The organism is Magnetococcus sp. PR-3, assembly GCF_036689865.1.
GTDB lineage: Bacteria > Pseudomonadota > Magnetococcia > Magnetococcales > Magnetococcaceae > Magnetococcus.
Window position 1 is genome coordinate 1 of the sequence record NZ_JBAHUQ010000035.1, and the last position, 57,671, is coordinate 57,671.

Annotated in this window: 31 protein-coding genes and 5 tRNA genes (1 of these 36 running past the window's edge); 22 read left to right on the forward strand and 14 right to left on the reverse strand. The window is 49.1% G+C overall.

Annotated features, from left to right (window positions below; all coding sequences use genetic code 11):
- The 7 genes from V5T57_RS17005 to V5T57_RS17035 form a co-directional block, all read left to right on the forward strand.
- The coding region (locus V5T57_RS17005; RefSeq protein ID WP_332892453.1) for a hypothetical protein at positions 1-255 on the forward strand (255 nt) is incomplete at its 5' end.
- A gap of 137 nt (positions 256-392) precedes the next feature.
- A complete protein-coding gene (locus V5T57_RS17010) occupies positions 393-3,167 on the forward strand; it encodes a valine--tRNA ligase (RefSeq protein ID WP_442918235.1) in 2,775 nt (924 codons plus the stop codon).
- Positions 3,168-3,265: 98 nt separating this feature from the next.
- Complete coding sequence (gene nadC, locus V5T57_RS17015; RefSeq protein WP_332892455.1) at positions 3,266-4,096, forward strand: carboxylating nicotinate-nucleotide diphosphorylase; 831 nt, start codon at positions 3,266-3,268, stop codon at positions 4,094-4,096.
- A gap of 145 nt (positions 4,097-4,241) precedes the next feature.
- Positions 4,242-5,246, forward strand: coding sequence for a biotin--[acetyl-CoA-carboxylase] ligase (locus V5T57_RS17020; RefSeq protein WP_332892456.1), 1,005 nt, complete (start codon positions 4,242-4,244; stop codon positions 5,244-5,246).
- Between the two features lie 62 nt (positions 5,247-5,308).
- On the forward strand, positions 5,309-6,076 hold the full coding sequence (locus V5T57_RS17025) for a type III pantothenate kinase (protein ID WP_332892457.1): 768 nt from the start codon (positions 5,309-5,311) through the stop codon (positions 6,074-6,076).
- Between the two features lie 53 nt (positions 6,077-6,129).
- Positions 6,130-6,972 carry an SPOR domain-containing protein gene (locus V5T57_RS17030; protein WP_332892458.1) on the forward strand — a complete coding sequence of 281 codons (843 nt, stop codon included), beginning with the start codon at positions 6,130-6,132 and terminating at the stop codon, positions 6,970-6,972.
- A 112-nt stretch (positions 6,973-7,084) separates the two neighbouring features.
- A tRNA-Met gene (locus tag V5T57_RS17035) sits at positions 7,085-7,161 on the forward strand.
- A gap of 48 nt (positions 7,162-7,209) precedes the next feature.
- Here V5T57_RS17035 and V5T57_RS17040 read toward each other — a convergent pair.
- Together V5T57_RS17040 and V5T57_RS17045 are read right to left on the reverse strand one after the other, a co-directional pair.
- Complete coding sequence (locus V5T57_RS17040; protein WP_332892459.1) at positions 7,210-7,428, reverse strand: hypothetical protein; 219 nt, start codon at positions 7,426-7,428, stop codon at positions 7,210-7,212.
- Between the two features lie 18 nt (positions 7,429-7,446).
- Positions 7,447-8,019 carry a TetR/AcrR family transcriptional regulator gene (locus tag V5T57_RS17045; protein WP_332892460.1) on the reverse strand — a complete coding sequence of 191 codons (573 nt, stop codon included), beginning with the start codon at positions 8,017-8,019 and terminating at the stop codon, positions 7,447-7,449.
- Between the two features lie 522 nt (positions 8,020-8,541).
- Between V5T57_RS17045 and V5T57_RS17050 the strand changes: the two genes are divergently transcribed.
- From V5T57_RS17050 to V5T57_RS17065, 4 genes are all read left to right on the forward strand, one after another.
- The gene (locus tag V5T57_RS17050) at positions 8,542-10,542 is read left to right on the forward strand and encodes a methyl-accepting chemotaxis protein (protein ID WP_332892461.1); all 2,001 of its coding nucleotides are present in this window, start codon (positions 8,542-8,544) and stop codon (positions 10,540-10,542) included.
- A gap of 11 nt (positions 10,543-10,553) precedes the next feature.
- The gene (locus V5T57_RS17055) at positions 10,554-11,474 is read left to right on the forward strand and encodes a hypothetical protein (protein WP_332892462.1); all 921 of its coding nucleotides are present in this window, start codon (positions 10,554-10,556) and stop codon (positions 11,472-11,474) included.
- Positions 11,475-11,673: 199 nt separating this feature from the next.
- Positions 11,674-15,480 carry an EAL domain-containing protein gene (locus V5T57_RS17060; protein WP_332892463.1) on the forward strand — a complete coding sequence of 1,269 codons (3,807 nt, stop codon included), beginning with the start codon at positions 11,674-11,676 and terminating at the stop codon, positions 15,478-15,480.
- Between the two features lie 357 nt (positions 15,481-15,837).
- Entirely contained in the window at positions 15,838-16,806 is a 969-nt protein-coding gene (locus tag V5T57_RS17065; protein ID WP_332892464.1) for a hypothetical protein, read from the forward strand.
- Between the two features lie 94 nt (positions 16,807-16,900).
- Here V5T57_RS17065 and cobA read toward each other — a convergent pair whose 3' ends face one another.
- The 7 genes from cobA to V5T57_RS17100 all read right to left on the reverse strand — a co-directional run bounded on the left by cobA (position 16,901) and on the right by V5T57_RS17100 (position 24,521).
- On the reverse strand, positions 16,901-17,734 hold the full coding sequence (gene cobA, locus V5T57_RS17070; RefSeq protein ID WP_332892465.1) for a uroporphyrinogen-III C-methyltransferase: 834 nt from the start codon (positions 17,732-17,734) through the stop codon (positions 16,901-16,903).
- Between the two features lie 188 nt (positions 17,735-17,922).
- Complete coding sequence (locus V5T57_RS17075) at positions 17,923-18,885, reverse strand: acetoin utilization protein AcuC (RefSeq protein WP_332892466.1); 963 nt, start codon at positions 18,883-18,885, stop codon at positions 17,923-17,925.
- A gap of 103 nt (positions 18,886-18,988) precedes the next feature.
- Complete coding sequence (rquA, locus tag V5T57_RS17080) at positions 18,989-19,792, reverse strand: rhodoquinone biosynthesis methyltransferase RquA (protein ID WP_332892467.1); 804 nt, start codon at positions 19,790-19,792, stop codon at positions 18,989-18,991.
- Between the two features lie 351 nt (positions 19,793-20,143).
- Positions 20,144-24,001 carry a PAS domain S-box protein gene (locus tag V5T57_RS17085; RefSeq protein WP_332892468.1) on the reverse strand — a complete coding sequence of 1,286 codons (3,858 nt, stop codon included), beginning with the start codon at positions 23,999-24,001 and terminating at the stop codon, positions 20,144-20,146.
- A gap of 169 nt (positions 24,002-24,170) precedes the next feature.
- Positions 24,171-24,246, reverse strand: a tRNA-Ala gene (locus tag V5T57_RS17090).
- 102 nt (positions 24,247-24,348) lie between these two features.
- Positions 24,349-24,424, reverse strand: a tRNA-Ala gene (locus V5T57_RS17095).
- A 20-nt stretch (positions 24,425-24,444) separates the two neighbouring features.
- A tRNA-Ile gene (locus V5T57_RS17100) sits at positions 24,445-24,521 on the reverse strand.
- 248 nt (positions 24,522-24,769) lie between these two features.
- Here V5T57_RS17100 and V5T57_RS17105 point away from each other — a divergent pair.
- Positions 24,770-24,859 (forward strand) — tRNA-Ser (locus tag V5T57_RS17105).
- Between the two features lie 1,075 nt (positions 24,860-25,934).
- Here V5T57_RS17105 and V5T57_RS17110 read toward each other — a convergent pair.
- The 5 genes from V5T57_RS17110 to V5T57_RS17130 are packed head-to-tail and all read right to left on the reverse strand — an operon-like array spanning position 25,935 to position 34,343.
- Positions 25,935-27,860, reverse strand: a complete 1,926-nt coding sequence (locus tag V5T57_RS17110) for a hypothetical protein (protein ID WP_332892469.1) — start codon at positions 27,858-27,860, stop codon at positions 25,935-25,937.
- Positions 27,857-29,614 (reverse strand): hypothetical protein, encoded by a 1,758-nt coding sequence (locus V5T57_RS17115; protein ID WP_332892470.1) that lies wholly within the window; start codon positions 29,612-29,614, stop codon positions 27,857-27,859. Before V5T57_RS17115 ends, V5T57_RS17110 begins: the two co-directional genes overlap by 4 nt.
- Positions 29,615-29,618: 4 nt before the next feature.
- Positions 29,619-32,021: a hypothetical protein gene (locus tag V5T57_RS17120; RefSeq protein WP_332892471.1), complete on the reverse strand. Its 2,403-nt coding sequence runs from the start codon at positions 32,019-32,021 to the stop codon at positions 29,619-29,621.
- A 37-nt stretch (positions 32,022-32,058) separates the two neighbouring features.
- Positions 32,059-33,978, reverse strand: coding sequence for a hypothetical protein (locus V5T57_RS17125; RefSeq protein ID WP_332892472.1), 1,920 nt, complete (start codon positions 33,976-33,978; stop codon positions 32,059-32,061).
- Positions 33,979-34,013: 35 nt separating this feature from the next.
- Complete coding sequence (locus V5T57_RS17130; RefSeq protein ID WP_332892473.1) at positions 34,014-34,343, reverse strand: phosphatase PAP2 family protein; 330 nt, start codon at positions 34,341-34,343, stop codon at positions 34,014-34,016.
- 175 nt (positions 34,344-34,518) lie between these two features.
- Between V5T57_RS17130 and V5T57_RS17135 the strand changes: the two genes are divergently transcribed.
- From V5T57_RS17135 to V5T57_RS17180, 10 genes are all read left to right on the forward strand, one after another.
- Positions 34,519-36,783, forward strand: coding sequence for a vWA domain-containing protein (locus V5T57_RS17135; protein ID WP_332892474.1), 2,265 nt, complete (start codon positions 34,519-34,521; stop codon positions 36,781-36,783).
- Between the two features lie 9 nt (positions 36,784-36,792).
- On the forward strand, positions 36,793-37,521 hold the full coding sequence (locus V5T57_RS17140; protein WP_332892475.1) for an ABC transporter ATP-binding protein: 729 nt from the start codon (positions 36,793-36,795) through the stop codon (positions 37,519-37,521).
- Positions 37,518-39,323: an FtsX-like permease family protein gene (locus tag V5T57_RS17145; RefSeq protein ID WP_332892476.1), complete on the forward strand. Its 1,806-nt coding sequence runs from the start codon at positions 37,518-37,520 to the stop codon at positions 39,321-39,323. The genes V5T57_RS17140 and V5T57_RS17145 overlap by 4 nt, the downstream gene beginning before the upstream one ends.
- A gap of 12 nt (positions 39,324-39,335) precedes the next feature.
- A complete protein-coding gene (locus V5T57_RS17150; RefSeq protein WP_332892477.1) occupies positions 39,336-41,048 on the forward strand; it encodes a formylglycine-generating enzyme family protein in 1,713 nt (570 codons plus the stop codon).
- 51 nt (positions 41,049-41,099) lie between these two features.
- Complete coding sequence (locus V5T57_RS17155) at positions 41,100-41,795, forward strand: YMGG-like glycine zipper-containing protein (RefSeq protein WP_332892478.1); 696 nt, start codon at positions 41,100-41,102, stop codon at positions 41,793-41,795.
- A gap of 15 nt (positions 41,796-41,810) precedes the next feature.
- Entirely contained in the window at positions 41,811-42,344 is a 534-nt protein-coding gene (locus V5T57_RS17160; protein ID WP_332892479.1) for a hypothetical protein, read from the forward strand.
- A 49-nt stretch (positions 42,345-42,393) separates the two neighbouring features.
- The gene (locus V5T57_RS17165; protein WP_332892480.1) at positions 42,394-43,683 is read left to right on the forward strand and encodes a S41 family peptidase; all 1,290 of its coding nucleotides are present in this window, start codon (positions 42,394-42,396) and stop codon (positions 43,681-43,683) included.
- Between the two features lie 1,224 nt (positions 43,684-44,907).
- On the forward strand, positions 44,908-45,468 hold the full coding sequence (locus V5T57_RS17170) for a PDC sensor domain-containing protein (RefSeq protein WP_332892481.1): 561 nt from the start codon (positions 44,908-44,910) through the stop codon (positions 45,466-45,468).
- Positions 45,469-46,146: 678 nt separating this feature from the next.
- Complete coding sequence (locus V5T57_RS17175) at positions 46,147-49,059, forward strand: EAL domain-containing protein (RefSeq protein WP_332892482.1); 2,913 nt, start codon at positions 46,147-46,149, stop codon at positions 49,057-49,059.
- A gap of 333 nt (positions 49,060-49,392) precedes the next feature.
- Positions 49,393-57,671, forward strand: the 5' portion of a protein-coding gene (locus V5T57_RS17180; protein ID WP_332892483.1) for a cadherin-like domain-containing protein. It continues 9,529 nt past the right edge of the window; 8,279 of the gene's 17,808 nt are visible here — the first part of the coding sequence; its start codon is at positions 49,393-49,395; its stop codon lies beyond the right edge, outside the window.

Sequence of the window (57,671 nt, forward strand, 5' to 3'; positions counted from 1 at the left end):
GCGGAAGAGTCTGAAGAAAACCTTGAGTCAGTACCACATGTGCAATCGGAAGAAGGAGAGGAAGAGTCCATGACCGAGGAGAACGTGGAAGAGCCACAACCTACGGAAGAGGCCCCTGCACAGGGTGGCGTTGATACTGAGGCCGTTATGTTGATGGCCCGTGAAATCGCGGAACAGATGATTCGAGAGCAGTTGCCTGAGCTGTTAGAGAAAATTATTCGTGAAGAGGTTGATAAGGTTCGTCGTGGCGAATAACCGGCCCTCTTTTTATGTTTAGAAGCAAAGGGCGCTGATGCCTCAGCGCCCTTTGTCGTCCATTTGCTGGTAAATCTTAAGGGGTGGAAACCCCTTGTTTAATTAAAGAAGAGTAAAATCCCATGCAGGAAACGTCGTTGCCTAAAGCTTATGATCCCACGGGTGTTGAACAGCGCTGGTACCAAACCTGGGAAGATCAAGGTTGGTTCAAACCGAGCGGTCAAAGCGCAGCCAACGCCTATTGCATCATGATTCCCCCGCCCAATGTGACGGGTAGTCTTCATATGGGGCACGCTTTTCAAGACACCATCATGGATGCCTTGATCCGGTACAACCGTATGCAAGGCCACAATACTCTGTGGCAGTGTGGTACAGACCATGCGGGTATTGCGACCCAGATGGTGGTTGAACGCCAGTTGGAGGCTGAGGGGAAAAGCCGTCATGACCTGGGCCGTGATGCCTTTATGCAGCGGGTATGGTCCTGGAAAGCAACCAGTGGAAATACCATCTCTAAGCAGCTTCGTCGTATGGGCTCTTCCTGTGATTGGTCACGGGAGCGTTTTACGATGGATGATGGGCTTTCAGAGGCGGTTAAAGAGGTTTTTGTACGCCTGTATGAAGAAGATCTGATCTATCGTGGAAAGCGCCTTGTTAACTGGGACCCTGTACTACACACCGCTGTTTCTGATCTGGAAGTCATCAGTGAAGAAGAGAGTGGGCATATGTGGCATATGCGCTATCCCCTTGCGGAGGGTGAGGGTCACTTGGTCGTGGCAACCACCCGTCCTGAAACCATGCTTGGTGATAGTGCGGTTGCCGTTCACCCTGAAGATGAGCGCTATCAACATCTCATTGGTAAGCAGGTCACCCTTCCCCTGACTGGGCGTACAATCCCCGTTATTGCTGATGATTATGTGGACCCAGAGTTTGGGTCCGGTTGCGTAAAAATTACGCCAGCCCATGACTTTAACGACTATGAAGTGGGTAAACGTCATGATCTGCCACAGATTAATATTTTCACGGTAGATGCCTGTATTAATGATGATGCCTCCGAGAAATATCGTGGTATGGATCGGTATGAGGCACGTAAGCGTATTGTAGAAGATCTGGATGCGCAGGGGTTACTTGAGAAAGTTGCCGATCATAAGTTGATGGTTCCTCGGGGTGATCGCACCAAAGCTGTGATTGAGCCTTTTCTCACCGATCAGTGGTTTGTCAGTACGGCTCCTCTGGCTGAAGAGGCCATTAAAGTGGTGGAAGATGGGCGCATTAAGTTTGTGCCTGAGAACTGGTCTAAAACCTATTTTGAATGGATGCGTAATATTCAAGATTGGTGCATTAGCCGTCAAATTTGGTGGGGGCACCGTATTCCTGCTTGGTATGGCCCAGATGGTAAAGTGTTTGTCTGCCGCACGGAGGGTGAGGCTGTTGAAAAAGCGACGGCCCATTATGGAAAAGCCGTTGAATTGGGGCAGGACAACGATGTGTTGGATACCTGGTTCTCTTCCGCGCTATGGACTTTCTCCACCCTTGGCTGGCCAGAAAAAACGAAAGAGCTCGAGGCTTTTCACCCTACCAATGTTTTGGTCACCGGATTTGATATCATATTCTTCTGGGTCGCCAGAATGATTATGATGGGGCTAAAGTTTACAGACGAGGTTCCTTTCCATACTGTGTATGTTCATGGTTTGGTGCGCGATGGTGAAGGCCATAAAATGAGTAAGTCCAAGGGGAATGTGTTAGACCCTCTGGATCTTATTGATGGTATCTCCTTGGATGATCTGATCACCAAACGCACCAAGGATATGATGCAGCCACACTTGGCCAAGAAGATTGAAAAGCAGACCCGTAAGGAGTTCCCTGACGGGATCACAGCCGCAGGTACCGATGCTTTGCGCTTTACGTTGGCTTCGCTGGCGACCCAAGGGCGTGACATTAAATTTGATTTAGGTCGAATGGAAGGGTACCGCAATTTCTGTAATAAATTGTGGAATGCCTCCCGCTTCGTATTGATGAATGCTGAGGGGCAGGATTGTGGCCTCGAGCGGATTGACCTGCCACTGTCGGTTACAGATCAGTGGATTGTGAGTAAGTTTCAGCGTACGGCTCGTGATGTTTCTCAGGACATGGAAAACTACCGTTTCAGTGACGCTGCCAGTACCATCTACCAGTTCCTGTGGGGCACCTATTGTGATTGGTATCTGGAGATGGTGAAGACCACACTTTATAATGATAATGCCTCTGACGCGGCTAAGGCGGCTGTGCGTCACACTATGGTTGGTGTGTTAGAAGCCTCCTTACGCCTGTTGCATCCGCTTATGCCGTTTATTACTGAGGAGTTGTGGCAAAAGGTTGCCCCCTTGGCGGGTAAGCCTAAAGGGACCATTATGCTTGCGCCTTGGCCTGAGGTTGATGAGGGTCGCATTCTGGAAGATATTGAGAGTGAGATCGATTGGGTGCAGCGCTTTACCACAACGGTTCGTGGTATACGTAGTGAAATGGATGTGCCCCCCAGCAAAAAAATCAAAGTACTGGTTTCTGGGGATGAGTCGGCCATCGGACGTTTGCGCCGTCATGAAGTAACCGTTTCTACGTTGGCTAAGCTGGAGAGCTGGGAAGCGGTTACTGGTGATGCCCCAGAAGGGTGTGCGACTGGGGTGTTGGAAGATCTGCAACTATTTATCCCCATGAAAGGGCTTATTGATGTCGCTGCAGAGTCGGCCCGACTGCAGAAGAGCATGGATAAATTGGATGTTGATCTGCAAAAAGTTGAGAAAAAACTCGGCAATGAAAACTTTTTAGCCAAAGCTAAGCCAGAAGTTGTGGCCAAAGAAAAGGCGAAAGCGGATGAACTGCGTGAGAAGAAAGTCGCCGTTCAAGAGGCTTTGGTACGCATTCAGGCAATGGCGTAAGGGTTGACTAACCGTTAAACCGTTTGCCCCCAGGGTTCGGTCTGTGTATAAAACAGGACATGAACCTCAACTAAACCCAGGTTAAAGAGTTTGAAGATATGACCCCAATCTGGTCTGACATTGTTCGTAGCGCCCTGGCTGAAGATATTGGCCGTGGTGACATTACCACCAATACCTTGGTTCCTGCTGGGAAAGAGGGTGAAGCGGTCTTAATTGCCCGAGAGGATCTGGTCGTTTGTGGTTTGCCCGTGATCTCCGAGGTTTTTAAACAGGTAGATTCGCGTATTGGTATTTTGCCCGAGGCTTCAGATGGAACCGGCGTAATGGCTGGGAATACCATCTTTACCCTGCGTGGTCCTGCGCGCGGTATTTTGACCGGGGAGCGTGTGGCGCTCAACTTTTTCCAAAACTTGTCTGCTGTGGCCAGCCTGACTTCACAGTTTGTGGAAAAAGTAGCGGGTACCGGTTGTCGTATTGTAGATACCCGTAAAACAGTACCAGGTATGCGTTTATTGCAGAAATATGCGGTGCGTGTAGGTGGGGGGCATAACCACCGTATGGGGTTGGATGATGGGGTCTTGATTAAAGAGAACCACATTGCCATGGCCGGTGGTATTCGTGAAGCAGTCGATGCCATGCGTTCTTCCTTAACCCATCTGCATCGTATTGAGGTGGAGTGCGAAACGCTCGAGCAGGTTGATCTGGCTTTGGATGCCGGTGCACATATTATTTTGTTGGATAATATGACACTGGAACAGATGCGTGAAGCGGTGAAGGTGAACAACAGCCGCGCCATGCTGGAGGCCAGTGGTAATGTGCGCCTGGATACGGTACGTGAAATCGCTGAAACAGGGGTCGATATGATCTCTGCTGGTGCGTTAACCCATAGTGCTGGAAATAAGGATGTGAGCCTTTTGGTGCGCTTTTAAACGTGGGCCTTTGTCTCCCTGAAAATCAAAGCCCCATAGGTTAGTCCTGTGGGGCTTTGTTGTTGGTGGGTAAAGGTTGGATTTGTCAGGCCATGCAGTGGTAGAGTGTGGGCCAGGGAATGCGCAATCCACAAGGGTGATTGGTATGGGCGAGACGGAACTCTCAGCACAGGATTTAAAGCTACTGAAGTTGCTACGTGAGCATGGCCAATCCCCCTGTAGTGGGGCACATATTGGTCAGATGCTTGAGGTGTCTCGAGCTGCAGTTTGGAAGCGTGTTGAGCGTCTACGTCAAGCAGGTTATGGTATTGAGGCTTTGCATCGGCGGGGTTATCGCTTGCTCCAAGAGCCAGACTTTCCCTCTATGGAGCGTCTGCAACCCCACTTGACCGATCAGGCCTTGTTTAATGGTGCTTGTGCCCATTTTTATGAGCAGACGGACTCAACCAATGTCCGGGCTTCTCTGTTGGCCCGTGAGGGGGCTCCTGAAGGTACACTCTGTTGTGCCGATGCCCAGCGTGGTGGGCGAGGGCGTATGCAACGTGTTTGGGAATCTCCTGCTGGAGAAAACCTCTATTTCTCTCTGGTGCTTAGGCCGCACATTCTGCCAACAGACGCTGCACAGATTACCTTGTTGGCGGGTTTGGCGTTGGCCCAAGCCCTACATGAGGATATGGGGGTTGAGGATCTGTACCTAAAGTGGCCCAATGATATTTTAGTGGGTGGGCGTAAGGTGGCGGGTATTCTTACTGAAATGATGGCTGAGCCTGATCGGGTTCGATATATCATTTTGGGTGTGGGGATTAATGTAAATGGTCGCCTGCATAGTATGCCGACTGAATTGCAGCAGACAGCAACAACCTTGCGTGAATGTGTTGGAACAAGTCTGGACCGTAGCCGCCTTTTGGCGGTCTTTTTAGAACGGTTAGGGTTCTGGTATAGGCAGTTTTTGCAAGAAGGGTTTGAACCTTTGCGACAACCCTGGTTGAGCTATGGTGGGGTTGAGGGAAGGCGTGTGCGTGTACAGCTTTATGCTGAGACGTTTACTGGTGTTGCGCATTCACTGAATCATTCGGGTTGTTTGTTGGTTGAAAGAGATGATACAGGTGTGCTTACCACTGTGGTCGCTGGTGATGTTAACTTGTTGTAAGTAGTGTTTATTGTTTGATGGATTGTCTAGAGATAAACCAAGTTAGTAATGGATGAATATCAATGCTTTTGGTTATGGATGTCGGTAATACAAATATTGTTCTAGGTGTCTATGAAGGAGACACTCTGGCGCACTATTGGCGTATTGCCAGCCGTATTGAACGGACTGGGGATGAGTACGGAATACTTCTTGCAAACTTGTTTCAACTGAAACAGGTAGATGCCACCAAGATCTCTGGTGTGATCCTGGCCAGTGTCGTTCCCCCCGTTGGATCCGCCTTGGTTAGGGCAGTACGACGGTACCTTGGGTTAGAGACTTTGGTTGTACGCCCGGATATGAAGTCTGGGCTGCCTATCTCGGATGAAAGCCCGACTGGGGTTGGGGCTGACCGTCTGGTTAATGCTGTTGCAGCTTTTGATCAGGTTGGTCATGCGGCCATTGTTGTTGATTTTGGCACAGCCACGACTTTTGATATGATTGGCCAGGATGGGGCGTATCTGGGGGGATCTATTGCGCCAGGGCTTAATTCATCCTTGGATGCCCTGTTTGAGAAAACCGCCAAATTGCCACGTATTGAGCTGCGTCATCCTGAAAAGGTGATCGGGCAAAATACGGAAGAGGCCATGCGTTCGGGTCTTTATTGGGGCTATGTTGGATTGGTGGATGGCATTATTGAACGTATGAAAGCGGAAGCAATATTCGATCAAATTCATGTCATTGCAACGGGTGGATTGGCAAAGTTAATTGCCAGGGACAGTCGAGGAATTGATGATGTGGATGATATGTTGACGTTAACGGGTCTACGTCTGCTTTATCAACGAAACCGGTAAACGAAATGGGTATTTCACTGCCAATGGGCAATCTTTCCAGCATGATAGGGCGTGTGCTTCCGTGGGTCGTTGCGGCTATTTTGGCTGTAATTGCGGTCGCTTTCTTATGGGATGGTATGCGTGACCGCCCTGAGGAAGGTGCTGATGCGGTCTGGGCCGGTGAAAAACCGGTGCTTAGTCGTGCCATGGCGCTGCCAGAGCGTATGCTGGTAGAGCTTGAAGGGCTGGATGAGCAACCCCGGAAAGTGGTCAAGAAACGACAAGCCGTAAAGCCTGCGCCCCTTCAACCTTCTCCACCCAAGCAGAAGCTCAAGGACTTGCCACCACCACCAGCGATGGTTCGGCAGCCACGCAAACCCTTGCCTAAACCGCCAACACCCATTGCTGGCAGTCAGTATATTGTGCAAGTGGGGAGCTTTGTCTATGAGTTTGGTGCTGGTCAACTGGTTGAGCGTTTAAAACAACGGGGCTATGAGGCGTCGGTCTTAGAGGCAACTGAAACAGTGGTGCTCAACCAGGTGCAAGCCGGACCTTACGAAGACTTGGAATCCGCGAAAGAGAATGAGCTGAAATTACGGGCCGGTGGGTTTAGGGTTGATATAGAAAAGAACTGGCAAGGCTTGATCATACCGGTTGGTGAGTCCATGCGTTTAGGGTACGCCATCGATATTATGGATAAGGCTGAGCGGCTGTATGTTCGCCCCTTGCGTTTGGTGAAAGCTGAGTCTGCCCAAAATCTCTATAAAGTGGTCATGGGCCCTTATCGTGAAGAGTCTGAAGCGCAACAAATGGCGGCTCGACTTTCTAGTTTAGGGCGTACCTCCCCTCTGATTAAAATTTGGTATGGGGGTGGTGATCTGAAAGCGGGTTGGAAGGCGACGATTCCTGCTCAATAACGAGGTTAAAAAAAGGTTTAAAAAACATGGGCATGGTCATGCTGGTGTTTTTTCCTCACAAAAACGTTGACATCCCGCCACTCATTTGTAAAATAGCAGCTTCCAAACGCATGGCGGGGTAGCTCAGCTGGTTAGAGCACAGGATTCATAATCCTGGTGTCGGGAGTTCAAGTCTCCCCCTCGCTACCAAATAAAAAAGCCCAGATCTAAACAAAGATCTGGGCTTTTTTTATATGCTTATCTATGTTGAGGGCGGTGTGGTCGCTTAACCAGCTTTAGATGGCTTTTTGGGCGGTAGTAAGGGCAGGTGCCGTCGGCATGCAGGAACTCCTCCACATAGACATGACGGCAGTTATGGCGTTCGGCACAATCGGGAAAGTGGCACTCAACCCCAACAGTTGGGCGTCCAGGTATATGTGCTTGATGGTCTGAGGTTGGTGTTTTTTTTCCTGACATCATTATGTCCTGACCAAATCAGCCATTATGAATACCTCGCCAATAGATCGCAAAGCTCTGTTCAATATAAACCTTAGACTGTTTTGGATCAGGTTTGGTGCGCAAAATAAACTGAACCGTGCCATCCAGCTGTGTTCGGAAAAGTTGTTGATGGAAAGTCATGGGTAATGTTGCAATCTCGCCATGCCCCATGGCCTCCATGAGCGCATGTTTAGGGAACAGGTGGCTAAAATCGTCATGGGTGAGCCCAAGCAGTGTTAAAGCCTCTTCTGAGATGCTTAATTCAAGGAGTAACTGGTAATGTTGTGGATTGGATAGAGCCCAGGTTATGGCATGGTGCCACATTATATTTAAATGCTCTCGTAACCCCATATCCAGGCGTAAGTCTTTATGCGCGGCGCTGTTGGAGGCAAGCTTTAGATCACGTAAAATTTCGACCAGCAGATCTTCTTTACCATCAAATTCTTGCAGGAGAAGAGCCGGTGAAAGGTTGGCTGCCATGGCGATTTGGCCAGTAGAGACATTGAGTAAGCCTCGCTGGGCAAAAAGTTGCATCGCGACTTCAAGAATTTGTTTACGTTTTCCACTCATTGATCCATCCCTTATTGGGGGCACCCCTTAATAAATGAGGGGAAAGTATAGCAAAGTGTCTACGGCTGTGACACAGGTATAAAGACCTTATTTTAAGTGTAGAACAAAAAGAACTCTTTTTCTTATCTGTTGTACAAAACTTTTGCTTATACCTTTACTCTAATTTCTTGCTGGTACCTAGCATAGATAAGGCGTGGTGTAAGAGAGAGAAATCTATCAAAAAATATATATAAGCATATCTTGAACTTCTGAAATTGCCAAAAAAATGGGCAAAACGCCATTACATTAAGCGAAAAAGTAACGCTTCTACTGCTAGAAAAGTAACACTTGTTTGAAAAGAGCAAGATAAACCCGAAAACACCCAAATAATGCTTGTAGTCACGTTTTCGTTATGTCCTATTTATAGTGTTAAGGTTTGTGACAGTTTGTCAGAGTAACCGGATGGTGTGTCTGAGTTGTGGTGCGGGGGCCCATGTCTCATAAGAATGTATAAAATGAGCGTTGGAGTTAAGGGAGTAGGGCATGTTTAAAAATGTGCGCATTGGTATGAAACTGGTCATTGGTTTTGGTGTTGTCATCTTATTGATGGTTGCGCTGGGTGGTTTTGCCATCTATGAAATGAACCAACTGGCTCATAAAACTGATAAACTTTATAAACATCCTTACACTGTTAGTACGGCTGCATTACGTATTCAAGGTAATATGGTGCGTATGCATCGCAGCATGAAAGATGTCGCTTTAGCCAAGCGTGTTGGGGATATTGATAGTGCATCCGCAAAAGTTGATGGTTATGAAGCTCAGGTTTTAAAAGATTTTCTGGTTCTTAAGTCAGCATTTCTTGGGAATAAGAAAAAAATTAATGACCTGGAATCAGCTTTTAAGGGGTGGAAGACTATTCGGGATGAAGTGATCGCGCTCATGCGGGAAGGTAACCGGGTTAAAGCCGCCGATATCACCAAACATAAAGGGGCTGAGGTTGTCTCTGGCTTGCAGTCCGGTATTCAGAGCATTGTAGATTTTGCGACGAAAAAAGCGACTGAATTTGTCATGGGTGCAGAAGAGACCCGTAGCTTTACCATCTCCTTAACGATTGTTCTGCTGATTATTGCGTCGGTCATTGGTTTGGTTGTTTCCATGACCATTACCCGTTTGATTGTGGCACCTCTCAAACGTGCTTTAGATGTGACACATGCCATCTCACAGGGTGACTTAACCTTTGATCGTCAGATCACCCGGACCGATGAAGTGGGCATGTTGCAGCTTTCCCTCCATGAAACGGTCAAAAGTCTTCGGCATATCTTTGCTGAAATTCAAGAGCGTGTGGGTAAGTTGAATAGTGCTGCGGAGACTTTAGGGGGGGTGGCTGGTGATATGGAGGGCAGTGCATCAACCATGCGTACCCGTGTGGATGAAGCAGCCAACTCTGCTGAGACCATGAGTAGTAATATGGAGGCTATCTCTGACCAAGCGGCTCGTGCTGATGATAGCATGCAGACCATTGCTCAAGCTTCCATGCAAGCCTCTTCAAATATGAGCACCATTTCTGCTGCTGCAGAAGAAGCATCGACCAACCTCAGTACGGTTGCTGCGGCTGCAGAAGAGGCGACCACCAGTATGGAACATGTGAACTCTGCGGCAGAGCGTTCTTCACACAGTGTGGAGAGTGTGGCCGGTGAAGTGATGGGTGTGACGGACTCGTTGGGTGAAGTACGAACCCAGTGTGAGGCGGCGAGTAGCGAATCTTCCAGCGCCAGTGAAATTACCCAAAGTAACGCTGCTGTTATGACAGAGTTGGCTAAATCCACCCACGAAATCGGCAAAGTCGTTAAGCTTATTAATGATATTGCTGATCAAACCAATATGCTGGCGTTGAATGCTTCTATTGAAGCCGCCGGTGCAGGTGAAGCGGGTAAAGGCTTTGCGGTGGTGGCAAATGAAGTTAAAGAGTTGGCTGGGCAAACAGCTGAAGCGACCCGTTCTATTAGTCAACAGATTGATGAAATCCAGAATAAAACCCGTCAGGCGACAGATTCCAGTCAAGAGATCTCGCGTATTATTGAGCGTTTGAATTTATCCAATGAAGAGATTCTTAACGCCGTAGATATCCAGGGTAGCTCCATTGAGTCTATCTCATCCTCTATGGATGATGTGAATCGGGAGTCTGTGGAGGTGAGCCGTCGCGTGACAGAGTCTCATGAAGGTATGGAAGAGGTCACACGAAATGTTAGTGAGATCAATGCCGGTATTGTTGAGGTGACCCGCAGCGTGAGTGAAGCTACCATCGGTATTGAGCAGATGGCCCATAATGTTCAGGAGGCCTCTTCAGGTAACGCTGAGATTACGGGTAATGTGGCGACAGCAGCCGTGTCTTCTAAAGAGATTGCGGGGAATATGGAAGAGGTTCGGGATGCTGCTGTGGGTATTGCTGATATGAGTGGTACGGTTAACAATCATGCTTCATCCGTCTCTACCATCGCTTCGGAACTTGATAGTATGATGAAACGTTTCAAGTTACAGGCATAGGAGCGGCGATCATGAAAAAGATCTATTTCATGCTACTTGCCTGCTTGTGGCCTTGGGTTACGATGGCAGCAACGCCGGGGGATGTGTTGGTTAGTGTCCAGGCTTTGGCAAAGGATCTTCAGGATATCCGCACCAAGGTTGGCGGCAAAGCCAACAGCCAAAAAGAGCTGCCTGTTATGGGTGCTTCTCCCCGTGAGGTGTTTTACCAAGCAGAAAACTTGGAAGCCAAGGTGGTGGATTTGGTGAAGCAGCGGGCGAATCAAGAGGGCCGTCCTTTGTTGCTGATCCCCAAAGGTAAAATTACCCCTGATCATGTCTTGGCGGTGATGGAGAGTGCGCGGACCATTCTTGGTAAAGGCAAGCAGGCTATGGGGGCTGGTTCCCCCGTGGTGAAGTCCGCAGCCGGTAAAGCTTCACCAACGGATGTCTATCGGTCGCTCATCCAAGCAAACCGGCAGATTAATCTGTTATTAACCACCAAGATTATTCCTAGTGATGTTTACCAACGTGTTGAACAGTCGGTGCAAATTGCCCAGGTGCTTAATACTGTCTATGGGGGAAGTGTTGAGTTAAGCTTGCCGCCTTTAGATCTAAAAAAAGGACCCGGACATGTTTATGATCAGATGGTTATTTGCTTTCGCTTAATCCGGGAAATTTTGTTGCTTACCAAAGTTAAGACTATGGATTTGGCTGCAGATTATAAAGCAGCACCGGGGACGTCTCCTGGAGATGTGTTTGACTTAGCCTCTTTGCTCTATTCAGAGATGGCGCACCTCTATTTTGCTTTGCCAAACCGTCCGTTGACCGCCGGTGTGTTTTATGTGGGCAAAAAGAAGCCTGGTCATGTGTACCAGCTTGCCAAAGGGTTTGAAACACAGCTGAGGCAGTTAAAAGTGCATGTAACAAAAAATCCGGCTAAGCTCACGCACTGATTTTTTGGAATGCCCCATACCTGTTTTTAAAAGGCCTGTAAAAGTTCAAACTTTTACAGGCCTTCTTGTTTTGGCTCGGTGTTAGCTGATGCATCTACCATAAGTTCATGGCATGATGCATGAGTGTCTTTTATCACACGACAGCACTGTTTTTTACATTGGGTTCTCCAAATACGACCTCTTTTTTGAGTGAGGCTGCATGCAACTGTCTATTGCACGTAAGGTAGTCTACGGTTTTGCCGGGCTTATCCTGTTGGCGCTATTCAGTGGTTTGGTTGTCTCATCCAAACTGTTGGGGTTGCAGGATCAGGTCTCCTTACTACAAAACCAACGTGTACCGCTGGTGGTTACCTCTGGGGCTTTTAAAGGATCCGTTAAAGATGCTTTGGCGGCTCTGCAGGGGTGGATGGCGACAGAGTTGCCTGCCTTTAAACAGCAACGGCAAAAATCGTGGCAGTTGGCGCATGATCATCTGCAAAAACTTGAAGTGATTATGGCGGGTGATCACACCCTTGAAGATGAACTGATGCCACTGAAAGAGGATCTGGCCCGGTTGGTTGGGTTGCAGGATAGTATTGAAGTGTTGATTGGCAAACCATCCAATAAACCGGCCCATCAACTCTATAACGATCAGCTGCTGCCGATGTTGGAGTCGCTTGATCTTAATCTAAGACGTTTAATCCACCGCGAAAACCGCCGCCCTGCTGCAAATGGTAGTGTGATTGCGGCCATGAACAGCCGTACGTTGCTAAAAGCTTTTGCGGATTTGCGCGGTTCAGTCGCCCAGTGCCGCAGTCTGTTGGAGCGCATTTTAACCGAGCCTGATGATCTATTGGTGGGGCGTTTTCAAACCATGCTTAAGCGCTCTAATGGTGCTTTGGCTGTGTTAGGACGTGCAGATCTGAATGCCACACAAAAACAGGCTCTGAGTACCTTACAGAAGCTTTGGGAGGTTTGGCCTGAACAAGCACAAAAGCTGATTACCCTGCGGCAATCGCTAGATTGGAACCAAGCACGACGTTTAACCACGCAAGAGCTGTTACCTCTGTGGCAGGTGATTTTGCAGCGGTTGGATAGAATTACTGCCCAGCAGTTGAATACCATGGTGGCAGAAGGTCAGCGTTTGGAAGCGATTGTCTCCACCAGCCGTCAGGTCTTGTTTTCAATGTTTGTGATCTTCCTTCTCGCTGGAGGGGGGTGGGCATGGTGGATAAGCCGTCGTTTACGTCGTGGCTTCCGTACGCTGTTGCAGCGCATGAGCTATGTGAGTGATCGAATTAAACAAGCCGATGCGACAGGTAACTGGTCGGATTGTGATCTTGATAGCTGTTTAATCCAAAATGAGCAGCAAGATGAAATTGGTTATGCCGTTAACGCCTATAACCATTTGTTAACCAATTTGGTGACGGCCCAGGAAAATGAGAATCGCTTTATCGACTCATTGACCCGGATGCATGGCATAACTGTGCGAACAGAGTGGGATTCGGCTCGGAAAATCCAGGAAATCTTGAAGATGGGGTCTGAGATTCTGGAGATGGAATCTGCCGTTGTGACACAAATTGATGGAGAGATGTGTCGGGTAGAGCATCTGCTTGGGGAGGCGTTGCTGTTTAAGCTGGGGCAGAGCCACCCCTTGGAGCAGAGTTTCTGTAAGCAGGTCATTGAGGCTGGTCGACCGGAAGGGATTCACCGCCTTCAAGAAAGCCACCTTAAACAGCACCCCATTCATGAGCGTTTTGGGGTGGAGTCATTCATCGGTACGCCCATGTATCTGGGTGACACTTTTTATGGCGCTTTAAGCTATTACTCCACGCGACCAAGATCGGTTGGATTTAGCTTTTATGATCGTTCTTTAATTAGTCTTTTGGCCCAGTGGGTTGGCTGGGAAAAGTCAAGAGATCAGCAGTTAAAGCAGTTGGAGGAGGTCTACCAAGATCTGGAAAATGCCCAAAGTGTGGCAAAAATCGGCAGTTGGCACTGGGATATGCAGCTGGATGATCTGCACTGGTCTAAAGAGTTATTGCGCCTATTTGGCTTTAATAAAGATGAATCTGTAGCCTCCTATAGCACCTATCTTGAATTAATTCATCCAGATGATCGAGAAATGGTTAACGCCCAAATGGCTGCGGTAACCCGAGGTTCTGTGGATAAATTTGAAGCTGAACATCGTATTATCTGTAGAAAGTTAGGCCAAGAGCGGTATGTGCAGGCGTTGGGTATGATGACCCGAGATCAACGTGGGGTGCCAAGACGTATGGTTGGTACGCTACAGGATGTGACGCAGCGTAAGGTGGCTGAAGAGGGCTTAGTACTTGCTAAAATGATTTTTGACAATGCCGGAGAGGCCATTGTTATTACAGATGTACACGGCAACATAACCGACGTAAACCCAGCCTATGAACGGATTATGGGCTATAGCCGTGATGAAATTTTAGGTCAGAATCCCAGTATTTTAAAATCAGGCCGCCATGATGAGGCCTTTTATGAAGATATGTGGAGACGTCTGTGCACGTCAGGGCGCTGGCAAGGGGAGATCTGGGATCGGCGTAAAAATGGTGAAATTTTCCCAAAATGGCTAACCATTGATGCCATCCGCAATGAGCAAAGTGTGATCACCAACTTTGTTGGCTTGTTTATGGATATTACCCAGCAGAAAGAGACGGAAGAGCAGCTGGAAAAATTGGCCTATTATGATCCGCTTACAGCGCTGCCTAACCGCTCCCTGTTCCGAGACCGACTTGAACAAGAGATGAAGCTCTCAGCCCGAGGGGGCAAAAGTTTAGGGGTCTTCTTTATCGATTTAGACCGCTTTAAATATGTCAATGATACGTTGGGTCATGATAAAGGGGACGATCTGCTTATTCAGGTTGCTGAGCGCATAACCCACCATCTACGTACCAGTGATACGGTGGCACGGTTGGGGGGGGATGAATTTACCGTTATTCTACCGGGGATTGATCAGACCAACGATGTGGCCCGTATTGCTGGCGCCATTGTTAAATCGTTAGGAAAGGCCTTTGATTTACAAGGGCACGAGGTCTTTATCGGGGGATCTGTTGGTATTGCGATGCACCCAGATGATGGGGAGGATTACGATACCTTGACCAAACATGCCGATACAGCCATGTATCGGGCGAAGGAAGAGGGAAAAGGCACCTATAAGTTCTTTACCAGTGATATGAACGAGACCAATGCCCGTCGTCTCTCTTTGGAACAAGCGTTGAGACAAGCTGTGGAGTGGGAGCAGTTAACACTTCATTATCAGCCTAAGATTGATGTGAAAAAATGCCGTATTATTGGTATGGAAGCCTTGGTGCGCTGGAACCACCCAGAGCAAGGTCTTGTTTCACCAGATGATTTTATTCCAATCGCTGAAGAGACAGGGTTAATTATTCCTATTGGTGAGTGGGTAATGCGTCGAGCTTGTATGGATGCCAAGCTTTTATCGGTTGCCAGCCGTCACCCCATGCATGTCGCCATCAACCTATCCGCCAAACAGTTTCAGGATGTGGAGTTGGTAAAAAAATTGGAGCGCAACCTTCAGCACAGTAATCTCTCTCCTGAGCTTTTAGAGGTGGAGATTACAGAGTCCCTGGCGATGGGGGATGTGCATCAGACCATTGAGCAGATCAGTGAATTGCGCGCCTTGGGGGTTAAGGTCTCTATTGATGACTTTGGCACAGGTTACAGCTCACTGAGCTATTTGAAAAAATTGCCGCTTAACGCGCTGAAAATTGATAAGTCCTTTATTCAGGATCTTAATGTTGACTCAGATGACACCGCCATTGTCTCTTCCATTCTTAGTATGGCGTCGGCTTTGGGGCTAAGTGTTGTTGCTGAAGGTGTCGAAAATAAGGAACAAATCCAATATCTCTGTGAGCATGAATGCCCCACCATACAGGGCTTTTTCTTTAGTAAACCATTGCCTGTTGGTGAGTTTGAAAAATTTGTGATGGATTGGGATCCTAAAAAAATGAAGGCCATGATGCCGGGTTTGAAACAGTGACGTGCCAAAAATATGGTGAAAAAAGGGGGGCTTTTATTAAGCCTCCCTTTTTTTTGACAGCGATCTATAGCAGGGTGTGTGGTGTGAATAAATTTTTCTTTTGCTGAGAAAAGCTCTATAAATCTAAAAAAAACAATGCATTATATTATAATAAAATTAAATGGGGGCTAAAGAGGGGAAAAAGGTTAGAATAATGTAAGTTTGGCATGGCATAGAACATGCATTTGAGTTGGTCAGGCAAGCCGGAGTGGCCGTTAAAAAAACGTGTCGCCCCAACATCCAAGCCCAGATAAGGGGAGAATCCCCACGGGCAAATTGACGCGCACCATGCGTAGTCATTGAGTCAGGAGTGGAGCCATGGCCCAGATGACGTCTCACAAAATTTCGGTGCACCATTTAGGGGAGGTCAGTCATGCCTCATTCCCTGTGGTCCACGCCTTTATGCATGATGTCCAAGCGGTCTATTTTGGCCCGCAGGACAGCCGTTGCCTGACCCGTATTGAAGATCAGGTTCAAGCACAAAAACACTACCTGGACACCCATGTGGTGCCGTACTGTATTGGCGCCCATAATGAAGAGTTTGTGGTGGGCAGACCGGATGGACGTATCAACTGTCTGGAGGTCGCCCCTGCGCGCTTGGATGCTTTTTTGGCCGATCCAGATTGTCAGGTTTCAGCGCCCACTTATTTGTCTGTGGCACTGCAAGAACAAGCCTATGAAATTCTACAATCTGCTTCCAAGGCTTTAAGCCGCCATGTGGTAGCTGTCTCTGCAGAGGTTTGGTTTTTACCTGTGGTTAAGGGGGGCAAGCGTTACCAGGATGTAAGTGATTTACTGGCTGGTTATGGTTTTGCAGTGGAAAACCTGGATGCACAGCAGGGAGAAAATGCTGTACATGGTGCAGGTTTGGCGCTGCTATTTAAGAAGCCTGAACGCATTATTGAAGGTCACCCACATGCTGCGGTAGATCTGCTTAAAGCCGCTATGCTGGCCATTCTGCATAGCCGTGTTGATTTGGCTCACTCCTATCTGGATGCTTTTGAGACATTGAGCAGCTGGCATACCTTAGGGCCTGTGCTGCACCGTCCTGGCTATTTACAGTTTTTAGCACGTTGGCGACGTACAGTAAGGGCCTATGCTCAGACCTATGAGCTGCCTTTTGAGGAGATCTATAGCCCTCGTGATGAGTATGGTCAGGTGGACCTGAGCGGCTTAGAAGAGGCTGATGATGCCCTGTTTGGGGTTGAGACCTTATTGGCAGAAATCGGGTTGGATCAGCTGGCTCATACACTACGAGATATAAGGCATGCTCAGTTGGAGGCTTGATCATTAAGCCATGGCTTGCCTGATTGCACAAAAAACGGTGCACCCTTTGATAGGGTGCACCGTTTTTTTTAGTCCTAATTCATGGGGTATACACTTAGTCCTTGAGCTTGTTGATGCAGTTGTCTCGGGTCAATGTGTCATCCATAAACCAGCTGAGTTGATCACGGTAATTGACCACCTCTCCAATCACAACGATGGATGGTGGCTTGATCTTGCACTCAGAAATATCTTCTGCTGCCCGGCTCAAGCTGGTAATCATGGTCTGCTGGCGGGGGGTTGTCGCCCAGCGAATTAAAGCAACAGGTGTCTCACCAGAGCGGCCACCGGCAATCAGGCGTTTAGCAATGGTGGGCAGGTTCTTAACCCCCATATAAAGAACGACCACGGGGAATGTCGCCCCAACAGATTCCCAGTCTACCGTTGTCGGAACGGTCTCACCTGCAGCGTTAATGGGGGATTCATGCCCCGTTAAAAAAGCCACATTGGCATTTACATTACGGTGTGTAATAGGAATACCTGCATAAGCAGGCCCTGCAACCCCGGCAGTAATGCCAGGAATAATGGAAAATGTAATCTCTTCACAATGTAGGCAGTGGGCTTCTTCCCCGCCACGACCAAAGACAAAGGGATCGCCACCTTTTAGGCGCAGTACTTTTTTACCGGCTTTGGCCAACTGCACCAGCAGGGCATTAATAGCATCTTGACCGATAGAAGGATGACCGCCACGTTTGCCAACAAAATGCAGTTCCACCGACTCCGGTACCAGTGCCATGATTTCAGGGGAAACCAGGGCATCATAAACCAGGGTGTCACAGGCCTGTAAGGCTTTATAGACACCAAGGGTGAGCAGGTTAGGATCGCCAGGGCCTGAGCCAGCCAGAATGACCGTGCCGGGCTCTATAGAGGCGTAGGTATCAACGGTGTGCATGTTTTTATCCAAACGTTCTGCGGGTAACGATTTTACTGTGGATCTGATTAGATCAGGTCAATCGCTTCAGGTTCCCAATCTCAATGAGAATGATATGAAGACGGGATTATACTTAAAACCACACAAATGTGAACCATTTGATGGATTGAGGATGAGCCGCCCACATAGTGACGGCTCATCCTTAGAGGTTAATCCGAGATTGGGGCATCCAGCAGAGCACGTAGGACAGCGGTCCACCCTTGGGCAACATTGGTTAAATTATACCCGCCGCCACCTAGGGCCAAAACACGGCCATGACCAAGATCTTCTGCAATGTGACAGAGCCGGGTCGTTGCATGGCTGTGGGCTGCGGTTGAAAAAGCCAGATGTGTCAGGGGGTCATTATTCAGGGAGTCTGTACCACATTGAAGAATAATAAATTCAGGCTTGTGCTCACGTAGGTGATCTTCAATTTTGGGCCAGGCTTCAAAGAACTCGGCATCGGTAGCACCAGGCTCCATGGGGATATTTACCTTGGTACCAAAGGCGGGCCCAACACCTGTTTCATCCTCAGCGCCACACCATGGGTAGAGGTGGCGTCCATCTTCATGAATATCTGCAAACACCAGGTGCGGGTCAGCTTCAAAAGGGTAAAACACCCCATCTCCGTGGTGGGCATCGATATCAACGTAGGCTATTTTTTTTATGCCATGGTTCTTACGCAGGTGTTTCACCACGATTGCCGCATCATTAAAGACACAAAAACCACCTGCTACATCAGGTTGCGCATGATGAAGTCCGGCAATAGGGATAAAGGCCCGCCTGAACTCCTGTTGCATAAGGCGTTCAGAAGCGGCGACAGCAGAGCCTACAACGTGAGCGGCTGCTTCATAGATGCCCTTAAAAGCAGGTGTATCACCATGGTCTAAAAAACCTTCACCTGCATCTGAGCAGCGCTTAACCAGTTCGATATAATGTGGAATGTGGAAGCTCTGTAGCTGCTCAACCGAGGCCATGACAGGATCATGAACAGTAACTTTAGATGATAAACTTTGGCGATTTGCCTCTTGCCAGAAGGCATCCATACGGGTTGTTGTCCAGGGGTGCCCGTCAGGGAAGCCATATTTGGCAATTTCTTCACCTAGGTAAACGCAGAGATGTGATGCTTGCATAGACTTAACCATATATTTCGGGTGGCAGAAAGCAAAACGGCACCACAGGTAATCACCCTGGTGCCGTTCATCCATCCGTTAAGCGCACGCATTGGACGACTGCTTAGCAGTCACACACCACCCGCTGATATAAGCCGCCAAAGTAGGTTGTTTTATGAATGGCTGAAGGGGTTTGCCCATCAGGAATCCACGAAGAGATCTCCTTCTCCCATAGAGCCAGGGCGAAGGGTTCCAACCACTTTAGGACCGGCCACATAATATAGCGGAATGGGTTGCGCTTTACCGGTTGATGATAATCGACAAACACCACTTTACCACCGGGCTTAACCACACGGAAAGCCTCTTTTACAGTCTTGGCTCGAACATCTTCAGGTTGTTCATGTAAAAGGAAGAAGAGCAAGACGCTATCAAAGCTATTGTCGTCATAGCTCAGCGTGCTGGAATCCTGCTGGGAGAGCACCACGTTGTTAGGAATAGTGCCCAGTTTGTTTTCCAAATTATTTAGCTGAACAGGGGCGACATCCACCACATCCAAGCGACCCCCGGTGGGGATCTGTTTAACAATACGTTGGGTAAAATCACCATAAACACAGGCAATTTGCAGGGTGTGGCCATCCAGCTTAGGTTGCATGGCTTCAATCGCCGCATCTCGTAAGCGTGTAAAGTTACCCCATAAGATCAGATTAACCAGCCATTGCCGTTCAAAAAAACGGACAGCATTAGGGTGCACATAGGCCCACCAATAGGTCTGCTCCAAGTACTCAGGTATGGCAGGGTGGCTGCTCAGCGGACTCATAGCCCCGGATGCAGGCAAACCACTCTGTAGTGGGGTGATGGCCTCACGTTTCATCGGTGACGATAGCGCGTGCGGTGAGGATGAAAAGCTATTTGGGGAAGGTTTATTCATTATTATGCTTCCAACGCTGATGCCGCGATCTGTAGAGATCGACGATGGCCCCCTCTGTTCTCCGGTTGCCAGACCGGGAAACACTGAAGAGCATGCGACATGGCTCCCATGGCTGCCCATACGGTGACACCATGATAGGGATGCCGCAGCCGCTCCAATGGTCGCTACGTTACCCGGTGTACCGCCTTGGAACAAGCAAAAACAGTATGAAAATCATGAGACATTATGACGGTTTGGTGTCATCACTTCTCGAAATGGAGTTAAGTGATGATATGTATGGGTAAGGTTGGAGCTGTGCGTGTGAATGGGGTTGTGTGTAAGTTCTTGTAAAAAATATGTTAAGTATGATATTTAGGTTGGGCCGTGACAGAGCTGTTTTAATAAAATTTCCACCAAACGTGCTTTTGCAATGGGTTTTGACAGGTGCAAATTACAACCTGCTTTTAAAGCGTCATCTCGTACATCACGCATGGCATGGGCTGTGAGGGCAATAATGGGGGTTGGCGGGGTGGCTTGTTCCTGCTCTTTGGCGCGAATGGCTGTTGTCGCTTGTAATCCATTCATTATAGGCATTTGAATATCCATGAGGATCAGGTCAAAGGTCTGTTTTTTACAGAGCTCCACGGCTTGTAGGCCATTTTCTGCCATGCTGATCAACATGCCACTTTTTTTCAGGTAAGCACGAATAAGGTTCCGGTTATCTTCGGCATCATCCACCACCAGCAGTGATTTACCCGCCAGATCTTCAATGCTATGGCGAAGAGGTTGCAGGGCGTGTTGATGGGCTTTAACAGGTCCTGCTGTTGTCAGAGCGTGAGGGAGAGGTAGGGTAAAATAGAAGCTGCTCCCTTGCTCCAGTGTGCTTTCGACCCACAGGTGCCCTTGCATAGCGGCAACCAGTTTTTGGCAAATGCTTAAACCAAGGCCACTCCCCCCAAAGGTACGATGAATTTGTGCATCTTCCTGGACAAAAGGATCAAAAATGGTCTCCAGTCGATCAGAGGCAATACCTGGGCCCGTATCGCGGATGCAGAAATGAAAAGTACCATCCTGTAGTTGGGTGAGGGTAAGGGTTACGGTGCCTTGAACGGTAAATTTTACGGCATTACCGACCAAGTTAAGTAAGATTTGACGCAGGCGTTGGGCGTCTCCTCGAACCTGGATGTTGGATGTGATGTGTGAATGTGAAAGTAGCTTAAGTCCTTTATCTTGAGCCTGATAGCTTAGAATATTAATGACTTGCTCAATGGGCTCTGCAAGGGGAAAGTTCGCCAGTTCCAAAGAGAGCTGTCCTGCCTCGATTTTGGAAAGATCTAAAATATCATTAATCAAAGAGAGCAGTGTCGACCCCGCCCGGCTGATGGCTTCAAGGTAGTGAGACTGCTCGACATCCAGGTCTGATTCCGAGAGCAACTCTACCATCCCCAAAACGGCATTCATTGGGGTCCGAATATCATGGCTCATAGTCGCTAGAAAATCGCTTTTAGCACGGTTGGCGCGCTCTGCAGACTCTTTAGCTTGAAAGAGGGCCTCTTGGCTTTGTTTGAGCGAACTGATATCGGTGGCAACTTCCAAGCGTACATTACGACCATCGACCCATGAAATATAACGGGATTGGGCAGAGTACCATCGATGGTTGATAGGGCTGCGATACTCCCAATTAAGCGGTTCTTCTTTCTGTTTTAACTGTTCATCAATATGTTTTCGGTCATGCTGGATATAGAGAATGTGATCTTTTTGACCTTTGAGATTGCCTGCAATCTCAAAAAGATAACGATTCTGGTATAGAATGTCCTGGGTGTGCGGATCTGCCACATAAACCACCGATTGAAGACCATCTAGGATGGTTAATAGGCGTGTGTGTGAGGCTTCTAATTGATGTCGGTTATGGGCCAGAGCTTCTTCAATACGCCGACGCTCTGTGGTGTCATGAACAATCGAGTAAAGCAGCTCACGTCCTTGAATAAGAACAGGGCCAGAGTGAACTTCAACATCGCGTATTTCCCCACTTGCTAAGCGATGCCTAAACTGAAAGTGGTTACGTTTTTCCTGTTCTGCCCGTTGCATCTCTTCCTGAACTTGTGCTTTGGTCAGGGTGTTAATCTGCATAATACGCATGTTGCGTAGGAGGTCGCGGGTATAGCCATAAAAGTTCTCAGCAGCTTCATTTGCATCAACAATAGAACCATCGCTGGGGTCAATAAGAAGCTCTACCGCTTTATTGCGTTGAAAGAGTTGGCGGTAGCGTTGCTCACTCTCTTTTAAAGCTTCCGTAGCGGTACGGCGGTCTGTGATGTCATGGGCCATACCAATAATGGATTCCGGCTCATCTTGGGCATTGGTTAAAGCGGTAACCGTCATCTCTACCCAAATGGCTGTACCATCTTTACAAATCAAACGCTTTTCCAGCGTGTAGGTGGAGCGTTGTTTGGCAATAAGCTCTTGGAGAAGCTTTTGGTTAATCAAAAGGTCATCCGGGTGGGTCATGGACTCTAAATCACGTCCAACCAACGCTTCTGGGCTGAAGTCCAGCATGCGGGCATAGGCACTGTTGGCTTTTAGAATACGGCCATGAATATCGCCTTGTGCAACGGCTAATCCCGCATGTTCAAAGATGGCTCTAAACCTTTTTTCACTCTCTTGTACCTGTTGCAAAGCTTGGGCGTGAAGCGTGAGATCCTGAATGGTATGGATGCAGTGTGTAATATGCCCCGTTTCGTCACGTAAAGCGCGGGTCGAGAGATTTACAGCGACTTGCTTGCCATCGGATGTCCGCAAGGGAAGTTCCATCTCAAACCCGTCGGAAAGGTCACGGATTAAGCGTTCGTGTTTGAGGAAGTAGTGATCCCGCTGTTGTGCATCAAACCAAGGATCCATCGGTGTGTTGATGAGTGCCTTGGGTTGGCACTTTAGGATAGAACAGAGGTGGGGGTTGGCGTGTAACCATAACCGGTCGGGTGTAGAGATGGCCATACCAACCACGCCCCAGTCAAAATAGTTACGGAAGAGTTGTCCCTGCTGTTTAAGCTGGGTATGGGCATCTTTCAAAGCTTGCTCTGCACGTTTACGTGCCGAGATATCCATCTGTGTGCCAACCACACGCAAAGGTGTGTGGTTATGGTCCCGGCTCACAACTTTTCCGCGTGTCAGCAGCCAGACCCAGGTTCCCTTTTTGGTTTGTAGTCGGTGTTCAATCTCTATATGGGGGCTTAAGCCACGAAGGTGTTCATCTAAGGCCCATTGGGTGGGTTGAAGATCTTCCTTATGGATATGGGCAACCCAGTGATCATAGGTATGGGGTATCTCTCCCGGATCATAACCGAGCATGCGTTCCCAACGTGCACTAAAATAGAGTGCGCCAGAAGAGATCTCCCAGTCCCATAAGCCTTCCTGTGCACCTTCTAAAGCAAGATTCAAACGTTCTTCGCTACGAGAAAGTGCATCCGCCATGCTGCGCAGCATGGTGATATTTTGTACGGTACCAAACAGCCTGTAGGCTGCCTGACCTGGTTGGGCTTGGCTATGTATGGTGCACTTAATGACCTTTGTCCAGATGTCTCCTACTTGCAACCGTAGTTCAACCTCAAACGTTTGCCCTGGTTTCTGCCAAGCTTCCTCAAAAGTTTGGGTGATGGTTTGGCGATCTTCTTCAATAGCTAATAGCGCAAAACTATTCGGTTGTGGGGTGTAGCGTTTGGAAAACTGTCCAAAGGTGGTGTAGGTCTCCTCAGACCAATAGACCTGGTTAGACTGTCGGTCCCAAGACCAAATACCCAGATGAGCAGAGTGTTGAACAGACTCAAAATCTGCAACCAATTGAGGAATATCGGTGTAAAGAGAGGAGGAGGAAGGGCGTTTTAATAGGCCGAGTTGAGAGAGCTTATGCTTAAGAAGTTGAGGGAAGTTTGCGTGGCTAGCACCACTCCAAATATGGATCAAGCCATGTTGATGTAGATTTAATTCAAGCTCAGCATCGGGTTGGTCCAGTAAAACGATGGCATTTTCTGCCAAGTCTAACAATCGTTCTGGTAAAGAGATCGGGGGGTTGTGTAGCAGAACGTGGAGTCCCATGATTTGGTCGGTCAAAGTAAGTGCTTCAGACCAGCCATAGACGCTCATGGGGTGTGTCTCACTGCCCAGGCATTTTTTTAAGCGCTGGCTAAGGTTACCATCATTGGTAATCAGTAGCGGGGCAGGGGTACCATACATAAGCGGGCCCAAGTCCAGTTGTTGTTCCATTGTGATATTGTGCGAAATATATATGAGTGTAGAGAATGCAGGACCTAATCTGAAAGTGGAATTTTCGTATATAAATTTCAGGTGTAGACATTATGCAAAAGAAAAAGGCCACCTTTTCAGGTGGCCTTGGACTTTTAAATGGTGGAGGTGACCGGGATCGAACCGATGACATCCTGCTTGCAAAGCAGGTGCTCTCCCAACTGAGCTACACCCCCATAATGGGTCTATTTATAAAAGAGCGAGGTATGAACCACACTCTTATCCGAGCTAACGATAGAAAAAGGCCACCTTTTCAGGTGGCCTTTGAATTTTCTAAATGGTGGAGGTGACCGGGATCGAACCGATGACATCCTGCTTGCAAAGCAGGTGCTCTCCCAACTGAGCTACACCCCCATAACGGGCAATTTAGAAAATGGTGGGCCTAGGTGGATTTGAACCACCGACCTCACGCTTATCAGGCGTGCGCTCTAACCAACTGAGCTATAGGCCCCGACGAGGCCCAAATTAATACAATGGCTTGGGTGTCAGTCGCAAGAAAAAAATGAAGCAAAATGCGTTTATTTTGTTAAGTTGTTGAAATATAGTGAACTTAAATGACGTGTGTGTTTCGTTTGCTGAAGCTTGATTTTGAACATCTGCTGAGAAAAAGGGTAGAGATTTAGAGAAATTATTTTTTTTTATTTCAGCGCTTGACACAAGGCTAAGGCTCGGCTTAAATACGGGCCTATTCCCGATCACGGAGAGGTGGCCGAGTGGCTGAAGGCGGCACCCTGCTAAGGTGTTATACTCGTAAGGGTATCGAGGGTTCGAATCCCTCCCTCTCCGCCAGAATACAAAAAACCCCTTGATGCTTGGCATCAAGGGGTTTTTTTGTGCTCTTTTTTTAGGGCTGTGTTACGGCAAGCTACAGATCGTTGTTATCCGTCAACTCGTTTAAAAAGGGGAGGGGATATTGCTGTAAAGGCTTTGGAAAATGAGGAGTAAAAAGGATCTGTAGATAATGTGTTATAGGGCTTGATCAGAAGAGGCTTGGAATAAAAAAACAGAAGTCTCGCGAGGAGGAAGGTCGTCATGAACGGCCTTTCTAACCAGATGAGGTTAGGTTTGAACACGATAGAGGAGGGGCAATAAAACCCCCATGACCCCTCTGTTTTATCCATTAAGGCCGATTCTGAGGCGCACTCAATGAACAGTGACCGGGTGCTTCCTGTGGCTTTTATGGTCAGCCATATAAGCCATGGCTATCTTCCTTCACCCATCATGTGATTACGTTTCTGGATGTTCGAACGCTTTTTTTAAAGAGTTCGGGTTGAGTGGAAATGATTGATAAAAATCTTTAAAAATATGGGGTTGGCAGTATAACTAGTTGCTGCACTATCCCACCCCTCACAACATGACAAGGTAAATGCAATTTGATCAGGGCTAAGGTTGTTCCGTTATGGATGATGTCTTCCAAAATGGGTGCTCCAAGCACTGGTGTTGTATGTATGAAATTTGGGGGGTATGGTAACCAAACGGCATATATGCTCAAAAGAGTCTTATGTATCTCTCTGAGCTAAAAAATATTCAAAAATTCTGCGGCTTCATTGTAGAGGGCGTAGGTGGCAATAACGGATCGTCATTGGTTTAACAGACAAAGCCTCTTGAAAGCTCTAAGGCAAAGGTTGTGGTGAAGGTAGGATGGATAGGTGTGTAATAGATATGTATGGTCAACATGCACCGATCAACCTATGTCGGTACGCTATCTGTCAAGGTATAAGGAGTATCCGTCATGACCCACGCGACGCCACCCCCCAAAAAAAAATGGCACTATTGGCTTAAAATGGGTTTGGCTTGGGTTATAGGGTTAAGCATTGCCGCCATCGCTCATGAATGGATTGGTCACTAATGGGCCTGATTTAACTTAATACTTTTCTTCACTAACTTTATGACCATTCATGTAGGTGACTTTTTTGATCAGCTTTCCACTACTGATATAGTAGACGTATGGGCCGTGTTTTTGTCCCTGGTCATTATAGGTCGTTACCTCAGCCAACACGCGTTTACACTGAGGTTTTGGGTGTTTGCAGTGGCTCTCTCCCCGATAGCCCATTTCATAATTAACAGGTACATAGCTTATGGAAAGTCCGCTGTAACCATTGTCACCATAATTGGTCCAGGAAATGAGCTGGTTATAGGGGTCAATGTAGATAGCGGGGCCAAACTGTTTGCCTTCCTTATAAGTCCAGAGATGTTCCAACTGCCCGTTTTGAGAAAAGCGTAGGCTTTGTCCCATCTGCTTACCGTCCATCCAACGCTCAAGTGCGGTGAGAACCCCTTTGTCGTTCCAAGATGCTTTTAAGCCATGCTTGTTTTTCCCCTGTTTCTCTTCAAGGCTGATCAGTGAGCCATCTTGTTTTCTAAAGCTCCATGTTTGCGTGAGTTTGCCAACCCTATGGCGCTCTTTTATTAAGATCTGTTTGCCATTTTGATGTCGATATTCCTGGTCTACTCTATTGTTATGTTCCTGGCCAAAGGTGAGCCAGTAGTTGGTTAACCATCCATCTTTATAGTGCACCCAGCCTGCTTGGTGACCTCCATGCCATAGCTCCAAGGAGGTAAGGTATCCCGCCTTGTTGTAGCGAGCACTACTGACACTTCGATCCTTTTCACGTAGGCGGACCTCTTTGACCCACCCTTGTTTCTCATCCATGCTGTAGATATAGCCATCCTGATAGGTGCGGTTCTTTTTTTCTGTATGTTGTACATAGTTGGAAACACGCGTGGGCTGCCCCTGTTTGTTAAAACTTACCGCTAAGCCAAGGGTCTGCTTTTGGTCGTAGTTTTTATGGTGCTTTAAGGTTCCGTTCTCATGGAAGCTTAAGTAAGGGCCGTGTCGTGCCCCCTGTTTATAATGACTAATCTCTTTCAGTGCCCATTGATCATCCTGACGCTTCCAATAGAGTTGTGGTCCATTGATTTTGCCATCTATCATTTGTTGTAGCGTCAGTCGTTTTTTCCCCTCATGGCGTTTAAAGCCGCGGAAAGGCGGTACGTTACTATTGGCACTATCCTCTACTCCTTGTTGTTTCTGGTGGGCAGCATCCCATACCGCTTTTTCATGCCAAGTTCGGTTGGCTTTGTCGTAGTAGAGTTGCTGATGGTTTAGCTCTCTTTCTCCCTCAAACTGGGTAAGAAACTGCTCTGGTGTGATGCTCCCGAGGTCATAACCAGAAAAATCACTCACCTTAGGGAGCGTGGTATAGATTTGCTTGTCCAGTATCGGTTGGTTATGTGCAGGTATTTTGGGTAAGCCTGACCTGTTTGGTTTGGGTACCCCTTTATCCAACTGAGCCGCATCAAAGGGGGGGCCTGTGGGGGCTTGGTGAAATATGTAGGGGGTTCTGGACATTGTTGGTAGAGGAATGCTCGGGAAGGGGCCTCCCTGAGCCATTTTCGCGATGACCTGTTTCTCTTTAAGTGCCGCTAAAGCGCCTGGTTTCCACGCTCTAGCCATCTGTTTAGCTTGTAATATTGCTTCAGGCTTCATTTGCAGCTCAAGGGCTTGACGCTGTTTAGACGCCCGTTTACTTCCCCCATTTTCAGCCAACTGATAAAGCATATGAGCGAGTGTGGCCTCTCTAGGAACCCCCTGACCACGTTCATAGAGTAGACCCAGGCTAAATTGGGCTTTGCTGTGTCCATCATCCGCTAAAGGGAGTAGTAGAGCCTGAGCTTTGCTGAAATCTTTAGCGAGGTAAGCTTTGATGGCATCTGGGTAGCCTGCATGGCTGCTGGGTGTATAGGCAAGCCAGAGTAGGGTAATTGTTATCCAAAGTGCGGTTCTCATGGCTGATGCGCTCCCTTTAAAGGCTCTCGGGCAATGGCTCCAATACTTTGAATTAAATCAGATACATCCACATCCTCCTGGATGGTGTGATCTTTTTTTACCTTTTTAGTCCCTTCGGCTTGTCCAGCATGGCCTGCTCCTACGGGCTTTACACCCTCAGGTCTGCTCTTGGATACCAGGAAACTGATGTGGCGTATCTCTTTATCATTGCTGGTTTCATTGAGACGAAAATCATATTGACCCTCTTGTTTGGGGGCGGTAAAGGTCAACGAGCCTGAGGTTTTTTGGCGTAAATAGCTGTAGTTTAAATCATGTTTATCATTATGGGCGGTGCTGCCGTGGCTGATGTGGCTGGGTACAATACCTACCCAGCTGTTGCTGGGATAACTGGCTGACGCTGTAAAGGCCAGCTTTATGGTTGCACCGGGTTGGTACCAGTTTTGGGGTAAACTCAACGTTGTGCCTTGGGTCGCTACCTCGACCTTAAACGGGGCTGTTGCCACCTCTTTATCATTGGAGGTCTCACTCATTCGCAGGTCGTACTTCCCCTCTTTAACAGGAGCAGTGAACGTTAATGTTCCCCCTGTGTTACCTCGAAGATATTGGTAGGTGAGATCATATTTGCCATTATGAGCTGTACTGCCGTGGCTGATGTTTGCAGGTAAAATGCCCACCCAACTGTCACTCGGGTAGTGAGCTGAAGCACGGTAGCGAACCTGCATGCTCTCACCCGGGGTGTAGATGGATTTAACAGGCTTTAAAGAGGCTTCAGACTGATTAACGGTCACATTAAAGGTGACACTGGCAACCTCTTTATCATTACTGGTTTCATTCATGCGTAGATCATAACGCCCTTCTTTTTTGGGGGCGGTAAAGTTCATGAAACCACTGCGCCGTTTACGCACATATTCATAGGCAAGATCATGTTTGCCATTGAGCTTTGTACTGCCATGGGAGATATGGTTGGGTAAAATACCCACCCAACTGTCATTGGGATAACTCGTTGCCGCACCAAACGCGACCTGGATCTTTTGTTTGGGCTCATAGTGCGTCTGTTTTAGCTTGAGAGAGGCGGCTTTTTTATCGACCTGTACCACAAACGGTACGGTGGCGACCTCATGGTCATTGCTGGTTTCCAGCATGCGCAAGTCATACTTCCCCTCCTTTTTGGGGGCGGTAAAGAACAGATCACCTGCCGTTCGATGACGTAAATATTCATAGGCAAGATCATGTTTGCCAGCATGCTTGGTACTGCCATGAGTGATGTGAGCAGGAAGTAACCCTACCCAGCTATCGTTGGGATAAAGGGCGGATCCCTGAAAACGCACCTGAATTTTCTCGTTGGGTGCATACATCGACTTGGTTAACTTTAGCCAACCCACGGCATGGTTAACTTTGACTGTAAAAGCAACCGAGGCCTGCTCTCTATCCTGATCAGCAGGGTCGTTCAGGCGTATGGTGTAGGATCCCTCTTTTTTCGGGGCGTTGAAGGTGAACTGCCATTTGTCGCGTACATAGTGGTAATTCAGATCATGTTTATCATTGTGGCTGGCCGAGCCGTGGGTAATGTGAGCGGGCACAATACCCACCCATGCATGGGCGTTGGTGTGTTTGCTAGCGGGTTCAAAAGTCACCAGTAGCTTCTCTCCCGGTTGGTAGAGGCGCTCGGGTCGATTGAGTACAAGGCGATAGTCAGCCGCACCTGCGAGTGCTGGTAGAAGGGTCAAAGTGAGAATAAGCAGCCAACGAAACATGATCTTACCTCCCAGCTTCACACAGTTGACGACCCAGTGTTAGGTTAACGCGGCACTGATCCAAGGCTTTTTTATCGGGTTTAAAGGGGGTGCGCCAACAACCAAAGCCCGAAGCAACGCAGGGGCCATTGGACAGGTCTTTACAGGATGGCGAGTTGTTAACGGGTTGGGTGTCGTACCACACGCTGACACTGCCGGATGCCCCCGAATGAACCCGACAGATGCAATTAAGCACTCTTTTACGCTTTTTCTCCGGCAAAACTTTGATCGCCAACGAGGCCATACGGGAAGGGGAGATCCCGGCTAACTTATGATCAATACGAGCCAGCTGAGCATCGGTTAGGGCGCAAGGATCCTTTGGTTTCTGAGATGCAGGTGTTTTTTCAAAGGGTGCGGTTGCCCCATCATGGGGTTGCCACTCCATGGCGGGTGGGGTAGAGGTGGTCGAGGAGTGTTTTTGTACAGAAGGTGCCGAGGGCTTTTTGGAGGCTTTTTTATCTTTATCTTTTTCCTGTTCAGCCCCTAAAACCACCACCTCAACCATGGCCGTTGTTTTGCGCTCGTATCCCCAGGCTGTATGGCTTCCCATCCCTTTCATGCCAGCTCGAGCATGGATCTGTAATGAGATCGGATAGGTGCCGGGTTGAGAAAAAGTAAAGGCTTTGCTTGTGCCACCATCCTTCTTATTCCAGTCATAGGAGATGTTGTACCAAGGATTGGCTTTTTTTGAGAGCTTGCCATAGAGCTTTTTAAGGGTGGTGTGGCTGCGATTGACCGTTTTGGTCGAGAGTGAAGAGCGTACCTGTACCGTGACAGGTTCACCCTTAGCTCCCAGCCGGGCAGGGGCAGGGCTGTAGGTCAATAAAATGGGGTGTTCAAAAGGGGCGGCAGCGTGCTGCTGAATCTGTTGTTGAAGCTGTTCCCGGCGTGCCTTCCAAGCGGCTAAAATTTTGGGATAAACCCTGGCATAGACCTCTTGCCCCACCTTCTCATCATATTTACCGGTCTCTTGGCCAATGCCGCGGTCGGTGGATTTTAGGGCCAAATAGTAAACCAGCCCTTGAAGGCGAGCTTCGTTGGGGACCAGCTGCACCAAGTCATCCAGGGAGAACCGCCGGTTTTCACTGCTACCTGCACGTCCTCCAGCACTGTAGATACCATCCAGTAAATCCCAGGCATCCTGGGTCATGGCCATGGTGCGGTAACCCAAACCTTTGGCCGACTCCAAAAACTCAACGGTGATGGTGGCAATAACAGAAGCTGGCAGGCTGGTGATCAGCATGGGAACTTGGGCATAGAGGGCGCTGGCATCATCCGCTTCCCCAAGGGCACGGGAGGTTTGCAATACATTAACATAGGTCAGTAGACCCTTGACCACCTGTCCCCAGGGGACATTTTTGGCCATCTTTTTGATCCAACCCTCCTGTTTGGTGTTCGAGTCCATAAGGTAGTGCAGCATCACCTTTTGGCCCTTTGACGCTTTGTCCCAATGTTTAAGAATACCCGCTTCACGTACCGCCTGCCGATGTAGTGTACGCGCCCGCAAAGAGAGCTTACCAAGGGCTTTGGAGCGGTCTGCGGCGCTTAAATTAGCTTTGGCCAGATCATCCAGCTCTCCTGCAAGCCGTTCAACCTCTCCAAACCAGCGGCTACCTTTGGGTAACTTAGCCAGCTCTCGAGCTTTTTTTAGATCATTGTTTACACGTTTTAAGTATTTGGAGATTTTTTTGGGGTCCCCTCCACGTATTTCATCCAGTAGCTTGTCAGCCCACTGGCCGGCGGTATTACCCATGCCAGATGGGGTGTAACGGGCGAGCCCCTCCTGCAAGTGCACCTGGTCCAAAGACCCCATGAAAGCAACCTTGCCCTTGTTAGAATAAAAGAGCCTGCCTGCCTCCCGCTCATACTGCTGAGCCCACTGTCGGGCCCCTTTACCATAGAGCCCCTCAAAATATTTAGCGGGGGTGTTGGGGGTGATCTTTCCTTGATAGCCCAGGTTGGGCATAGATTTTAGCTGTTGAAAGCGGCCCAGTGCATCATCTGCACTGTTGAGTCCGTTCATTAGCTGATTGGGCGGGTAAAAATTGGTCTCATTAAGAATTTTAACCGCATCGTTACCGAACTCTTTTTTAATCAGGTTGCGTAAGGTTTTTTGGGCATGCCGCCACATTTTGGCCGCTTTTTTAGGTGGGGTCCCTTTAGGAACAAGCATGCGTAGGTCATGATCTGACTTAAAAGGTCGATAGTTCTTGCCAGATATCCAGGACCCCAACCCAGCAACCCGATGACCGGTTTGCAAGGAGAATGTCTTAACCACATTCTGCATACGCACATTAACCGGTATCTCAGCGGCAAGGGCTGGCGTGCAGAGTAGTAGCAACAAGCTGGCGGTAAGGCTTCGTTTCATGGCGTAATCCTCACTATACCCATTCAGCAGAATCTATTTATTGGGCGGCTCTTTTGCCTTTAATATAGCTGCCAGATTCTACCACCTGACCCGTACTGGCATCCCACTCTATATAGCGACCATGTTTTTTGCCGTAGCTCTCACCCGGTTCATGAACAAAGGTCTCTACCGCACTGGATACGGACTGACCTGTATCTTTATATTGGTTATCCAGCACTGCGCTATAGGTCAGTTGAACGCCATCTCGGATATTGTCCGTATAGTTCTGCCAGTTCGTTACCCGCCCTTTGTCAAACGCTATATCTGGCCCATGGCGTTTGCCCAACTTCATGCTGGTAACACGGTGCAGGTCGCCCGCATAACTAAAATAGAGGGTCTGACCATGTTGCTGCCCTTGCTCATGGCGACCCATGCTGTCAATAAGTCCGCTATCGCGGTTCCATTTGACCCATAGTCCCTGTTTTTTGCCGTTTACATATTCTGTAAGCGTGGTGGGTTTACCGTTATCATGTAGGCGCCACTGTAGGCCATGGCGTTTACCCTCTTTCCACCACTCTTCTGTCTCTAAATAGTGTTTTTTCTCGTAACTCAGTTTGTAGTGTTGCCTGGGGCCGTTACGTTGACCGTTTTGATAGCGCTGCCATTGCTCTAGTTTGGCTTGGCGGTACTGGCTGTAGACCCCTTGATATTTATCCATCTCAAAAAACTTCTCACTTTTTAGCCATCCTTTTTCATACTGGCGGTCGGCACCATGGGACTTGCTATTCACTTTTTCCTGCTGGCTGGTGAGTTGCCCTGAGACATCAAAACAGAGCCGGGGGCCATGGTCCATATAGGCATTGCCCCCGGGGGCAACTTTATGGTTGTAGAGACAGTGTAGCGTGCCATCTTCGTAAAAACGGTAGGCTGGTCCATCCAACTGGCCGTTGGTACGGCTGTCGACACTGCTCAAATAGCCCTTTTTCTTGTCAAAACGGAGTTCAAAGCCGGTCTTTTGGCCCTGGTTCATCTGTTGGGCCCTTCGCAGAATCGCTGGCGAACTTTGATCCTTACGGTTGAGGGGGCGGAAAATATATTTCCAACCATGGGGGATCCCTTCCTGGTGCTCCGTTAGCTCCATCCAGCGTTTATCTCGGCGCACATAGTAGCGGATCCAGCCAGAAAAACGGGTCGCTTGGCTGAGATCTCCTTCTATGATGGTTTCCTTAAGATAGAGCGTCGTATGGCGCTTGCCCTGGTCATCTTTATGCGTTTTGCGGGTTACTTCTTTACTGTCACGATCGACCACTTTGGCATTCCCTAAGCTGGCCAGCACCTTATCCAGCGGGCTGTTGCCCCAGTCATATTTAGGTAGGGTTTGGGCGGTGGGGTAGGTCTTTCGCATATGGGAAGGAGCTTTAGGGGCTTCAATAGAGGGCGGTGTTACCCCAAGCTCTGCTCTTGCTGGAAGCCCCTTAGCCATCATTTCAGCAGTAATAGTCGGGGCTTTGGGGGCCTTATGAAACTGATAGGGATCTTGGGGGGGCGTTGGGCGTTTAATCTGTGGAAATACCCCTCCGTCTGCCAATGGCCCTAGGGCCATCTTGCGTTGCATACCTGCCAGCATGCCGGGTTTCCAACTGGCGGTGAGCTTGCTGCAGCGTTGTTCTCCCGCTTGGCCCAGAGCCTTAGACAGCAGGTTTTTTTGTCCTGGTGCTTTTTTAGCGCCCCCCTGTTCTGCGACGCTGTAGAGCAGGCAGGCCATGACTGGGTCAGCCTCCACTCCCCGCCCATGATGGTAGAGGGTGGCAAGACTATAGAGCGCCTTGACGTTGCCCTGATCAGCCAGGGGACGCAGCAATGAGGCGGCCTGTTTATAATCCTTGCCAATAAAGGCCTTGATTGCAGAGGGATAATCCGCCCACACGGGGGTAGAAATTAAAGTCAGGCCAACTAAGGTGGCAAGGGTAATTTTCACCGGCTATCTCCTGAACCATCCACTGTTTAAAACTGTCAAACATCCCCATCCATATCCTCACTGCTCAGATCGTCAGAGAGATTGAGCATATGTGCCACCATGACCCCTTGGGTTGTACCGTCCATCTTCGTGTCCGCAGTGGAAGGTTGGCGCTTGAACAGTATCCACCCCAAAAGGGTTGCTATTAGTAATAGGCAGGCGCCCATAAACAAGCCTGCATAGATATCATCAGGTCGCGCATGGTGCATTCCCTGGGTGATGAAGCTAGCTCCAGTTCCCAGCCCCAATAGGGCAAAAAAACCCGTTAGCAGGTAGAGAAGCCAGCGTCGCCAGCCGAGAATGTGAAAAGGTGGTTTCTTTGGCATCAGGTTATCCCCTGGTGAAGCACCACATTTCTATCCACGCTTCCAATGCCCCTGGAAGCGTGTTCGCTTTTTGAGCATTTTATTCCCATTTCATCCAAAAATGTTGGATAATCGAAACAGCGATACATCTTTTGGTATGTTTGCGTAGGCTATGATGAGATTTTAGGAGAGAGTTATGTTGCTTCCTCGCCCAACTTCCCACCTTATCTGGTGCGTCATGATGCTCTTGGTTATGACCGTACCCCCAGCACTGGCAAGTGATGAGTTAAAAGAGGTGCTGCCGGGCATGGATGGCGGTGAGTTGAAAGAGGTATTGCCGGGTATGGATGGAGGAGAGCTCAAAGAGATACTGGCGACGGAAAGTGATGAATTAAAAGAGGCGTTACCGGACGATCCCAGCGCCCTTAAAGAGGCACTTAACAGTGGTGCCGTCACGGCACCTACTTTTCAGATCAGTTGCAAAGCTGGCAAGGTGTGCCGAGAGTCCACCACCGGCTTGCCATTTCGGGTGTTGCCCCGTCCTGCATCCCATCTGTTTACCCAGCAGTCTACCGAAACCATTGCCAAGGAAAACCTTAAGGCTTTCTCTCCTTTATTTGTTTTTGAGCGGGTAGGGTTGGATAACAGTAATCCAGCAGAGCCCAAAGGTTGGTACCAGGTCGGCGGTACCCTGAGTAGTGCCGATGGTTGGATGCAAGCCAAGGATGTCATGGAGTGGCGCCAAGCACTGGTGGTGGCCTATACCCACCCCGGTACTGGTGAAGAGGCACGTAAGCCGGTTCTCATGTTTAAAGATCTACCCAACCTACAAACTCTGGTCGAGGCGGATGAGCGAGAGGGGTTGGCAGATGCTCTCTACGGAGACATACAAAAAGGGGGGAAACCCCAAGGTGTGGTTTCTGTTGAGCCGAACCGCTTTGTGGATATTGAGGATAATTTTTACATCCTGCCGGTCCTGGATTATCAGGTCTCTGATCTGTTCGATGATGAGACCAGATTGGTTAAAGTCGCAGCGGCTGTGCCCAATCAGCGCTCCGATGCACAAAACCAAACCACACTGGAGAGTCAAACCTTCCAAAAGTCGGCCACCAGTCGTGCCACCATGAGTGGTGCAGAGGGCAAGAACCTTACGGTAGATCTGGTCTTTGTCATGGATCTCACCGGATCCATGGGTCCTTATGTCAAGAGTACCAAACAAGCGATGTTGGATTTGGCCGGTGCTATGGCCAAAGATCCCGCCATTAAAGAGCAGATCCGTTTTGGGTTTGTGGGATATCGGGATGATCTTAAACGTATGCCCTCTCTGGCCTATACGGCCAAAAACTTTACTCCAAACATGTTAGACAATACCCGCTTTGCCCAGTTGATGGGGAACGAGGTTCGTGCGGCCCAAACCACCAGCGATGACTATGCTGAGGAGGTCTATGCAGGTGTTAAAACAGCCTTGAATGAGATCCCATGGGGGGATGGGCTGCGTTTTATGGTGGTGGTTGGGGATGCCTCTGCCCACGAACCGGGACACAAGCAATCAACAACAGGGTTGGGTGCCGCAGAGTTGGCGCAGATGGCACGGGATAAAAACATCTATAACTTTGCCATTCACCTTAAAGAAAAGCGTTACGCAAAAGATCACCCCCGGGCTGAGGTGCAGTTCTCAACCCTGGGTACCAACCCCGGAACCGAGAGCCCCGCCTACTTCAGTATTGATGCAAAAGATACCAAGGGCTTTGAAGATCAGGTAAAGGTCATTGCCGGGATGATGAACTTCATTATCTCGGCGGCGCGCAGTGGTGCCGGGGTCAACCCAGACTCACTGTTGGCTTCGGGTGAGGCCACCCTAAAAGAGCTGTTAGGGGAGGAGACGGCGGCTTCCGCCCAAGTAGAGGCTACGCAAGAGATGGTTAAGCAGGTGGCCGCGGCGGCTTTGGTTAACTATTTGGGGGGAGAGCCCGTTAGAGATATCACCTTTTGGGCGATGGATCGGGATCTGATCAACCCAGAGAAGAGAGCTCTGGATGTGCGGGTATTGCTCACCAAAGGAGAGCTGAACAACCTGATCACCACCTTGAGTAAAGTGATTGAGGCCCTGCGGACTGCCGAATTTGCGGAGTTGCAGTTTTTTGAGGCGTTGCAGGCGGTGATGTCGCAGGTGGCCAAAGGGCAGCAAGTGACCTTTGAGGGGGCAAAAACTCTGAGCAATACTCAGCTCATGCCCCGTTGGATTGAGAGCCTGCCCTATAAGTCCACCATTCTGGACATGAACAATGAAACCTATGAGGCGATGCAACCCGATGAACGGGTGGCCTTGGAACGCGCCCTTGAAGCCAAACTTCAATACTATGTGGAGGTTAACCAGAACGTGGATGTATGGAAGGTGTTGGATCCAAGAGCGCCTGACACAGACAAAATCTACCCCGTGCCCCTGGAAGCGCTACCTTAAGGCTGTCAGATGGCAGCCTTATTGGAAATACGTGGATTACGACGGGAACGGGCACAAGGTGGGGTCAGCTTTACCTTGGAAATGCCTCATTTTCAGTTAAGCCCCGGTAACTTTGTTGCCGTGGTTGGGGATTCCGGTTGTGGTAAGAGTACCTTGTTGGATCTGCTCGCACTGGTCCTGCAACCTGGTGCCTGTCAACAGTTTAGTTTTCAGTTAGAACAGAGACAGATAGATGCCCGTGGGCTGTGGCGGGGTCATGATGAAGCTGCTTTGGCGATGCTCAGAAGGCGGTACTTGGGTTATGTTCTGCAGACTGGCGGGTTGTTGCCCTTTTTAAGTGTGCGAGAAAACCTGCGTTTGCCCATGAAGATCAACCATCAACCTGTGGATGAAACAGGCATTGTGGCCTTGGCTGAGCGGTTGGGGATAGCGCCCATGCTGGATAAAAAGCCTCAGCACCTCTCTGGTGGGCAACGGCAACGAGCGGCCATTGCTCGTGCCTTGATCCATAGGCCCCGTATCATCTTGGCGGATGAGCCTACAGCTGCGGTGGATAAACCGCGTGCCCGTGGCATTGTTAAAGATCTACAACACCTGGCCAGGGCGCAAGGTGTTGCGGTGGTGATGGTTACCCATGATCGGGATTTGGTGAGCCAGGCTGACCATACCTATAGCTTTGATTTAAAGCAGCAGACCGACAGCCATACCCACTCGATTTGTGGGGAGATTTTTCCATGATGGGCGCGGGTAGTACCTTAGGGTTGGCCACCAAAGATCTCCTGCATGAGTGGATTTTAACCCTCTGTATGGTATTGGCCCTGGCAACCATTCTTACCCCATTGTTGCTGTTGTTGGGGCTTAAAAATGGCACCATTCAGACCTTAAAAGGGCGGTTGGTCGAGGACCCTGTCTATCGGGAGCTAAAACCTCAGCGCGCTATGAACTTGCAACAGAGCTGGTTTGATGCTTTGGCCAAACGGCCTGAAGTCGCTTTTGTTTCCCCCACCATTTTGCGGGGATCATCCATCGTACGGTTGCAGGCCGCAACACGGCGAGAAGGTATGGATATGCTGCCCACGGGGCCTGGAGATCCACTGCTGCTGGAGAATGGTGGGGTCATTCCCCAAAAGGGGCAGGCGGTTCTCTCTACTGAGGCTGCGGTGCGGCTCAAGGTTCAAACGGGAGATCCCGTGACGTTGCGTGCAGCTCGGACCTATAAAGGGCGGCGGCAGGAGGCCAAGCAGAGCTTGCAGGTGGTTGCCATACTTGAACCCAGGGCTGATGCACTCCCTAGAGTTTACGTACCCCTGCAGCTGGCTGTGGATGTTGAGCAATATCGGGAAGGTTTGGCCGTGCCGGAGCGCGGTTGGTCAGGCGGACGACCTGTACCCTACCAGAGCTTTGATGGTATCTACTTGGTGGCTATGAAGCCGGTACCGATGATGTTGCTGAGACGTCTTACCATCGGAACAGGATTTAGCCAACTGGAGGCCCTGTCTGAGGCGCGTTTTAATGCGCTGGTGGGGTTGCCTGTGCCTGAGGGGGCAAAGCTATACCATCTGCATGTGCTTAAACAGCCGGTGCAGAAAAGTGCGCTTGCTATGGTCCGGGATAAATTGCGGGGAAGGGGGACGATTATTCTTCCCTATGCTCACGTCGGGGATCTGGTGTTGGATCGGCACGGGCAGAGGTCGCAACGGCCCGTAACGGCGCTCTCCTTGACCCCAACAGAGGCGGCGCAATTAGGGATTCAAACCCCCTGGAACCGTGGAGGTTTGATGGGCCTGTTGTTGCCTGAGGACCTGGGTATATCATCCGGCACGATAGCCGTACAGATGACACAGGGGGCGTCGTTACCTCCCTTCCAGCTGCAGGTTATGGGCACAACAAGGTTGCAACGGGCCATTATTCCGGTGGATCTGGCTGGCACACTGCGTACGGGTCAGCAGCGATCTATACGGTTTGATGGGGTGCAGGCTGGCTTTGCGTTGGATCGGGGTGGCTTTCACGGTTTTCGCCTTTATACCAAGAGTATTGAGGATGTTGCAGGCTTATATCGTTTACTGCAAGATCAGGGGGTGGAAACCCTTGCTAAAGTGCAGGCCATTGAGCGCATTCGTACTTTAGACCGGGGCCTGAACCGTATTTTTTGGCTCATTGCTGTGGTCTCAATTCTGGGTGGCTTGGCCGCGCTAGTTGCCAGCCTTTATGCATCGGTCGATCGTAAAAAACGGGCCATTGCTATGATGCGTTTATTGGGGTTAACCCGGCGGCAGGTGTTCTGGTTTCCCTTGCATCAAGCGATATTGGTCGCAGCATTGAGTGCTTTACTGGCTGTCAGTGGTTTTTATCTCTTGGCGGGTATTATCAACCATGTCTTTGCGGCAGATCTGGCCTTGGGGGAGCGTATTTGTGCACTTACACCCTTCATGGTGACATCTGCGGTGGTGATCATGATCGCTGCGGCTGCTGTAAGTGCGTTGGTGGCAGCGTGGCGGACCACACGCATTGAACCGGCTGAAGCCATACGTGTGGAGTAAAAGGAGAGCCTCATGGTTAAGACCTGGATTTCCCTATTGGCCCTTATCACGCTGCTGTTGCCCATATCGGCCCAGGCCAAGTGCCCCACTAAAAAACAGGGGATTGCTACCCACGATCCCTGTCCTGCGGTCGATGACTTTCATCTACCTATGCCTGCTGGCTTAAGTATGGTGTTTCGTAAAGTTACGGTACCGGGGCAAGCTTTTTGGGGCGATCATCGCCGGATTGTGCAGGTTGGGGACCCTCAGGGTGGCCTGTTTGCCGCACCACGTAAAACTATGGTAGGGGGATCTTTTCCCGAAGCTGAGGGTTGGGTCTACCATATGGGTAAATATGAAGTTTCAAAAGCCCAGGTAGCTGCTGTGCTGGGTGCAGGAGATATGCCCGCAGGTGTTAAAGCATTGATCGCCAAGTCTGGTGACCCTAAGGATAAAAAGCTGGCCAAACTAAAGGGTAAAAAACTAGACCGTGCGCTGGCATTTCCTGCAGCTTGGCTAACGCTGGCAGATTACCGTGACTTTATACACCGTTATAACCTGTGGTGTTATGGCGATCAGGCCTGTCGGGCTAAGCTTCCTTCCATCGCCGCACCTGAGGAGCAGAAGGCCATTCCCGGTTTTGTGCGTCTCCCTACTGAAGTTGAGTGGGAGTTTGCTGCCCGAGGTGGGGCTGGGCATGGCCAATTTGATGATGCTTTACCTTTTTCCCGCGCCAAAGCCAAGAAATATGCTTTTGTCCAACCTAAAGCCAAAGGTAAACCCCGCCGTATCGGTACTCTGGATGCCATTAATGGATTTCATGATCAGTTCGGCAATGTGCAAGAGCTTACGGCTGAGCTGTTTCAGGCGGAGTTGGGGCAGGGGAAATCTGGTGCGTTAAGTGCTCGGGGCGGCAGTTTCCTCAATAAAGCCTCTGAAATCCGAACCGCTTTTCGCTCAGAGGTTGGGATCTATATGGCGCGTGGGGAGACGATGGTGGCGGTTCGATCGCCTACGACAGGCATCCGATTGGCTATTGGCAGCCCTGTCATACCAACCAAACAGTACCGTTTGACCCTGGAAGAGGGGTTTGAGAGCTACTTGCAGAAACTACGTAGTAAAACCCCGGCAGGGCAGAGCTTAGTGAATAGCGGTGTGCAAGCTGGTGCGGCCATTAATAGTGCTCAAAACACCATACAAAACCTCACGGCCAAGGTTGGAGAGGGAGATGAGGTGTTACGACGTCAGCTCGAAAGCCTGCAAACCGCCTTGACGGAAGCCTCCCGTCAGTTGGATATGCGTAACCAGCAGGTATGTGATACCTATGTTAAGGAGGGGCTTCTTTTTGTCTTTCTCTTTGGCCGGGCTGAGGTTGAACGGAGTAAGGCAGAGCGATTGGCGACCATCTTGGGTAAACGTGCCCAGAAAAAGGCGGCCATTCAGGCAAAAATTGTCAAACTGAAGAAGGCTGCAGAACATGAAGCCAAAAAACGACAGACCTATTTTGGTAACTATCTTAAAAAGATGGATGCCCTAAAAGGGTGTGGTGAAAAGCTGGCCAAGAGCAGTTTTGATCATTTTACGAAGTTGATCGCACGGGGGAAAGTATCCCGGCCTGAGCGGGAGACCTTCCCGTTGGTGAAAAAGCAGTTTAAACAGGTTGGAGATGGTCAGCAGGATAGAGCGGCTATGCAGCAGGCCATTATACAGCTTTTGCAGAGCAGGGATTTACTGGGAGAGTTGTAAGATGACTTATCATGTGACACAAGCAGACCAAAGATTTGTGGGAGAATGGTTATGAAACGGGTTACCAAGCAGGCAACGGTTTTAATGCTCGCCTCAACACTGGCTCTGGCTGGGTGTCAAACCACCGGAGCTGGCGGAGCAGGGCCTTCGGACGGTTCCGAAAAAGCCCCGAGCAACACTCAAGCCACCAAGGAAGGTGCCATTGGTGGTGCACTTTTAGGGGCGCTGATTGGTGGGCTTGCGAAAGGTAAAAAAGGTGCACTCATTGGCGCACTGGCTGGAGCCGCCATCGGTGGTGTGATCGGTAATGAGATTGATAAACGAAAGCAATCTTTCGCCTCCACCGAAGCGTTTTATAATGCCCAGATTGAACAGACTCAGGGTCTGAATGCTGCTTTGGATGCCAATAATAGCAATTTGAAAGCCGCCATCGCCGCAGATGAAGCGGAAATTGATCAACTGGTTGCCCAAGCCAAAAGTGGTAAAGCCAACACCGTACAGTTGCAGGCCAAGAAAAGTGACCTGGATACCCGGCTTGCCAGTAACAAGAAAAAATTGGCCAGCTTAAATAAAGAGCTGGAGGTTCAGCAGGCCGTACTTCAAGAGGTGCAGACAGCCCAGCAGGGTTCGACAACCCATAACAATATGGCCAAACAGGTTGCCGCGCTGGAGTCAGAGATCACAGAGTTAAATGGTATGGTAGATGCCATGGCTACTCAGTCAGCCACTGTGGGTCAATACCTGTAACGTTGGAGACTATTGATGACTGCTTATAAAAAATTAAGCCTAGTAGTGGCGATAATTACCGCACCTCTGCTGCTTCAGGGGTGCCAGACCATGAGTACCGCGGAGTGCGACCCTTCTAAAGGAGGGTTTATGAGTGGCGCCCAGGCATTGAGCAGTAACTGCTATCAGCGTCGGGTCGATGAAAAAGATCAAGAGCTGTCCCGTGCTCAATCTCTGCGAGAGCAGTTGGAACAGGAGAATATGCAGCTTGAGTCTAAGAAGGACAGTCGTGCGCAACAGGTAGCCCGCTTGCGTAATCAACTGGCTGATATCGAGCGCCAAAACCATGTGTTGGCCCGCCAGTTATCACATATGAAAGTCGCTAGCCGTGCGGATGCCCAAAAAAAACGGATGTTGGAAGAGAAGTTGATGACCCTTAATGGTCAGATCCAATCCACCAAGGTACAGAGCAGTAAGGCCGCAGATCCGGCCCTGGCTGCTCGGGTAGAGGCATTACGGCTAGAGCGTGATCAGCTGGCTGAAGAGATTGCCGCTGCGATGCTTGAATAGGCGTCGTCCCTTGTGCGCCCGGTTCTGGCTGGTGGGGGTGGTGCTGATAATGGGTGTGGCCCAGGCATGGGCCGCACCCGACTTAAACAGTGCGGCTTCTCTTATCAGCAAACATCATATTGCCCACCCCACTTCACAGCAGGTGCCGGTGAGTTCCAGTGGGGAGCTGCAGCGCTTTTTGTCCACTTTAGACCCGTATAGTCAATGGATAGATTATCCTCAATATCGCGCTTTAACCCGTCCTAAATCTTCCCTGGGTTTAGGTGCTATGGTACTTGAACAGCCGGGTGGTATCTTAATGGCACCCATTAAGGGGGGGGCTGTTTGGCAAGCGGGCATCCAACGGGCTGTCTTTCTTACTGGCATTGCCGGGGTCTCACTACAGGATAAAAAAATTGGCTATGTTGCGGCTCAGCTTCAGGGCCGAAGAGATATTGCCATTCGCTGGCGCATACCCGGTCAAAGCAAAGAGCGGATCTCTGCGGTAAAACTGGGTTCCTTCACCATTCCGACGGTTGAACTACACCCATTAACCAACCATCAATCAGGTGTGCTTATTCGTATTCATTCTTTCTTAGCCCATCGGACTGCGCTGGCATTACAGCAGGCGCTGCTAAAGGGTCTGGCGTTTGGTGGCCCTATTATCCTGGATCTACGCTATGCGCCAGGGGGGAGTGTGCTGGAAGCCGTTGATGCAGCCTCACTCTTTTTAGATGAAGGGCTGCCTATTGTAACCATGGTGGAGTCTGATGGTACCTCTATCCCCTTACAGAGTACGGCTGCCATGCGGGTCATGCCCCATCCGGTTGTTGTGTTGATAGGCCCAGGAACAGCATCTGCTGCAGAGCTGTTTGTACGGGCTTTGAAGTTTCATGGAGCAGCTTGGGTGGTGGGGCAGGGTAGTTTTGGTAAGTGTTTGACACAACGCTATTTTCAGTTGCCCAATGGTAGTGGCTTAAAGCTCACAGTAGGCCATTTGTTAGGGCCAGACGGCGTTTTTTGTGAACACCGTGGTGTGCAGCCTCATTTTATCATACGTGACTCAGAACAGTTGCATGATACCCCAGTACTGTTGGAGGGCGTAATGAGAGATATCAAAGCCAGCAGGCTGGTCTGCCTTGCTCAACGATTTAATCATGCTGCGCAGGCACGAAGGCACGTTAAAAGGGTTGGCTGGCATCGTGGTGTGGGCAAGCTTGTACCCTATGCCTTGCAACAGAGTAAAAAACTTTGGCGCTTGTGCCTTTCACCTCCCTTAATGTCCAGTGTCGCAGAGGCTGTACATAAGCGCCAACAACAGAAGAGTATAGAGAACATGGTGTTGCTCCCTCTGCCCTAATTCAGGTTGTTTGTCGTTTTGTAATGGCTGAATGATATGGGCTTATTTAAGAAGCAATAGCCCGGCTAATGATTGTTTAAACAATTGAATTAAGATGTTTATGCCTGAATAGATTCATAGGGTCTCTCTTTTTATAGGTGTCAATCTATAGAGAGAGCATAGAGGTTTGTTGGGCTTGTCAACGTTGAGTGACCCTCCCCATCATTTAAAAAATGCCACTCGCTTAGCCATCATGGGTGCTTTTTTAGTATCGGTTCTCTTTAGCTAAAATGGACCACGGTTGAGTGGTGCTAGCGAGGATCTTCAGGTAGCCGAATTGAGCTTTTTCGTCGTCAGTTTTTGAAATACAAAACTCTGTTAGCGATGAGCTTACTAGAGCATCTGGTAGGGAGCGCTGCAATCAGTAGGCTAGTCCCTTCTTCTACGAAGATTTTAAAAACTGTCGCTAAGGTGTGGCTGGCGCTCTTTGAATATCCGTCAAGGTTGGTTTTGCTTCTTTAGTGCGGTCACAATCGACCCTACACGCTTTTCCCATCGGTTGGCCAGTAAGTGTGTCACGCTCGTTTTCTCAGTGCTTTTTTCAAAAGTCTCTAAGGTTTTTTCTGTGAATGTGTAGCGACTCATATACACGTTTAGAGACTCATTGAGCGTCAAACGCTGGGCTACTTAACCAAGATATCTTCTGCATGCATGGTGAGTTGGAATGTGTTGTATCTCTGTTTTAGGGCGTATGAAGAGGGTGGTTTAGCCGACAGGCTTACCTGTTTAGTCCATTTTTATTCGGGCAGAAGGGGGGTGAGATTGTGTTGTTTTTGGGTGGCTTGTGATCTTTATTATGTGTTGTTTTATTCCTGTTTCTTAAGGGGGGGGATGGATTATTATCTCTAAATATCTCAAAGATTTATTTCTGTCTATGTGGGTACGTTCGAATGGATGTTGTTAAAGAGGTTGTCCCTATCATGTGTGTTGCGACTAAGAAATTATAAATAGCAAAATAAATGTGTTGTATATCTTGAGTTGGACATGCTTTGTCTGTTGTGGCAGGGTGAAAAGGTCCCGCGCCCATTTTTTTGGTAGTTAGCAGCGCCATGCAGGTTTTGGGTCTGATCCGCGCATGAGTTAAGCGTACCTATGCCTGTTGTGAATGTGAATATGACCTGATACGGGTTTTGATGGCTTTTTATCATACCTGGTACTCTTCTCTACGGCCCATAGGAGATGCACATGAACCCCTCTCACATAATTCGAGTTTTTGGTGTTGTAGCTATGGTTTGCATGGCTCTACCTGCTGCAGCGGACGAAGTTCCTGAAAAAGTAAAGAATCTCTCGATTAAGCTGGCTGAATTAGGGACCAATGCCACGGTGGTTGCAGCAGTGCAAGCTCAGAACGCTACAGGTCTGACGCTGGAGGCCATTAAACGTGTCGATGAGCATTGGAAAGCTGAAGAGGGGGTTGATGATACCATGCAGGAGCTGATCGATTCGGATTGTGGTCAGGTTCTTATTGGTTGGAAGGATGAAAACCTCTATTTGACAGAGGTTTTTGCCATGGATAATCAGGGTGCCAATGTCTGCATGTCCGATAAAACCTCTGATTATTGGCAGGGTGATGAAGCGAAATTTATAAAATCCTTTGCCGGTGGGCAGGGGACTGTCCATATCAGCGAATTGGAGCTGGACCAGAGTTCACAAAGCTACCAAGTGCAGATTTCCATTCCGGTTAAAGCGGCGGGTAAAGTGATTGGTGCAATGACCTTTGGTGTTGAAATTGAGGCCATTGAATAACGTTTAACGATCTGGTGTTGGGGAGGTGTACACGTTAAGGGTTATGGACCCTGGTGGCACCTCCCTTTTACATTATTTCGATCCTTCCCCTGTCATGCTGTCGAGTGTTATGCCCATTAGTTGGCTTTTGTAAGGTGCTTTGACCAGATATGCGTGATGTTGTTGTTGGAGGTGTCGTGCTTGGTTTGTCCTTAGATATAATGTGAATATTGGTGTGCTTAATCCCTTTTTATACTGTCCTTTTTCAATCGAACCCCACCTGTGCGTTGACAAAATTCCGCAACTCCCGTTGTACCCTCACTCTCCCGCTTGATGATATACAACCGTACATGGCTCGGTACGCCCATGTATTATAGGGGCGCCGAGCAGAAATCTGATCCATAGTAAGGGGCTGGGATTGATCAACATTAAGGGCGTATACATGATACAGAGGTAAGATAATTGGATTAAGGCTTTGTTCGTAATCTAAGCGTCATCAGTTTTTCGCATGTTCTTCATTTTTTCTTTGTTATTAGAAGGGGCTACTAGAATAAGGGCCTTGCAAAAATAGTGAAATTGAATAGGTCATCCCTTCCGGTTTAAATAGATTCTTGGGGGGGGAATGTTCTACATTAGTAAGCGGGGAATAAGCATTTTCATGTGGGGATGCTAAAAGGACGTAGGGGGGGCATAAAACAGATGGACAGTGAAGGTGTCTCTTTAAAGCATATTCAAATTCATCATCGTATGTTGATCATGGTGGCTTGCGCCCTCATTGCATTGATGTTTGTTGGTGGTTTTGGCCTGCATGAGTTACATGACAACCTCATCCAAGACCGTAAAAATAAGACCCAGCATCTGGTTCAGGTTGCTGTTGGCACATTAACCCGTTACCAAACATTGGTTGAAGCGGGCAAGATGACGTTACCGGATGCCCAGCGAGAAGCCGCAGCTTCTGTAGCGCAGTTGCGTTATGGAGAGAATGACTACTTTTGGATCAATGATCTGAATGTTCGTATGGTGGTTCACCCCATAAGGCCTGAGCTGAATGGGGAGGTGGTTGATGGGATCCGGGATGCCAATGGTGTCTATCTGTTCAGCCAGTTTGTCGATGTTGCCAAAACCAAAGGGGCTGGTTTTGTTTCTTACCTTTGGCCCAAGCCTGGGCAGGTGCAAGCTTCAAAAAAACTCTCTTATGTTCAGAAGTTTGAACCCTGGGGATGGGTGGTAGGGTCTGGCATCTATCTTGATGATGTTGATCTGATTTTTCGGGAAGCCGCCAGTACTTTTGTCGCTGTAATCTTGACCTCTCTTTTGATCGTTTGGACCGTTTCTGCCATTGTTGGCCGTAGTATTACCGCACCGCTCTCTCACATTCGCAAAGCCATGTTACGTCTTTCAGAGGGGGATGTGTCTGTACCCCTGGAGAGTTTGGATCGATCTGAGGTAGGGGATCTGCTGGGTGCTATGCGGGTTTTCCGGGATAATTTTTCAACCATGGAACGGTTGCGAAATGAGCGGGAGGAGAGCCAGCGACAGGTTGCTTTAAAGCGGGAAGAGCTTGAACGCATCATTTCAATTAGCCACACGGTGGTTTTATCGTGGGAAGATGATGAGCCGTGGACGCTGAGTTATGTCTCCGAGAACTGTTACCGTATTCTCAATGCCAAAGTGGATATTCTCACACTTAAGCCTTTTATACATCCAGATGATTTACCCCATATGGTTGCTGCGCTAGCTGCAAGACCAGCCGATAAAGGGGAGGTCAACCTGGAGTTTCGTTTGCAATTTGATAAACAATCGCCCAGGTGGTTTGAGTGTTGTGTTTTCCCCCAATTCAATACACAGGGGCAGCTGCTACAGTATCAGGGATTGCTGCATGATATTACAGAACGGCGTAAAGCTGAGCATGATCAGCGTATGGCTGCGGTTCTGTTCCGTACCACCAATGAAGCTCTAATGATCAGTTCTTATGATAATAAAATTGAGATGGTCAACCCTGCCTTTACCCGGATAACAGGCTACACAGAAACGGATGTTTTAGGGCGTGGTCCGGACATTTTGCAGTCGGGTCATCACGATGCTGAGTTTTATCAGCAAATGTGGAATGATCTGGAAGAAAATGGCATTTGGGAAGGAGAGATCTGGAACCGACGGAAAAATGGTGAAACCTATCCGGAGTGGCTTTCCATCTCTACTGTGGCGGATGAGCAAGGTAAAACGGTGCAATATATTGCGGCCTTTAGCGATATCACACGGCGTAAAGAGGCTGAAGATACCATCCGTTACCAAGCCAACTTTGATTCCCTGACTGATCTGCCAAACCGTAGTCTGTTTAATGATCGTCTGCAAACAGAACTCAAGCGAAGCCAGCGATCTGGATGCCAGGTAGCACTTCTGTTTATTGATCTGGATCGCTTTAAATATGTGAACGATACCTTAGGGCACAACATTGGCGACCAATTGTTGCAGGAGGTTGCGACCCGTCTCTCTAGCTCTGTACGGGACTCTGATACCGTCGCCCGTTTGGGGGGGGATGAATTTACAGTAATCCTACCTGAACTTCATGGTCCAGATGGCGTAGCCCGTTTGGCACAGGGGATGATTGATAAACTGGAAGAACGGTATTTTATTGAGGGTCACGAGCTGTTTATCTCGGCCAGTATTGGTATAACGGTTTTTCCAAAAGATGCTGATAACAGCTTGGATCTAATTAAAAATGCGGATGTGGCCATGTACCGCGCCAAGGAGAATGGCCGGGGGAGTTATTGCTTCTATACCGCCACCATGAATGAGGATGCCAAGCAGCACCATAAAATTGAGCAGGAACTGCGTGTTGCCATTGAGCAAAAACAGTTCTGGATTCACTACCAGCCCTATGTGGATCAAGCCAGTGGTCGTATTACTGGGGTGGAGGCTTTAATCCGCTGGAAAAACAGTGCAGGTGAGATGGTTTATCCTGACCAGTTTATTCCGGTGGCAGAAGATACTGGCTTGATTGTCCCCATTGGTCTATGGGTGTTACGCAGTGTGATGGAGACCATTGCTGAGTGGGAGGAGGAGGGACACCCCGATATTACTTTCTCGGTCAATGTCTCAGCCCGCCAGTTCCAAGAGGGACACTTGGCTTACCAGATTAAGGCGGCACTTAAAGAAACCGGTATTAAACCCAGTAACTTGATGTTAGAGATTACTGAGAGTCTGATGATCCGAGACCCCAGTCATACTTTGAATATGCTGCATGAAATTAAGGCGTTGGGTGTACGTGTTGCTCTGGATGATTTTGGTACGGGGTACTCTTCACTGGGGTATCTTAAACAGTTCCCCATTGATCTTCTTAAGATCGACCGATCCTTTATCAATGGTATTGCCAACAGTAAGGATGATGAGACCATGGTCTCAGCCATTGTTAATATGGCCCATAGTCTGGGGGTTCGGGTGATTGGAGAGGGCATTGAAAATGACCAGCAACTACAAAGAGTCAATGCCCATGAGTGTGATTTTGTACAGGGTTTTCACTACTCTAAGCCTATGCCTTATCAAGCTTTTCTAGAATTTTTTGATGACTATCATGAAAAATGCAGCACAGGTGTTAACGTAGAACAAAAATAAGATATTGTATGATTAGGCATTTGTTGCATTTTTAGTGTGCGATGGATGCTGTTATTCTGCCTTTCTATCTTCGATAGCTTTTGTGACGTTTGTCACCCTTTCCGTGATTTTAAATCTGTAGGATAATGTGAGACGGTGTGTTGGGTTAGAGTTCCTGGCTTTCTGTGGGAAACCTATGCGTTTAAACGGTCTCTTACTGTTTAGGTGCTCTGTTTTCCGCACCCGATACAATCGATGTCCTATAGCATGCCAACCCGTGCATGTTTGGTCGGTATAAAATGGTTGATCGTTTATGGTCAGGCTCTGGTAAACAGGGTCGGATAGTGTCCTGATATGAAAGCATGGATCACATTACCCTCACTGGCTCTGGATCTGGCCACGATGTTCAATCGTGCGCATGATGCTGTGTTGCTGCCTGATGCTCACTTTCTGACCGAAGGTCGGTTTGAGCGTGATGGTGCAGATTTGGTTATTCAAAAAACAGATGGTACACAGCACCGAGTATCAGGCTATTTTGATAGGGATACACCACCCCCGCTGGCGTTGGCCAGTGGGGTAACGTTAACCCCTGAAATGGTGATGGCCCGCTTGATGGCACCTGAGGGGCAAGGCTCTTTTGTTGCCCAGCAGGATGGTGGATTTTATGCCAAGACGATCCCAAGCTCCATTATTGGAACGGTGGATGAGCTCTCTGGCCGTGTGGTGGTACGTGGGTCTAATGGTTCCCTCAATATCCTGCAAGAAGGCGATCCCATTTATATTGGTGATTTGCTGGAGAGCGCCCATGACTCTGCCATTAAAATTCGTTTTGTGGATGAGACGTTGTTCCAGCTGGGTGCCCAGGCTCGTTTTCATCTTGATACCTACATTTATGACCCCAGCCTAAAACAGGGGCAATTTGGTGCAACGGTTTATCAAGGCATGTTCCGCTATGCCAGTGGTGGCCTTGGCCAATTGCACGGACAGCAGCACACGTTAATTAAAACCCCCAGTGCCATGATTGGGGTGCATGGTAGTGAATTGCGGGGTGAAGTCACAGCAGAAGGTACTACGACGGTTGTGCATACGTCTGGTATTTTAACTATTTCAGATGTTTATGGGCAGGGTTCGGTAACCCTTCTGCAACCCACAGAAGCGACAACCGTTGCTTTTACAGGGGGCCCGCCCAAACCTGTCTTTCGAGCGACTGCTGCTATTGTTCAACAGTTACAACAAGCACTACCTTCTGCTCCGTTGCCCAAACCAGATCAGACTGAGCGTGACCAGGGCAATCTGGATGAACGCTCGGAGACCGATGAACAGGCACAGCAGGAAGGTGAACCGGAAGCGCCTGACCTGGACCAGGAAAAACCACTTCATCGAGGTGAAGAGGGCCCTGTTGAAGGGGAGGAACCCCTGACACCGGAAGAGATGGCCTTACTGAGGGAAGCTGGTCTTGAAGGGTTTGAAGAGGGACCTGAAGGTGGCCCTGAGGGCCTTGAGGATAATGGTCCTGAAGGAGAAGGAGAGGGTGGACCAGAAGGGCATGAAGATGGGCTGGAGGGGAATGAAGAGGGTAGACCAGAAGGACCTGAAGATGGGTTAGAGGGGAATGAAGAGGGGGGACCTGAAGGAACAGAGGGTGGCCCTGAAGGACTTGAAGGTAGGCCAGAAGGGTTTGACGATGGGCCTGAGGGCAGTGTAGAGGGTGGGCCTGAAGGAAGCGGGGATGGGTCGGGTGGGCTTGGCTCAGGTGCATCAGTTTTTGAAGATATTCAAGAAATTCTCAATACTGGGGGTACGGACAACTCGTTCCAAGGACCTGAAGAGAGTGGCTCCGAGGGTAATGATCCTCTTTTTAGTGATAACCCGAATAGTAATGGACCAGCTGGTAGTGGGGAGGAAGAAGGGGAGTGGGAGGGTGACCCATACGATACGGTCACCAATGATATACAGGGCCCAATCCTACTCAATGATGTGGAGTATTTGACAGGGACTCCTGGCAGTGCCTTTAGCTATACATTCCAGTTTGCTGACAACAGCTCTCCCTTTTTACAGTTTTCAACAGAAGATCTGCCAACCTGGCTGACAGCCACGCGGGAGAGTGATACCGCCCTGACCATTTCAGGTACCATCGATGCAAACCAGACGGAAAGTGTGGTTCTATCGATTACGGCCATGGATGGATCTCAAAACACCCTTACCCATACAGAAACCTTGCGTATGGTTTTAAGTGGTAACTTTGTGGATTCCGCTGTGGAAGGGGTGAATTTTTCGACCAGTAGTGGTCAAACGGGTACAACAGATACTGAAGGTACTTTCACCTACCTATCTGGTTCAGACACCATCACCTTTACTTTAGGTGGGGTTACACTGGGTTCCGGTGCGGCAGACAGTGATCTTACCCCGACTGATTTGGTGGCGGATGCCAGTAATTATACCGATGGTGAAGTAACCAATATCCTGCGTTTTTTGCAGACTTTAGATAGCGATAAAAACCCGGATAACGGTATTACCATTGATGAAACCATGCGTACCATTATGCAAGGTAAGAGCTTTGACCTGAGTCAGGATGAGCTCTTTGCGGATGGCGGTGAGTTTTACACGCTGATGTGGGATAACAACCGCACAGTCGTTAGTGCCACCGAGGCGCAGAAACACCATCTCAAGTCCTTATCAAGTGTCCATGGTTTAAGTGTTGATGAGAACCTTCCGACCCTGCAGGTTGATGAAGGTCAGTTGTTTGAGTTTGATGCTGCGGGAATATTTACCCATGGGCAAAATAAGGCTCTGACCTATGAAGCCTCCTTGGCTAAGGGTTCTGCCTTGCCCTCCTGGCTGAGTTTTAATACTCAGACAGGTGCGTTTAGCGGTGTGCCCGTCGATAAGGCGCATACGGGTAGTTTTGATCTGTATGTGACTGCTCTGGATGGAAGCGAGACCATAGGGGGGGCTAACTTAACACTGGACGTCAAAAGTGTTAACGATGACCCCGTGGTGGAAAATCTGCAAAATTGGGCGGTGACACAAGGGGCGCTGGTAACCCTTACCTCGGATCAGCTCTCTTATGCGGATGAAGAACAGAGTGCTGATGAGCTGATTTATACCATTGAAAGCAAGCCGGAATATGGTGATTTACTGCTTGATGGAAATATTTTGGGTGAGAGAGGGGAGACCGTACAAAGTATCACTTTCTCCCAACAGGATATTAACCATGGCCGTATACACTATGCCCATGATCTAAGTGCGACAGATATTAGTGATACCATCACTTTAACCCTATCTGATGGGGCGGGTTATCACTCTGCATCGTTTAATTTAGACATTAGTATCCTTAGTACAGACCAGCCTATTTTAACAGCTAATCAACCCGTTGCCGTTGCCGAGTCTGGCAGTATCACCATACAGGGTGCAAGCCAGGGTAGTTCTGCCGATCTACAAGCTTCCGGTCAGTCCAGTGAGCTGCTGTTTACCATTACAGAGCTGCCAAGTTCCGGCCAGCTTTACCTGGACGGCACACTGTTGGTTCTGGGGACCAACAGTACTTTTACCCATGATGATCTTGATGCCGGCTTACTCTCCTATCAACATGACAGCAGCCATGGAGAGATTGATCATTTTGATTTTTATGTCACGGATACCAGTAACGGTCTGACCAGCTCACCTTCTGCTGTGGTTTTCAAAATTACGACCAGTAATGATGATCCCTCATTGGCCATCAACAAAGCGCTCACCCTACAAGAGGGCGGAACGCGACCCATTACCCCAAACTATCTGTCCGCTATTGATGAAGAGCAGTCCAGCTCAGAACTTGTTTATACCCTGACCTCTCTGCCCAGTGCTGGTGGGCTGATACTGAACAGCAGCGCACTTGAGGTGGGTGGAACCTTCACCCAGGCTGATCTGGATAGTCATACTTTGCTCTATACCCATGCTGGTGGCCATATCGAGAGCGATAGTTTTAATTATACCTTAGAGGATAGTGCTGGAGGGGTGGTCGTTGGTTCCTTTAACGTAACGATTAGCACGGTCAATGATGATCCCTCCTTAAGCGTAGGCACCAGCTTACAGGTGGCAGAAGCACAGGCGTTGACCATTACGGATCAACACTGGCTAGTGGTTGATGAAGAGAGTGACAGCAGTCTCTTTCATGAACTGATCTATACCCTTAAAACGCCTCCAAGCTATGGGGTTATCCAGGACCTGACAGGGGATATCGCGCTTAATGGAACCTTTACCCATGCACAGTTGGTGGCCGGTGACATCCAATATGTTCATGGAGGGGGCGAGGAGAGTGGTGATAGCCTTTCAGTAGAGCTGGTCGATGCGGAAGGTGGAACCGTAAGCCATACGTTTGATCTGGAGATCGTCGCGGTTAATGATGCTCCTCAACTGCTCATTTCAACAGACCTATCTGTCATTACAGGTTCTGTGGTTTCACTCCTAAATACGCAGCTAAGTGCCAGTGATGCAGAGCAACTCAGCTCGGCCTTGACCTACAAGCTTGGTGCACAACCTTTGGCGGGTGACCTGTTACGCAATGGCGTAACATTGCTACAAGAGGAGAGCTTTACCCAAGCAGATGTTGATGCTGGACTTATTCAATACCAACATGATGCAAGCTTGGCATCTTCCGATACCCTTATGCTCACTTTGAGTGATGGTGATGCGAATCTTGATGTATCGTTTACACTCTCTGTCACGGCAACCGCCCCGGATAGTAAGCCCTATTTGACCCTCAATGACAGTTTGGGCGTGGATGAAGGCTCGGTAGCGGTTTTAGCCAATACCGTGCTTATGGCAAGTGACGCAGACCAAGCAGATGTTACGACACTGATCTATCAGGTTCTTTCCTTGCCTACAGCAGGTACGTTATTGCTAAACGGTACGGCGATGGCTGTGGGGGAGCAGTTTACCCAGGCTCAGTTGTGGGATGAAGATGTCAGCTATCAGCACCAAGGTAGTCAGAACAGTCGTGACAGCTTTCAGTTTGAGGTGTTGGATAGTTCCAGCCAAAGCAGCGGAAGTCACCTTTTTCTATTTTCCGTCAATACACTGAATGATGCACCTCAAATGGTCACCAATAGCGGTGGTTCCGTGGCTGAAGCTGGCGCATTAACGTTATCCAGTACCCATCTTTTGGCCAGTGATGAAGAGCAGGATGCCCTAACCCTGACCTACACCCTGTCCGCAATCCCCAGTCAAGGTTCATTGAGTCTGGATGGTACATCGCTAGATGTTAACGGTACCTTTACCCAGCTGGATCTTAATGGTGGACGTGTTGTTTACCAGCATCATGGCGAAGAGAGTGCCCAAGACTTCTTTACCTTTACCGTCAGTGATGGTGTGGGGGGAAACCTAGATACCGACCGTTTTGACCTCTCCATCATTGCCCAAAATGATGCCCCTATCTTAAGTGTGCCCACGCATACAGATCTGCAGGAAGAGCAGGTCTTGACCTTAACGGTTGATCACCTCAATGCCAGTGATGAAGAGAGTGTCGATGCGAACCTCTCCATTACGCTGACCAGCGTACCCTCACAAGGGGTGTTAACGTTGGATGGTTCAGAATTGCTAGAAGGCGCCAGTTTTACCCTTGGTGCCCTGCAAAGTGGCCGTGTGGTGTATGAACATGGGGGGGGTGAAATTACGCAAGATCATCTCGACTTCTCGGTTGCGGATGCTGCTGGTGAGACCGATGAGGCAACATGGTATCTGAACATACAAACATTTAATGATAATCCTTACTTGTTCACACATAAGAGTTTGACGGTTGAAGAAGGCCATAGCGGGGCGATAACCCATGCGCTGTTACAGGCAAAAGATGAAGAGCAGTTAGATACAGATCTTACCTATACCCTTAAGAGCTTGCCTGTTCATGGCGACTTAACCCTTGGTCAGGTGACGCTGGATGAGGGGGATGTTTTATCAGCAGCAGATTTGGCGGGCGGCAGCTTTACCTACACCCATGATGACCAAAACTCCACGACCGATGGTTTTGACATCACCTTGGGTGATGGGGTTGGGGGTACGTTGGATGTGCACTTTACGATCACCATTCTCCCCTTGAATGATCCACCTGTGATTCAACAAAACAATGGGTTGTTGGTCTCAGAAGGGGCCACCAATGTTACCTTGAGTAATGCCCAGCTGTTAGCCATAGATGGAGAGCAGGATCATGCAACTCTGGCTTATATTATTGAGAGCGCCGCAGAGTACGGTACATTTGCACTAAATGGTGTAAGTCTTTCTGCTGGTGACAGTTTTACCCAGGAACAATTAGATGCTGGGTTGGTCACTTATAGCCATCATGGTGGTGAGCTCAGCAGTGATGCCATGGGCTTTAAGGTCTATGATGGCACCAATGACTCCAGTGGATATAGTGGCTCAGCTACCTTTAGTATCACCGTTAGTCCTGTTGATGATCCCCCTGTTATTGAGATAAACAGCGGCTTTACCGTGACCGAAGGGCGGCAGGATCGGGTCATCGGGTCCAACCTGTTATCGGCTACGGATGCAGATAATGATGCTCTTCAGGTCATCTATACCCTGACCACTCTGCCTGTGTCTGGCACGTTAAAGCTTGATGGGACGGTGTTAGCTCTGGAGGAGCACTTTACCCAGGCGGATATTAACAGTGGCCTGTTGACCTATAGTCACGATGGTTCTGCCAGCGAATCGGATAGCATAGGTTTTTCTCTGGAGCATTTGGGTGAAGCGGTCGTGACAGGGCAGGTCGCCATTTCCATTACGACCGTTAATGACCCGCCAACGCTGGATATTAATACCTCTGTGGGTGTGGATGAAGAGGGCCAAGTTACCCTCTCTACCGCTGTTTTGTCGGCCAGTGATGTTGAGCAGACGGCAACCGAGCTCAGCTATATTGTTACGGCCTTACCCTTGTATGGTGAGATACGGCTCAATGGCAGCAGTTTAAGCATCAATGGTGCGTTTACCCAGGCTGAGTTGGCCGCTGGTGAGGTGAGTTATCACCATAACGGCTCTGAGACAACCGCAGATAGTTTCAGCTTTACACTTTCCGACGGGGATGATGGTGCGTTAACCGGGCAAAGCGTTGCCTTGGTGGTGACCGCGGTGAATGATGCGCCTCAACTCAGTGTCAATAGTGGCCTGACGGTCAGCCAGGGGGCCAGTTTAACCGCCATTACCGGTACCATGCTCAACGCCAGTGATGTTGAACAGAGTGCCGCTAGCCTAACCTTTACACTCTCAGCGTTACCTGCCCAGGGCACACTCTCCCTCAGTGGTAGTGATCTGGTGGTTGGTTCTGACTTTACTGTGGCGGACATTTTAGCGGGCTCATTGGGGTATACCCACGATGGCGGTAGTGTGGAGAGTGATCAGTTTACGTTTCAGCTTACCGATGATGATGGCGGTAGTCGTAGTGGCAGCTTTGACATCTCCATTGATGTCACCAACTATCCTCCGATCTTGTCGACGAACAGTGGTTTAACCGTGTTAGAAGGCAGCCTGGGCAACCTGTTAACTGCAGCTGTACTTGAGGCCACCGATAGCCAGCAAACTGTGGCAGAACTGACCTATACACTCACGGCGCTGCCGGTCTATGGAACACTGGTAGTGACCGGCCAAACGTTGGTGGTGGGGGACAACTTTACCCAGGAGGATGTGGAAGCAGGGCTGCTCAGTTATAGCCATAACGGAGCAGAGGTAAGCAGTGACACTTTTCAGTTCACCATACAGGATGGGGCGGGCGGTTCTTTAGCGGCCTCTACCTTTAACTTTGCTGTCACAGCACTCAATGATGCCCCGGTGGTCAGCCCTGGCAGTGTAACGGGTACAGAGGAGCTCGCTTATAGCTTTGCAGAAGCCGTTTTCTCTGTCTTGTACAGTGATGCAGAGGGGGATGCGTTTACCCATATACGTTTAGAGAACCTGCCCAGCCATGGCACCTTAAATTTGGGTGAAACAAGCGTTGTTGCAGGGCAGGAAATTGCGGTCAATCTGTTGAGTGGCCTAAGCTATACCCCTCAGACTGATTTTAGTGGACAAGATCATCTGTCATGGTCTGCCCGTGATGGTACCCTTTTTGGTCAAGCTGCAACGCTCTCTATAAACATCAGCAATATTAATGATGCCCCTTCGGTGGTGGACTTTACGGTGCAGGGTCAGGAGGATATTGATCTGGCTTTGAACCAGGGGGTGTTTGCTTCTGGCTTTAATGATGTTGATGGTGACCTGCCCGAGCATATAACCATTAGCTCTCTGACCGACTCTGGCACCTTACTGTTAAGTGAAAGTGCGGTAACGGTCGGTCAAAGTATGACCGCGTCAGAGCTGGCCAACTTGATCTTCCGTCCGGAAGAGAATTGGAGTGGCTCCACCAGCTTTACTTGGACGGGGGCCGATGCTGCATTGGCCGCTTCAGGTAGTGCAACAGCGACCTTAACACTCTCGGCTAGTAATGATCTGCCGACCTTAAGTGATCTGACCATAAGTGGAGATGAAGATCAGGTTATTCCCTTTTCTCAGTCACAGATTACCGCTTTGCTTAGTGATGTCGATGGTGACAGCGCCCAGAGTATGCAGATCTTGACCCTGCCCGGTAATGGTACGTTGGCACTGGGGGGTTCTGCTGTCCTGGCGGGGGATAC

What these genes read in the sequence shown, in the direction of transcription:
- nadC (WP_332892455.1), top strand. Translation starts at nt 3,266, where the DNA reads ATGACCCCAATCTGGTCTGACATTGTTCGTAGCGCCCTGGCTGAAGAT.
- V5T57_RS17020 (WP_332892456.1), top strand. Translation starts at nt 4,242, where the DNA reads ATGGGCGAGACGGAACTCTCAGCACAGGATTTAAAGCTACTGAAGTTG.
- V5T57_RS17025 (WP_332892457.1), top strand. Translation starts at nt 5,309, where the DNA reads ATGCTTTTGGTTATGGATGTCGGTAATACAAATATTGTTCTAGGTGTC.
- V5T57_RS17040 (WP_332892459.1), bottom strand. Translation starts at nt 7,428, where the DNA reads ATGTCAGGAAAAAAAACACCAACCTCAGACCATCAAGCACATATACCT.
- V5T57_RS17045 (WP_332892460.1), bottom strand. Translation starts at nt 8,019, where the DNA reads ATGAGTGGAAAACGTAAACAAATTCTTGAAGTCGCGATGCAACTTTTT.
- V5T57_RS17050 (WP_332892461.1), top strand. Translation starts at nt 8,542, where the DNA reads ATGTTTAAAAATGTGCGCATTGGTATGAAACTGGTCATTGGTTTTGGT.
- V5T57_RS17055 (WP_332892462.1), top strand. Translation starts at nt 10,554, where the DNA reads ATGAAAAAGATCTATTTCATGCTACTTGCCTGCTTGTGGCCTTGGGTT.
- V5T57_RS17060 (WP_332892463.1), top strand. Translation starts at nt 11,674, where the DNA reads ATGCAACTGTCTATTGCACGTAAGGTAGTCTACGGTTTTGCCGGGCTT.
- V5T57_RS17065 (WP_332892464.1), top strand. Translation starts at nt 15,838, where the DNA reads ATGGCCCAGATGACGTCTCACAAAATTTCGGTGCACCATTTAGGGGAG.
- cobA (WP_332892465.1), bottom strand. Translation starts at nt 17,734, where the DNA reads ATGCACACCGTTGATACCTACGCCTCTATAGAGCCCGGCACGGTCATT.
- V5T57_RS17075 (WP_332892466.1), bottom strand. Translation starts at nt 18,885, where the DNA reads ATGCAAGCATCACATCTCTGCGTTTACCTAGGTGAAGAAATTGCCAAA.
- rquA (WP_332892467.1), bottom strand. Translation starts at nt 19,792, where the DNA reads ATGAATAAACCTTCCCCAAATAGCTTTTCATCCTCACCGCACGCGCTA.
- V5T57_RS17085 (WP_332892468.1), bottom strand. Translation starts at nt 24,001, where the DNA reads ATGTATGGTACCCCTGCCCCGCTACTGATTACCAATGATGGTAACCTT.
- V5T57_RS17110 (WP_332892469.1), bottom strand. Translation starts at nt 27,860, where the DNA reads ATGAGAACCGCACTTTGGATAACAATTACCCTACTCTGGCTTGCCTAT.
- V5T57_RS17115 (WP_332892470.1), bottom strand. Translation starts at nt 29,614, where the DNA reads ATGTTTCGTTGGCTGCTTATTCTCACTTTGACCCTTCTACCAGCACTC.
- V5T57_RS17120 (WP_332892471.1), bottom strand. Translation starts at nt 32,021, where the DNA reads ATGAAACGAAGCCTTACCGCCAGCTTGTTGCTACTACTCTGCACGCCA.
- V5T57_RS17130 (WP_332892473.1), bottom strand. Translation starts at nt 34,343, where the DNA reads ATGCCAAAGAAACCACCTTTTCACATTCTCGGCTGGCGACGCTGGCTT.
- V5T57_RS17135 (WP_332892474.1), top strand. Translation starts at nt 34,519, where the DNA reads ATGTTGCTTCCTCGCCCAACTTCCCACCTTATCTGGTGCGTCATGATG.
- V5T57_RS17140 (WP_332892475.1), top strand. Translation starts at nt 36,793, where the DNA reads ATGGCAGCCTTATTGGAAATACGTGGATTACGACGGGAACGGGCACAA.
- V5T57_RS17145 (WP_332892476.1), top strand. Translation starts at nt 37,518, where the DNA reads ATGATGGGCGCGGGTAGTACCTTAGGGTTGGCCACCAAAGATCTCCTG.
- V5T57_RS17150 (WP_332892477.1), top strand. Translation starts at nt 39,336, where the DNA reads ATGGTTAAGACCTGGATTTCCCTATTGGCCCTTATCACGCTGCTGTTG.
- V5T57_RS17155 (WP_332892478.1), top strand. Translation starts at nt 41,100, where the DNA reads ATGAAACGGGTTACCAAGCAGGCAACGGTTTTAATGCTCGCCTCAACA.
- V5T57_RS17160 (WP_332892479.1), top strand. Translation starts at nt 41,811, where the DNA reads ATGACTGCTTATAAAAAATTAAGCCTAGTAGTGGCGATAATTACCGCA.
- V5T57_RS17165 (WP_332892480.1), top strand. Translation starts at nt 42,394, where the DNA reads ATGGGTGTGGCCCAGGCATGGGCCGCACCCGACTTAAACAGTGCGGCT.
- V5T57_RS17170 (WP_332892481.1), top strand. Translation starts at nt 44,908, where the DNA reads ATGAACCCCTCTCACATAATTCGAGTTTTTGGTGTTGTAGCTATGGTT.
- V5T57_RS17175 (WP_332892482.1), top strand. Translation starts at nt 46,147, where the DNA reads ATGGACAGTGAAGGTGTCTCTTTAAAGCATATTCAAATTCATCATCGT.